Genomic DNA, 57,671 nt, shown 5'->3' with positions numbered 1-57,671 from the left:
CTGCTCTTCGATACTTGTATCCAGTAGCGCTTTCAAACGCTCACGCTCACGCTCATCTTCAATGCGCTGTGACACGCCATGATGGGGCGAATCAGGCATGTACACCAGATAACGAGAAGGGATCGACAGGTGAGTCGTCAGCCGCGCCCCCTTCGTACCAATGGGGTCTTTGGTGACCTGCACTACTAGCGACTGCCCTTCGTGCAGTAGCTGCCCAATAGTCTGCTGCTCGTCGCTGGGTGTGCCTGGCGGCATGACTTCGTGGGCATGAATAAACGCTGCTCGCTCTAAGCCAATATCAACAAAGGCAGCCTGCATTCCAGGCAGCACGCGCACCACTTTGCCTTTGTAGATATTGCCTACGATGCCACGGCGGCGAGAACGCTCTATGAGCGCTTCTTGCAATACGCCGTTTTCTACCAGCGCAACGCGAGTCTCCATGGGCGTTAAATTTATGAGGACTTCACCACTCATGCAAAATTCCTTGTTGGATGTCCTATTCCTTGCCAGCGCAGCAGGCGATGAGTCGGTGGTTATGATGGATAACGGCCCGCCCAAACGGGAACTCCCTGCTGACGCAGCAAGCGCGTTGTTTCAAATAGCGGCAGCCCAACAACAGCGGAGTGGCTGCCCTGAATGTGTTCAATAAAAACGGCGGCTAATCCTTGAATCGCGTACCCACCCGCTTTATCGGCGGGCTCCCCCATGAGCCAATAACACGCGATTTCTTCTGCTGTTAGTGCTCGCATAGTAACGTTTGTGGCCACACTGCAGGAGAGTATACCCCGCGGCCCGCTCACCGCTACTGCCGTTAGCACCTGGTGGGTGCGACCAGAGAGCATGTGCAGCATGCTGTTGATCATTGGGCTTGCCAAGGATAACGCCATCAATGACCACCGCCGTATCTGACCCTAGCACGGGAAGCGTCGTTTTCCCCACTGCCGCTTGCACTTTTGCCACTGCCAACCGCTCGACATAGGCCTCAGGTAATTCCGCGTCAAGCGGTGTTTCATCAATATCGCTGGGCATCACACAGGCGTGGACACCAATAGAGGAAAGCAGCGTTTGGCGGCGCGGCGACGCCGAGGCTAAACACAGCACGGGGGCGTCTGCAGACATGGCTAACTCTACTTGCGTGTCGTCATAGTGTTCACGCATTGGCCATCCGCCGCTCAATCGCCTTAAACATCGTGGAGAGCCACGGCCACAAAAATGCGCTGACCAGCGACGGAATCAAGAAAGAGAGATGGATAGAGAAGTCGCCCGTTAGCGTACGCAGCCATTGCTCAATAAGCTGGACTAATCCAAGCAGCACGAGCACAAGTACCGACTGCTGTACTAACGAATAAGCACGAAAGCGGGAATATACCAGCGCGGCTAAAAACGCCAGTAGCGACAAGATTAATGCATGCTGGCCGAGCGCCGTACCTTCGATGAGATCCATCAAGAGGCCAAACACAAACCCATGAAAAACCCCGACGCGGTCAGGCGCACGCATGCACCAATAAATCAGCATGAGCCCAATCCACTCCGGGCGATACACCTGCCATCCGTCGGCAAGCGGCATCACCTGAAGGCAAAGCGTCAAGACCAAGCTTAGCCACACGACCGCCAAGGGCACTATCGGTGCACGTGCCATTAGCGTCCCTCCTGCACAACGGGAGCAACGGGCTGCCCAAGCCGCTGAGCAGCATGTAGCGCTTCGGCAGAAATATCCATGGACTCATCCCAAATAGGAGTATCTAACTCTTCACGGGCGGGTGGAAAGAGCAGTAGGAAATGGCGTGAGCGCTGAAGCTGCGCGGAGGGCTCAGCAACTACCCGAGCAAACGGCTGCCCTGGATCGTGATATACCTCAGTGACGCGCGCCACTGGATAACCAGGCGGAAAGCGCCCCGCCAAACCAGAGGTCGTTAGCAGATCTCCCTCACGGATATCTGCTGTATCAGGCACATGCAGCACATTGACACTGCCATAACGCCCGGTACCTTGGACAATAAAGCGCAAGCCATTACGGTTAACCTGCACCGGCAAGGCATGACTGGCATCCGCTAGCAACAACACTCGGCTGGAGTACGCTGACACCGCCGTAATTTGCCCGACTAAACCGGACGCATCAATCACGGGCTGCCCCACATAAGCGCCGTTCCGGTGCCCACGATCCACCACCATTTGGTGGCTAAAGGGGTCGTTGTCCAGCGAGAGCAGTTCTGCCGTTATGTAGGGAATATCGCGACGTTCAGCAGAGCCTAGCAAATTGCGTAACTCGGCGTTCTCCGCCGTGAGATTGGCAAGGCGCTGACCGCGATGGGAAAGTGTTAAGATTTGCTCGCGCAGACGGCGGTTTTCGTCCACCAGCGCCTGCTGATCGGAGAGCGCAAGGGCTCCCCAATTCAGCAGGTCGCTAGGCACACTGACCACCCACTGAATGGGCGCGACAACCATCGTCATTTGGGCACGCAAGTCTTCCATGCGGGTAAATCGATGGTCGACAAACATCAAAGCGCTTGCCGCCAGCACACAGAAGAAAAGCCGGTAACCGGGTAACGGCCCGTGTGAGAACAGCGGTTTAATAGGCAATCCCCCGCGTTAAACCGCTGCGATTAGTCGCTCGACAGTAACTCAAAGGTGTGCTGGTCAATCATTTCCAGCGCCTTACCGCCACCACGTGCAACGCAGGTCAACGGATCTTCAGCAACGATCACCGGCAAGCCTGTTTCTTCAGCGATCAGCTTGTCCAGATCACGCAGCAACGCGCCACCGCCGGTGAGGACAAGACCACGCTCCGCGATATCGGAGGCCAACTCGGGAGGAGATTGCTCAAGCGCACTCTTAACGGCAGCAACAATAGAGCCTAAGGTTTCCTGAAGCGCTTCAAGAATTTCGTGGGAGTTCAGCGTAAAGCTACGCGGAATACCCTCAGCTAAATTGCGGCCACGTACGTCAATTTCGCGCAGCTCGCCACCAGGGTAAGCGCAGCCAATCTCTTCTTTAATACGCTCAGCCGTCGCTTCGCCAATCAAGCTGCCATAGTGGCGGCGCACGTACGCGGTGATCGCCTCATCAAAACGGTCACCGCCTACGCGGATAGATTCTGAATAAACGACGCCGTTGAGCGAAATAATCGCAATCTCAGTGGTACCACCACCGATATCTACGACCATAGAGCCCTGGGCCTCTTCTACCGGCAGCCCGGCACCAATCGCAGCCGCCATCGGCTCTTCGATCAGAAACACTTCACGGGCACCTGCCCCTTCAGCGGACTCACGAATCGCACGACGCTCCACCTGAGTGGACATACACGGCACGCATACCAGAACCCGGGGGCTCGGCGTTAGGAAGGTGCTTTGGTGCACTTTACGAATAAAGTGCTGAAGCATCTGCTCGGTAACGGTGAAATCGGCGATCACGCCATCTTTCATCGGGCGAATCGCCGTGATGTTACCAGGCGTGCGGCCGAGCATACGTTTAGCGTCGGCACCTACCGACGCCACGCTGCGCATATTGCCAGATTGACGAATGGCGACTACGGACGGTTCATCGAGCACGATGCCACGACCGCGTACATAAATCAGTGTGTTGGCCGTACCCAAGTCGATCGACAGATCGCTGGAAAACAGCCCCCTCAAACGTTTGAACATGGATGTTGTTACCTAGTGCAGACCGGGAACCCTGTGCGGATGCAAACGGTATCACCGCAACCCCTTGGCAGCAAGCACGAGTCGCGCCTGATAGTGCCTGAAGGGGGCATTATGTGGTACCTTTTGCGGCTATTTTCCACGTCTGCTCCACAAGACGAATTTAAGATGACTGTATGTATACCGCTGAAAGCGGAATATGTTCCATCACGTTTGCGAGGAAACCTCGATCATGGCGCTTGAAGAATCTCATGTGCGCCGGGCCGCACACTTGGCCCGACTCGCCGTTAGCGATGACCAAGCCAGTGGCTTTGTCGACGATCTAAGCCGCATCCTGGACATGGTCGACCAGCTACAAAGCCTGGACACTGACGGCGTTGCGCCGCTTGCCCACCCATTAGACGCTACCCAGCGCCTACGTGCCGATGAAGTCACGGAAACGAACCAGCGCGACGCTTTCCAGCGCTGTGCTCCGGCAGTGGAAAACGGCCTTTATTTGGTGCCACGCGTGGTTGAATAACCTCATCGCACCGCTCGTTTCTGCTTCTTTTAATCGCCCCTGAACGGAGCTTCTGGGTTATGCATGATAAAACCGTAACGCAGCTCGCCGCCGCTTTGAAAAGCGGTGAACTCTCTAGCCGAGAGCTGACATCCCATTTTTTACAGCGTATTGAAAAAGCCGATGGCTCGCTCAATAGCTTCATAACGGTGACCGCCGAGCAGGCCATGAGCCAAGCAGCAGCGGCCGATAAAGCACGTGCCGATGGCAAAGCGGGCAAACTCACGGGTATTCCGCTCGCGCTGAAAGATATTTTTTGTACGCAAGACGTTAAAACCAGCTGTGGCTCAAAGATGCTCGATAATTTTATCGCGCCTTACAATGCTACTGTGGTGGAAAAACTGCGTGCCGCTGGCACCATTAGCCTAGGCAAGACCAATATGGACGAGTTCGCCATGGGCTCATCCAATGAAAATAGTCACTACGGTGCGGTTAAAAACCCCTGGGATTTATCAGCAGTTCCCGGCGGCAGCTCGGGCGGTAGCGCAGCGGCCGTTGCAGCGGGTTTCGTGCCAGCCGCCATGGGCACCGACACCGGGGGCTCGATTCGACAGCCTGCTGCGTTTTGCGGCATTACGGGGCTGAAGCCAACCTACGGACGCGTTTCCCGCTACGGCATCATTGCTTACGCTTCAAGCCTTGACCAAGCAGGCCCTATGGCACGCACTGCCGAAGACTGCGCACTTTTACTCAATGTGATTGCCGGCCACGATGTACGTGATTCTACCAGCGTGGCGCGCGGCGTACCGGACTACACTGAAACGCTCAACGCACCGCTCTCCGGGCTCAAAATCGGCCTGCCGAAAGAGTACTTTGGCGACGGTTTAGACCCAGAAGTAGAAAAAGCCGTGCGCGAAGCGGTAAAAGTCTATGAGTCACTTGGAGCGACGGTGCGCGAAGTAAGCCTGCCGCATACTCATTATGCGATCCCCGCTTATTATGTGATTGCTCCCGCTGAGGCTTCATCAAACCTGTCGCGCTACGACGGCGTGCGCTTCGGACACCGCTGCGACTCCCCCCTAGACCTGCAAGACCTTTACACCCGCTCTCGCGCAGAAGGGTTTGGGGAAGAAGTGAAGCGCCGCATCCTGATTGGCACTCACACGCTATCGGAAGGCTTCTTCGACGCTTATTACACCAAAGCGCAGAAAGTGCGCCGCCTGATTCGTCAAGATTTCCTCGACGCCTTTGAGGATGTCGATGTCTTGATGGGCCCCGCATCGCCCACGCCTGCTTTCGATCTTGGTGCAAAGAAAGACCCGGTCTCCATGTATTTGCAAGATATCTACACCATCGCCGTGAACCTTGCAGGTATTCCTGGCATTAGCGTTCCGGCAGGCTTTGCAGGTGGTCGCCCTGTCGGCTTACAGATTCTGGGCACTCACTTTGCGGAAGCGCAGCTGCTTAACGTGGCGCACCAGTTTCAGCAAGCCACCGACTGGCACACTCAACTGCCTGCCTTTGCCGAGGAGAACGCCTAATGCAATGGGAAACCGTGATCGGGCTTGAGGTCCACGTTCAGCTCGCAACGCGCTCAAAGATTTTTTCTGGCGCATCAACCGCGTTTGGCGCGGAGCCTAATACCCAAGCTTGTGCCGTTGATTTGGGCCTTCCCGGCGTGCTGCCGGTGCTTAATGAACAGGCGGTGGCCATGGCCGTGCAGTTTGGCTTGGCTGTCCATGCTGAGATTCCTGAAGTCTCGATCTTTGATCGTAAAAACTACTTCTACCCAGATTTGCCCAAGGGCTACCAAACCAGTCAGATGTATCACCCCATCGTGGGTGCAGGGGAAGTGGAAATTACCCTGGATGACGACACCACCAAGCGGATTCGCATTCATCACGCCCACCTAGAAGAAGATGCAGGCAAGTCGCTGCATGAAGACTTCCAGGGCATGACCGGCATCGACTTAAACCGAGCAGGCACGCCGCTATTAGAGATCGTTTCAGAACCTGATATGCGCAGCGCGAAAGAAGCCGCCGCCTATCTCAAAGCGATCCACTCGATTGTGACCTACCTGGGCATTTCCGACGGTAATATGGCGGAAGGCTCGATGCGTTGCGACGTCAACGTGTCGGTACGCCCTAAAGGACAAGAGGCGTTTGGCACCCGCGCCGAAATTAAAAACGTTAACTCGTTCCGCTTTGTGGAGCGCGCCATTGCGTTTGAGGTCGAGCGTCAGATTGAGCTGATTGAGGACGGCGGCAAGGTAGTTCAAGAAACCCGCCTGTTTGATCCAGAGCGCGATGAAACCCGCAGCATGCGCACCAAGGAAGAAGCCAACGACTACCGTTACTTCCCCTGTCCGGACCTGTTGCCGGTTGTGCTAGATCAAGCCTATCTGGAACATCTGCGCAGCCAGTTACCTGAGCTACCTGCGGACAAGCGGGCTCGCTTCCAGAATGAACTGGGCTTATCCGCTTACGACGCTAACGTGCTGTCAGCCAGCCGTGAAATGGCGGAGTTCTTTGAAGAAGTGCAACGTGTCTGTGGCGATGCTAAACAGGCGGCTAACTGGGTACAGGGCGAGCTTTCCGGTGCGCTCAATCGCGAGAACCTGAGCATTCAAAACAGCCCAGTCTCGGCCCAGCAGCTAGGCGAACTGATCCGCCGCGTGCTGGATGACACCATTAACGGTAAAGCCGCGAAGCAGGTGTTCCAGGCGCTGTGGAATGGTCAGGGCGAAAACGCGGATGCCGTGATCGAAGCCAAAGGCTTAAAGCAGGTGACCGACACCGGCGCGATTGAAGCGATGATTGATCAGGTCATCGCAGAGAGCCCAGCCCAGGTAGCGCAATACCGTGATTCCGAGCCTGAGAAGCGCGGCAAAATGATTGGTTATTTTGTAGGCCAGGTGATGAAAGCATCCCGCGGCACTGCTAACCCACAGCAGGTCAACGGCGTACTGAAAGAGAAGCTGGATGCCCTGCTGTAAGATTGCCCGCTATAAATAGTAAGCTCACCGTCAGGTGAAGAGCGGCTGCTTCGGCAGCCGCTTTTTTTATGCCACTAAACCAGCTGACTGGGCTGGGTAAAACGCTTCAGCTGCGCGCAGCCCGCCGCCCACACGTCCGCCTCAAGCTCGGCAATGGCTGCGGTAGGGAAGCCCACGCCTTGACTCGGCGACCCCTCCACCAGCAAGCCCGCCAAGTCGCCCACGAGGGGCATATGGCTGACCAGCATGATCGGCGCTTCATCATTGTGATGTATCAACCACTCGCTGACATCCGCCGCCATATCATCGGGGGTAATAAACGCCAGGGTTTGCAGCGGCGCGCCCAGCGCATCACTGATGCGCTTTGCAGTCTGCTGAGCGCGCACATAAGGGCTTGCATACAGCGTTGGCATCGTTAGCTCCCCCTGTTCGATTCGCTGCGCCAACCAGCGAGCCATCGCTTCCACTTCCTGCTCTCCGCGTGGGGTTAATGGCCGTGCATGGTCAGGAAATCCAGGTGCTGCTTCACCGTGGCGCATAATCAACACATGGTTCATCTCGCTGTTCGCTTCACGCTTGACGCTGCTTTGCATGCCCACTTCCTCTGTTGTGGTCTTTTGGGTGGTTGGGCTTAGTCGTGCTGAGCCTGGTCGCGGTGGGCCTGCTGAACAGCTTCGCGGGGCAGAATGAACTCTACATCGCTACTCTGCTCACCCATCATTAGCGTACGCGCCATCTCCTGGGCTGGCACCCCATCAAACAGCACGCGGTTTAAACCTTCGGCCAACGGCATGTAAACGCCCATCTCGCGCGCCTTGGCACACACGAGCTTCACCGTATTGACTCCTTCAGCGACTTGCCCAAGGGCTTCCACGGCTTCCTCTAAATTCCGCCCCTCCCCTAACGCGTAGCCAACTCGGTAATTGCGCGACAAATTAGAAGAGCAGGTCACAATCAAATCGCCCACTCCCGCCAACCCCAAAAACGTCATCGGGTTCGCCCCTTGGGCAACGGCAAAACGACTCATCTCGGCCAGCGCTCGGGTCATCAGCATGCTACGGGTGTTCTCACCCATGCCTAACGCCGCCGCCATCCCTGCGGCAATGGCATAAATATTTTTCAGCGCCCCACCCAGCTCAACGCCATGGCGGTCGTTACTGGCATATACGCGAAAGTAGCGGCAGCCTAGCGCCTGTTGCACTCGGGTGCGCGTCAGGGCATCGGCACTGGCAATCACCGTGGCAGTTAGCTGCTTATCGGCAATTTCGGACGCTAAGTTGGGCCCGGCAATGACGCCAATGTGAGGGAAACCGGTTTCCTGCTCCAGCACTTGGCTCATCAGCATAAAGCTATCCTGCTCAATGCCTTTTGTTGTGCTGACCAAGATCTGCTCAGGCCGCAGCCAAGGCTTCGCCGCTTGAACAACGCTGCGAAAAGCCTTGGACGGAATCGCAATTAACACCAGCTCAGCGCCTGCCAGCGCCGTTGCTAAATCAGAAGACGCTATTACCGCCGGATTGATGGCGTAATCAGGCAAGTAACGGCCATTGCGGTGCTCTTGGTTGATTTGCGCCACCAACGCTTCATCACGCATCCACTGGCGCACCGCGGCTCCGTTATCTGCGGCAATACTGGCAAGCGCTGTGCCAAAGCTACCGCCTCCCAGCACCGCGACCTTTATCTGCTGTTCACCCGCCATAGCAATATCCTGATCGTTAATCTCATACGTTGAGCGGTTACTTTATCATTAACCGCTCAAAAACAAGCGGCCCGCTTGGAAAACCAAGCGGGCCGCGTCTAGGTCACTGGCAGTACTTAGGCCGTGAGCACGCTATTAAGACGCTTCACATAGGCCGCTGGGTCATCAAGCTGCCCACCCTCTGCAATAATTGCCTGATCTAACAGAATATGCGCTAGTTGGCTAAACATATCGCCTTCGCTGCTCTCTAGACGCGCGACCAGCGCGTGATCCGGGTTCAGCTCAAGGATAGGCTTCACTTCGGGCATTTTCTGGCCGGCGGCTTCCATAATGCGGCGCATCTGGTAGCCCATCTCGTGCTCCGGCAGTACGACACAGGCAGGCGAGTCGGTAAGACGGTGAGTGATTTTCACCTCTTGAACGCCATCGCTCAGCGCTTCTTTAACGCGTTTCACTAGGGCTTCTTTCGCCTTCGCGGTCTCTTCTTGAGCTTTCTTCTCGGCTTCGTCTTCTACATCGCCAAGATCCAAGTCACCTTTGGCCACGTCAGCAAACGACTTGCCGTCAAACTCGGTCAAATGGCTCATCAGCCACTCGTCGATACGGTCAGAGAGCAGCAGCACCTCGATACCTTTTTTGCGGAAGATCTCCAGATGCGGGCTGTTTTTCGCTGCGTTGAAGCTGTCCGCCACCACGTAGTAAATCTTTTTCTGGCCCTCTTTCATCCGCTCGATGTAGTCGGCCAGTGAGTGCTCTTGTGTGGCGCTATCGGTGTGGGTGGAAGCAAACCGTAGCAGTCCTGCTACTTTTTCACGGTTGGCGAAGTCTTCACCCGGCCCCTCTTTCAACACGCTACCAAACGTGTTCCAGAACGTTTGGTACTGCTCACTCTCTTTGGATAGCTTCTTGAGCATATCCAGCGCACGCTTGGTCAACGCCCCTTTGATCTTGTCGACTTTGGGATCCTGCTGCAGCAACTCGCGGGAAACGTTTAGCGACAGGTCACGGGTATCCAGCACGCCTTTAATAAAGCGTAGGTAAAGCGGCAGGAACTGCTCGGCATCGTCCATAATGAAGACGCGCTGAACATACAGCTTCACACCGCGCGAGCCATCACGCTCAAACATGTCAAACGGGGCACGACCTGGCACATACAGCAGGCTGGTGTAGTCCAGCTTGCCCTCTACCTTGTTGTGGCTCCAGGTTAACGGGTCACTGAAGTCGTGGGCGACGTGCTTGTAAAACGCTTTGTACTCGTCATCCGTCACCTCACTTTTCGGGCGTGCCCACAGGGCAGTGGCTTCGTTAACCGTTTCCCAAGTGGTGACTTCACTCCCTTCAATATCGTTGCCTTCATCGTCTTTTGCCGTTTCTGTCTTCGGCATGCAAACGGGCACTTCAATATGGTCAGAGTATTTACGTACTAAGCTTTGCAGGCGGTAGTCGTCGGCAAACTCTTTAGCATCCTCTTTCAGGTGCAGCGTGATTTCGGTGCCATGCACCTCGCGCTCAATATCAGCAACGGTAAACTCGCCCTCGCCTTTGGAACGCCACTCAACGCCTTCAGAAGCAGCCGTACCCGCTTTACGGGTACGCACGGCCACTTCATCGGCCACAATAAAGCCTGAATAAAAACCGACGCCGAACTGGCCGATGAGTTTGGCATCTTTTTGCTGCTCGCCGGAGAGCTGCTTTAAAAATTCTGCGGTGCCTGAACGAGCAATAGTACCCAGGTTGGCGATGACGTCTTCCCGGTTCATCCCAATGCCGTTATCGCGTAAGGTAATCGTATTCGCGTCGCGGTCGTGCTCAATCTCAATACGCAGTTCGCTGTCGCCTTCATAGAGGGCGTCATTATCTAGCGCTGCATAGCGAAGCTTGTCGCAGGCATCTGCGGCGTTAGAAATCAGTTCGCGTAAGAAAATCTCCCGGTTAGAGTACAGGGAGTGGATCATCAGATTTAAAAGCTGCTTAACTTCCGTTTGAAAGCCAAGAGTTTCTTCGTGGGTCGCCGTTGTCATGCGCTTAGCCCTCATTGATCACGTGTTGCTTAGCGCCCCTGCTGCTTGTCAGCAGAGGCGGAAAAGGTGGTGACCTCAATATGGGGTTAAGCAAAGAGATTTCAAGAAGGTGTGTGCGAAGAAGCGGTAGCCGCTTGCTCTGCAGATTTCCATGCGCGGTAGTCGGCTAGCTGAGCATCGACCCGATTGAGCAGCCAACCGACAATCAATACGTCGTCAACGATGCCCAATAGCATAAGAAAATCAGGGATGAGGTCAAAAGGCATCACCAGATAAGCAAGCGCGAGCGCCATTGTCCCGAACGCTGCCCAGGGCACTGGCCTAAAGTCACCGCGCAGCACATCGCGTGTCATGGGTAAAAAGAGCTTCAATGCGCGAGCAATACGCTGAATCGCCCACACGCGCGTTTTGAGTCGACGAAACAACCACCAACCGGATAATCGTGCCATCGTAATTGAATCCTCCAAGTGTCACGATTGTCAGAACATTGTTTGTACATATAGTTCACTATAGCGATATTCATCTATCTAGCGAGCAAGAGGGAGTGTCATGCAGGCTTCGCCATTTCGTTCTACCCTTCGCACCTTGTGTGCGTCGGTGCTTATCGGCCTACCCGCTGCCTCATGGGCCGCCTCAGATGAGGCGATGCGAGATGCGCTCAATGCCGCTCGCCAACAACAGTGGCAGCAGGTGGATGAACGCGCCATCGAAGGACATATTCTCAGCGGCTATGTGGAATACCATCGGTTACGCAACCAGCTCCCTAACGTGTCCGCCAGCCAAGTGCTGCAGTTTATAGACCAGCATGCCGACTCCCCACTGTCAGAGTGGATCCGCGGCCAAGCCATTGCCAATTATGGTTATGCAGGCCGCTTTGGTGATCTGCTGACCGTTGCTGATGGTGAACCTGCGGGCACTGCGCGGCAATGTTATTACTACACCGCACTGCTAGACCGAGCCCCCGAACAAGCCCGCGCGGCTGGCCTAGACCTTTGGCGAATCGGCAGCTCTCAGCCCGATGCCTGCAACGGGCTATTCAACCGTTTGCGCTCCGATGGCACCATCAATGCAACAGCCATCTGGGAGCGTAAAATGCTCGCTTGGCAAGCGGATGAAACACGCCTAAGCAGCTATTTAGGCGGCCTGCTAAGCGGCCAATGGCAAACCGCTCTTGATACAGTGGCGACGGTGAGTACCAACCCGCGAGCGATTACCTCTGCGCCCACATGTTTAGGCCCAGAGTGCGCGGCGACGGCTGCTTTTTATCAGGCCGCCATGCAGCGCCTAACCCGAGACGACACCCCCGCCGCCTTCGCAGCATGGCAACAAATAGCACCGCGTTTGAACCTAACGTCGCTAGAGCGCCAAGTGATTGATGAGGAGCTGGCATTCTATGCACTCGTGCGCGACGTGCCCGGCACCCTAGGCTGGGTCGACAGTGTGCTGCCCTCTCTCGAGAGCGAACGCGTGCTGGAGCTGCGCGTACGTCGCGCCTTGGCAGACCGCCAATGGACAGAGGTGATGCACTGGATTGCTGAAATGCCTGCCAGCCAGCAAGAGAGCAGCCGCTGGCAGTACTGGCTGGGGCGTGCCAACGAACAGCTTGGCAACCGTGAAGCGGCCAACGCGCGCTACCAACAGGCGGCCACGGACCGCAGCTTCTACGGCTTCGCCGCCGCCGATAAAATCAATCAGCCTTATCGACTGAACCATGAGCGCAACCACTTTGATGACACGACGCGCGCTCAAACCGCTCAGCTACCGGTTGTGCAGCGTACCGAGGCCCTGCTGCGGATTGGTGAAGACGGTTTAGCTAACAGCGAATGGCTGCACGCGATTCAGCATGGCTCACCCCAGCAGGCCCGCGCACTTGCAGACTACGCTGCCCATCAGCAGTGGCACGCCCGTTTGGTGCAGACCACCATTGCGGGCGGAATGTGGGATGCGTTGGAGTGGCGCTTTCCCCCCGCTTACCGCGACAGCTTTATGCAATGGGGCAGCCAAACCGGCGTTGACCCTTTCCTACTGATGGCCATCACTCGCCGAGAGAGTGCCTACAACCCGGTAGCACTCTCTCCCGCTGGCGCACGTGGGCTCATGCAATTGATGCCAGGCACCGCCACACAGGTGAGCCGCCAGTTGGGCATCAACGACCCAGGCCCCTATGGCGTGCTAGAACCAGAGCTGAACATTCGCCTAGGCAGTACGTATCTGCGTGACAAGCTCAACCGCTACCAAGGCAACCGCTTAGCGGCGACCGCCGCCTATAACGCGGGCCCTGGACGCGTTGATCAGTGGCTAGGCAGCAATAGCATGGAGTCGTTTGATCTGTTCGTGGAAAGCATTCCGTTTCGCGAAACCCGTGACTATGTTCAAGCGGTCCTGAGCTACCGCGTTATTTTTGAGAGCCTGGCCAATGGTGGCAGTAGTGAGGGTGTATCGCTGCTGAATGACAACGAGCAAGCAGTACGCTACGACCGAGCGCTTGTTCGCCGCTAACCGGCCTCCCATCAAACACGCCCGGTCAAACCGGGCGTTGTTCAAGTGCAAGACGCACACCAAAGATAACCAAAACCGCTCCCGTGGCCGCATTGAGTGTCTGCGCAAAGCGTGCGCTGGCGAGCCATTTGCTGGCTCCTCCTACCATCAGCACCACGCTAATCTGCCAGATATTGGCAATCACAAAATGCACGCCCGCCAGCCACAGCGACTTCAACAGTGCAGGGTCCGTCGGTGCGATAAACTGTGGCAAGAAGGCCATATAAAAAACAACGGTTTTGGGATTCAGCACGTTTGATAACAGCCCTTCCTTAATTGGCTGCCATAGGGGTACGCGTGCAGACTCGTTCATCACACCTTTCACGGGCAACGGCGTTCCCCGCCGGGCGGCTAACAGGCTGGTGATCCCCAACCAAATCAAGTAAGCCGCCCCTGCCAGCTTCAGCATATTAAATGCCCATGCCGACTGGAGCAGAATGAAAGAGATACCTAACGCGGATACGGTGGCATGCACAAAGAGTCCGCAACAAATCGCCATGCTTGTGGCTACTCCATCTCGTACCCCACCCCGCGCCGTATTTCGGATAACCAAAAGCGTATCCACGCCCGGGCTTATCGACAGCAGCGTAATGGCCACCAAAAAGGGAATAAACTGCGCGTCGATAAGGTTGAGTTCCATCATGGGCAAGGCTCGCTGAGGTATAAAGAATCTTAACCACGTCACTGGACGTGCTGATTATTTGCTTCTAATGTAAATTTGGCGGGTAGGCGCTCAGCCACCCGCTCAATCATTAAGCACGTTAAGGATATGAACGATGGCAACTGGCACTGTCAAGTGGTTCAACGACACCAAAGGTTACGGCTTCATCTCTCCCGATGATGGCAGTGACGATCTTTTTGCTCATTTCTCGGAAATTCAAGCTGAAGGATTTAAGACCCTGCAAGATGGTCAGAAAGTCAGCTTCGAGGTGACACAGGGTAAAAAAGGCCTTCAGGCTTCCAACATTCGCGCCGCCTAAAAGCGCTGAATGGAGAAAGGAAAGGCCCGCCAAGGCGGGCCTTTTTTTATGGTGACGACTCGGCGTCTTCGTCAGTCACTCCGTTGGTCGAACGCTCATTTTCCAACGCCTGAAACTGCTCCTCAAGGCGCTGCTGTGCCTCTTCAAATTGACGTTCAGTATCTTCAATTAATGCGTCCACGTCTGTTGCCTCAAGCTCTCCTTCAAGCTGAGGAGTGTCAGGCAAGCTGCTTTCGCGCTCCCAGCTTGGCTCAATCGGGTCGTTCTCCATAGGCATTAACTCTGGAGACTGCTGCTCAATCTCTTGGAACTGCTCTTCAAGCTGCCGCTGCGCTTCTTCAAAGCGGCGCTCGGTTTCTGCAATCACATCATCCACGTCAGAGCGGGTGGTTTCTCCCGGCATGGCGCTTGCCTCATCTAGCGCCTCTTCTGGGTCAGCAGCAAGAGTCTCCGCGTCAGCCTGCAGCGACTCATTGGGCAAAGCGTTGGCCTCCGTGTCTGTTTCACGCATAGCCTCCGCTTGCTCTAACTCTTCCGCCGCTTGACGAGCCTCAATATCGTCTTCTACCTCGCTCGGTGAAGGCACCTCTGATGGCGCTGCGTCTTCGGTGCTGTCAGCCCCACTCTCAGCGGGCGGATCGGCGGGCGACTCATTTGCCACTGAGGCAGGCTCGCCGGCTTGATCAGTGGTGGCAGACGGCTCCTCAGGAGCGACCGCGGCCTCTTCCTGGCTATCTCCGCAAGCGCTGAGTAACAGCGCCATGCTGGCCAGTACAGGCATCCAGAATCGGTTAGTCATCGAGTGATGCTCCTTACAGCTAAATATATGTTCAGTGTCGGTCGTTGGCAGACAGCAGCGTACACCCTTCAGGCAGCAGAACCTTGAGCGCCAGGGGGACAACCTCGGCACTAAACCGGTCATAACGCCTAGCTTCACCATCTAGGGTTAGCGGCCAAGGTTCATCGTCGGGCTGGGTAGTGACCGTTAGCTGGCTCGCCGTGAAGTAGCGCACATAGCGACCTTCTGCTGGGAACTGCTGCAGCTCAGCAAGTAACGCAGGTAGCTCGGTCACTGAGTGAAAATCTTTCACGAGTAGGACATCGAGCCGACCGTCATCCAGCTTGGCCCTGGGGGCCAGCACTTGCCCGCCACCCGATTGCCGACCGTTACCTAGGGCAAGCAGCAGCAGTGAAGCCGCCTGCTCCTCATCTCGCCAGTGCAACGTGCCGCGGTAGCTTCGATGCCGCCAGGCTTTTAACGCCCCCATAAGCGAGTAGGCACCGCCACCTAACATACGCTTAAGCGTTTTCGGCGTAGAGGAGGTAATTTCTGCCCCAAAGCCCCCAGTGGTCATATTGACGTAGTAACTCACCGCCTGCTCGCCATTCGCTTCAGCGGTCATTCTGATCACATCAATAGGAGACGCAGCAAAACTCACCGCTGCCGCTAACGCTTGGTCTGGCTCAAGCGGCAGGCCCACGGAATTAGCAAAATCATTGGCACTACCAAGCGGCACCACGCCTAGCGCAGGCCGATGGTCGTGGGGGATCTGCATTAGTCCGTTGACGACTTCGTTTACCGTGCCATCGCCCCCGCAGGCAATCACACGGGTGGCTCCTAGCTCGACCGCTTGGGCGGCAAATTCAACGGCATCGCCGCCTTCCCAGGTGGCGCGAACGATAATGGGCGTCCCTGCCTTACGTTGCGCTTCAACGGCGTCGCGTAGCGCCGGATTTCCGGCAGACTTACCGTTAATAATCAGTAAATAACGCTGCTGTGAATCTGTCACCGGCGCCTTCCCTCTCCATGGTTAATTCGCTGGCGTTACCTTATGCCAGCGCTTTCTCAACAACCTCAAATACATTAGACGATAGCGGTTCTTGCTTGATCCGCTCTAGCTCCGCACGCATCAACTGCTGGCGTACTTCATCAAACCGCTGCCAGCGAGTTAAGGGCGTGACTAATCGCGCTGCAATTTCAGGGTTCAGGCGGTTTAGTTCAATGACCACGTCTGCCAATAACGCGTACCCTTTACCATCCAATCGATGGAAATTAACGCGGTTCTGAGCAAAGGCCCCAATCAGCGCACGTACTTTATTGGGGTTCTTCATTGAGAACGCTGGATGCTGCATTAAATACTGCATGCGATCCAATACATCCGGCTGAGGGCGTGTTACTTGAATCGTAAACCACTGATCCATCACTAGCGGATCGTGCGCCCACTTTTCGCCAAACGCTTTTAGCGCTGGCGTCGCCAGATCATCACGATCGCTATGCACCAACAGTGTCAACGCATGACGCACGTCCGTCATATTATGATTGGCCGCAAACTGCGCTTCACACAGCGCGATACTTTCTGCGTCTTCAATGGACACTAAGTAGGCCAGCGCAATATTTTTGAGGCTTCGTTGGGCGATTTGTTCAGCGGTCGGCGCATACGCCTCATCGGTAACATTAGCGTTGTACACGCTAAGGAACTCTTCACGAAGTGCCAACGCCAGTGATTGACGCACAAATTCACGCGCGGCATGGATCGCGTCCACATCCACAATCGGCTGCTGCTCCGCGATATAGGCTTCCGAAGGCAACGTTAGCATTTCAGCCAACACCGCTTTGTCGTCCATTGAAGACGTGAGCAAGGCTCTAAACGCCTCCACTACCCGGCTGTCCATGACCTTCTCAACACCGTTTCGGTGAGCCGCAATGAGGTCTTCAAGGGCCAGCATCGCCAAGCGCTGCCCGGCATCCCAACGATTAAAGCCATCGCTATCATGGGTTAACAGAAAAGCGAGGTCTTCCCGTGAATAAGGGAAATGCAGTTTTACAGGGGCCGAGAAGTCGCGAAGTAGCGAAGGGATCGGCGCTTCTGCTACATCGGTGAACACAAAGGTTTGCTCATCGTCGGTAAGATGAATAACGGCATCTTTACCGAGCTTCTCTCCCTCAAGGGTCAGGGTAAGGTCCTGACCCGATTTAGTACCCACCAAGCCCATGCGTACCGGAATATGCAGCGGGTGCTTATCCGGCTGGCCAGGAGTGGCTGGGGTACGCTGACGCAGGGTAAGGTGGTACTCCGCATGGGCGTAGTCATACTCGCCGTGAGCGTCAATTTCCGGCGTGCCTGCCTGGGAGTACCAGCGCATAAACTGGCCTAAATCAATGCCAGACACCTCGGCCATGCAGCCAACGAAGTCTTCAATGGTTACGGCTTGACCATCAAAGCGTTCAAAATAAAGATCCGAGCCACGCCGAAACGCTTCCCAACCCACCAAATTGCGCAACATGCGCACCACTTCAGCCCCTTTCTCATAAATCGTCAGGGTGTAGAAGTTGGTAATTTCGATGTAGTGATCCGGGCGAATGGGGTGTGCCGTGGGGCCTGCATCTTCGGCAAACTGAGCGGTGCGGAAAAACGATACGTCTTGGATGCGCTTCACCGGGGCTGAGTTGGTGTCCGCGGAGAAGCACTGATCGCGGAAGACCGTAAAGCCCTCTTTTAGCGAGAGCTGGAACCAGTCGCGGCAGGTGACGCGATTGCCTGACCAGTTATGAAAATATTCATGGGCCACAATACCTTCAACGTTTTGGAACGCCGCATCGGTAGCGGTATTGGGGTGAGTCAGCACAGCGGCAGAGTTAAAGATGTTTAAGCCTTTGTTCTCCATTGCCCCCATATTGAAATCATTCACCGCGACAATCATGAACAAATCAAGGTCGTACTCGCGGCCATAAGTTTCTTCATCCCATGTCATTGCTCGCTTCAGCGACGCCATCGCATGGTCGGTCTTATCGAGATTCTCTTGTTCCACCCACAGCTGCAGCGTGACTCGGCGGCCGCTCATGGTGGTGAAGTGATCTTCAACCTTGGTTAAATCGCCTGCCACCAGCGCAAAAAGATAGCAAGGCTTGGGATGCGGATCCTCCCAGGTCACAAAGTGTCGGCCGCTCTCTACAGTGCCGTGATCAACTGGGTTGCCGTTCGCCAATAGCACCGGCTCCTGCTGCGCATCACCTATCACGGTGACCTTAAACGTGGCCATGACATCCGGGCGGTCAGGGTAATAGGTGATGCGGCGAAAGCCTTCCGCTTCACACTGCGTGCAGTACATGCCGTTCGATTGATAAAGACCTTCCAAGGCTGTGTTACTGCTAGGAGAAATCTCTACGTCGCTCTCCAGCGTAAACGCTGACGGAACACTGGAGATTGTGAGCGTCTCGTCGGTGAGCTGGTAATCGGCTTCAGCGAGGGCCTGGCCGTTGATCGCGAGTGCGTGCAGCGTCAGGTGCTCGCCGTTCAGCACCAGCGGTGCGGTTTGGTCGGCACTGGCGTGGCGCTCAACGGTGAGGCGTGCTTTAACACGGGTCGCGGTGGGGTCAAGATCAAACGTCAGCTCGGTATGGGTCACCTGGTAGGCGGGCGGCTGGTAGTCGCTTAAATAAACCGGCTGCGGATCAGACATCATGCGAAACTCCTGTAGGCTATCAAGTATCTGAGTAGCGCAAGCACTGCGCTACTCGATGGACGTTGCTTATCGTATTAGTCGCGGAAGTTATCGAACTGCAGCGGCAAATCGGGGCCCTCTTCTGCGCGCAACAGCGCCATCACGCTCTGCAAGTCATCGCGCTTCTTGCCCGTGACGCGCACTTTTTCGCCCTGAATCTGAGCCTGTACCTTTAATTTACTGGCTTTAATGCGCTTGACCACATCTTTTGCTTCCGCTTGATCAAGCCCTTGCTTGAGCACCACTTCCTGGCGCGCTTTTACGCCTGAGAGCATCGCGTCTTTCACATCCATACAGCGCGCGTCGATGCCTCGGGCAATCAAACGATTGCGCAGCACATCCAGCATTTGCTTGAGCTGAAAATCGACCTCAGCTTCCATCTGTACTTTATCGCCTTCCAGAGCAAAGCTGGCATCCACACCTTTAAAGTCAAACCGTGACTGAACTTCACGGTTTGCTTGGTCAACCGCGTTGGCGGCTTCGTGCTGATCAAATTCTGACACAATATCAAATGAGGGCATGACAATGTTCCTGGCAAGACATGACCCACTATTCTAGAGCAGCAAGCACCCAACCGGCCAATTCTCTTGGAAAAACTTGAACATTCCCTTTGCAACGCGCCCGCAGGCCGCCTCAAAAGTTATACAAACGCTCTGCTCCGCGATGTTAAATTACTGCCCGCTGGCGTACTCTGCTGATAGAACACCTTAAGCCAATCAACGAGGAGACATAATGAGCGATCGCGATGCCCGCCACAAAGCGTCCATGGAAAAGCTAAAGGCCCGGGTGGATGACAAAGTAGCCCAAGCCACCGAACAGCGTGGCCTGCTGCTGGTCAACACGGGCAATGGCAAAGGCAAAACCACAGCGGCCTGGGGCACCGTAACGCGCGCCCTGGGTTACGGCTATAAAGTGGGCGTCGTACAGTTTATTAAAGGCTTATGGGAGTGCGGTGAACGCAATCGGCTGGAAGAGGACCCCAACCTGAGTGTTGCCATTATGGCCACGGGCTTTACCTGGGACACCCAAAACCGTGAGTCAGACACCGTTGCCTGTCAGGAAGTATGGCAGGAAGCCGAGAAAATGTTGGCAGACCCAGACACCTACCTAGTGGTGCTGGACGAAATCACCTACATGCTAAAGTTTGGCTACTTAGATATTGAAACCGTTAAACACGCGCTGCTTAATCGGCCAAAAGAGCAAACGGTGATTATCACTGGGCGCAATGCTCATCGCGAGCTGGTCGCTATGGCAGATACAGTGACCGAGATGCAGGAGGTACGCCACGCCTTCAATAACGGCCTGCAGGCCCGCCGCGGCATTGATTTTTAAGTAGACTTCCATACAAAAGGGGCGGCAAAGCCACCCCTTCACTTCGTCGGCATTATCGCATCAGACGTATCCGACAATACCGTGCTCAACGATCACTTAACTGTCAAACGGGTTACGCAGCACGATCGTCTCTACACGGTCTGGGCCGGTAGAAATAATATCGATGCTGGTGCCTACCTGCTCTTCCAGGAAGCTGATATAAGCGCGGGCGTTAGCAGGCAGGTCTTCTACCTTCTTCGCGCCCAGGGTGGACTCTTTCCAGCCCGGCAGATCGTGATAAAGCGGCTCAACCGCTTCATAGCCTTCAGAATCCACCGGGTTATCCAGCACGTCACCATCTTTGCTGCGGTAGCCAACACAAACACGGATATTTTCCAGGCCGTCCAGTACGTCCAGCTTGGTCAGGCAGATGCCGGAGACAGAGTTGATCTGCACCGCATGACGCAGAGCCACCGCATCAAACCAACCACAGCGACGCGGGCGACCCGTGGTCGCACCAAACTCGTGGCCGCGCTCCGCTAGGTGGCGGCCGTGGTCGTCAAACAGCTCCGTGGGGAACGGGCCGGAGCCTACGCGAGTGGTGTAAGCCTTGGTAATACCCAGCACGTAATCAAGGTACAGCGGGCCCACACCGGAACCGGTTGCCGTGCCACCCGCAGTGGTGTTGGAGCTGGTAACGTAGGGGTAAGTACCGTGGTCGATATCCAGCAGCGAACCTTGGGCACCTTCAAACAGGATGTTTTCGTTTGCCTTACGCAGGTCATGCACCATGCTCACGGTATCGCATACCATCGGGCGCAGCTCTTCGGCCATTTGCATGGCGCTATCCAGCACTTCCTGGAAATCTACCGCGGGCTCACCGTGGTAATTCACCAACACGAAGTTGTGGTAGTCGAGCACTTCACCCAGCTTGGAGGCAAACCGCTCGCGGTGCAGCATATCGCCCAGGCGTAAGCCGCGACGAGCGACCTTGTCCTCGTACGCAGGACCAATGCCGCGGCCGGTGGTGCCAATTTTGGCAACGCCACGAGCTTTTTCACGCGCTTGGTCCAAACGCACGTGGTAAGGCAGGATCAGCGGGCACGCTGGAGACAAACGCAGGCGCTCACGCACAGGCACGCCTTTGGCTTCCAACTCGCGGATCTCTTTGATCAGCGCTTCCGGGGACAACACCACCCCGTTACCAATGACACAGGTTTTGCCAGGACGCAGCACGCCTGAAGGAATCAGGTGAAGAACGGTTTTTTCACCGTCAATGACCAGCGTGTGGCCTGCGTTATGGCCGCCTTGAAAGCGCACCACGGCTGAGGCGGATTCAGTGAGCAGGTCAACGATCTTGCCTTTGCCTTCATCACCCCACTGGGTACCCAGGACTACGACATTCTTACCCATTATGCACTCGTCTCTTGTGTCAGGGTCGTTGTATGCCAACGACCATCGATAAACTCAAGACGGCGGTCACAGCTGTGTTCCGCCGGCCCAGTACGCTGCCCAGGCAGCGCTTGAATTACGCGTTCACCCTGCTCACGCAGCGCCGCAATAGCAGCGTTAAGCGACTCTTCTTCTTGGGCAGGTGCCCAAATCGCACCCCGGCTGGGTGATGCCAGCGCCAGCGATGCCAGTTGCTTAAGATCCATGGAGAAACCGGTCGCCGGTCGTGCCCGACCAAAAGCACGTCCTGTATCATCATAGCGCCCGCCTTTCGCTAGGGCATGCCCATAACCGGGCACATAGGCCGCAAACATCATACCGGTGTGGTATTGATAACCGCGCAGCTCTGCTAAATCAAAATAGAGCGAGACGTCAAAGCGCGCCAGAACCCCTTTATAAAGCGCTTCTAGCTGGTCCAGTGCCGCCATCACCGGCGCAGGAGCGCCTGCAAACCGTTCGCGGGCCTCCCCAAGTACGCTGGCATCGCCGTGCAGCTCACCCAGTGCCATCAGCATCTCTGCGAGCACAGGATCACTCACGCTGGCGCTCACCTGCTCTGCTAGCTGCCCGGGCGATTTTAACGCCAGAGCTTCAAATAGCGCACGCTCTTGCTCATCGCTGAGCGCAGCAGCCTCAACAAGGCTACGGTAAATACCAATATGGCCCAGCGCTAAGTGAATCTCATCAGCGCCCGCCGCATGCAGACTTGCCAATGCTAAGTGGATGATTTCACTATCGGCTTCTAAGCCTGCGTGACCAAACAGTTCAGCGCCTACCTGCACCGGGCTGCGGCCACCCTGGTGTTGATCAGCTTTAGCACGCAGTACATTAGTGCAGTAGCACAGCCGTACCGGGCCTTGGCGCTTGAGCGAATGCGCGTCCATTCGCGCCACTTGAGGCGTGACATCGGCGGAGGCACCCATCATGCGACCCGTTAATTGGTCAGTCAGCTTGAACGTTTGAAGGTCGAGATCCGTGCCGGTACCTGTCAGCAAGGAGTCCAAAAACTCCACCGGCGGCGGCATTACTTGGTCGTAGCCCCAGCAATGGTAAAGATCAAGCAGCGCACGGCGCAGCTCTTCCATGCGGCTTGCCTGAGGCGGCAGCACCTCATCCATGCCGTCGGGCAATAGCCAGCGGTCAGCGATGGTCATGTGAACAATCCTGCGAGACGATGAAGGCCCTTTCTGATAACGCCACCCAAAGCCTCACAAGGCGTTGCGTGGAAACGTTCACGAAACGAGGGCCACAAAAAAACCGGGCGACGCCCGGTAGATAAAGTCTATCACGTTTATACGCTAGATGAACCCCGCCAAGCGTACCGCTTAACGGGGTTCAAAGCGCTATTACTCAGCGCTACTGGGCACTGAGCTGCGCAGGTAGCGGAAGAAATCGCTATCCGGCTCTAGCACCAACAGGTTGCCATCGCCAGAGAAGCTTTCACGATAGGCGTTTAGACTGCGCCAGAAAGCGAAAAACTCCTGATCCTGGCCGTACGCCTGGGAGAAAATCGCAGCTGCCTCGGCATCACCTTCACCACGCAAGGTTTCAGAGCGCTCGTTAGCTTGAGCGAGCAGAACCTGACGACGGCGGTCGGCGTTAGCGCGAATACGCTCGGCCTCTTCTTGACCCTGAGCGCGCCACTCACGGGCTTCACGCTCACGCTCTGAACGCATACGCTCGAATACAGCGGCAGAAACATCTTCTGGCAGGTCGATACGCTTTATACGAATATCGCGAACCGCCACACCGAGCTCTTCACGCATCAGCTCGTCAAGCTCTGAAGTTGGGCCGGTCATCAGGTCATCACGGCGTTCGGCAATGATTTCCTGCAGATTCAGCCGACCAAACTCGTTACGCAGACTCTCATCCACTCGCGGTTGAATCAGGCGAATCGCCATCATCTCATCGCCAGCAGTCGCTTCGTAGTAGCGAGTAGGGTTCACTACTTGCCACTTCACATAGGAGTCTACAATGACCGCTTTCTGCTCTAGGGTCAGATAGCGGCTGGTATCGGTATCCAGCGTTAGCAAACGGGTGTCAAATTTACGAATTGTCTGAGCAATCGGAATTTTGGCATGCAGGCCAGGCTGAATATTTTCTTCAATGACCTCACCAAAGCGCAGCTTTACGGCGCGTTCGGTTTCATCCACCACATATAAGCTGTTACTTGCTAGCCACGCTACCGCGGCTAAGCCACCTACGATAAGCAGGGAACGATTATTAATCATTTAGCGGCCCTCCCTGCGGATAGGGTTGTTACTAGACGACGATGAGGAGCTGCTCTGATTGCCACGCAGTGACTCCAGCACGCGCGGATCAATCGCATCACTACTACTGTCGCCGCTGTTGCTGGAAGTTGAGCTGCTGTCGCCGCTATTACCACGCATCTGATCTAATGGCAGATACATCAGCGGCGCATTTTCGCTCACATCCAACAGCACCTTGGGCGTGCTACCAAAGACTTCCTCAATTGCATCCAGGTACATACGCTCACGCATGATCTCCGGCGCATTGCGATATTCGGTCAACAACGCATTGAAGCGGTTAGCTTGACCTTGCGCTTCGGCAACGACGGACTCGCGGTAACCCTGACCTTGCTCAACCACACGCTGGGCTTGACCCTGTGCGGCAGGAATGATCGCGTTAGCGTAAGCCATACCTTCGTTGATGGTCCGCTGACGATCTTCGCGAGCACGGATAACGTCATCAAACGCATCAATGACCGGCGCAGGTGCAGAGGTTGATTCAATGTTGATGGTTTGCAGACGAATACCCGCGCCATAGGCGTCTAAGTAGGTTTGCAGACGACTAGCAACAGAGCTACCCAGAATCTCACGGCCGGAGGTCAGGATATCGATCATATCCGTTCCGCCCACCACGTGACGCAGTGCAGAATCCAGCGCATTTTCAATCGACAGCGCCGGGTCACGTACGTTAAGTACGAAATCACGCGGGTTGGCCACTTGATACTGCGCAGAAATTTCCACTTCGACGATGTTCTCGTCGCGCGTCAACATGGACTGCGTTTGAGAGACGGAGCGAACGCGGGTGACGTTCACCATCCGAACATCGTCAATCAGCGGTGGATTCCACTGAAGGCCTGGCTCGACAATACCTTGGTACTCACCAAAGCGCAGCACAACACCACGCTCTGATTGGTCGACCAGATAGAAACCAGATGCCGCCCAAATTGCCAGGGCCACGATAACCAGCAGGCCAGGCAGTGCGAGAGAGTTGCGCGGCTTACCGCCGCCACTCTTACCGCTACCACCACCACCGCTTTTTTTACCGCCGCCACCAAGCATGCCATTGAGCTTGTCTTGGAATTTTTTCAGCGCTTCGTCAAGATCAGGTGGCCCTTGGTTATTGCCACCATTATTGCCGTTGTTGCCACCACCATTGTTTCCACCACCATTGTTCCCACCGCGATCACCGCCGCTGTTATTACCGCGTCGGCCACCACCGCTCCAAGGGTCGTGCTGGTTGCCACCACCAGGCTCATTCCAGGCCATACTTCGTCTCCACTAAGGTGTTCACCTGCACTTTGCCTTGTATTTATGCAAGGCCGGGTGCTTTTGATATTATTGCTATATCAATCTTGTACCATACTGCTACAGCCACATGCTATGGCCTTGGTACTTGATGGGCTACCATTCGTCAGATTCGCGTAATGCTTCTGGTAAATAGGTATTAGCACGCTCGCCCAACTGAGCCATCAGCTGGTTGAAATCACGCCTGGGCAAACGCACATCCAATACGGAGCGCCCTTGCTCATCAAAATTCTCTTCGCGCACGGCATTTAATTCATGCAGACCTGCACGTAACTTTCCCTGCTCCGGCGTCAAAGTTAGCGAAAAGCCAATAACGTCGTTCGCTAAGCGCTCGGTCAGCGCTTGATGCAAAAGCTCAAGGCCAACGCCCTGCTGGGCTGATAACCATACCACCTCAGGTACGCCATGCCCGTCGCGCTCAATACGCGGGGCGCTATCTAGCTTGTCGATTTTATTCATGACTTTAAGAACCGGCACGTTATCTGCCCCGATCTCTTTCAGTACATTATCCACTTGCTCGACGTTAAGCTCTCGGTCGGGGTCGGCTGCATCGATGACATGCACCAGCAGCGTTGCCTCTGCCGCCTCTTGCAGCGTGGCCTGAAAGGCCTCAACCAGCTTATGGGGCAAGTGGCGAATAAAGCCTACGGTATCTGCCATCACCACTGGGCCAACGTCTTCGATTTCAAGTCGACGAAGTGTTGGGTCCAGGGTAGCAAATAGCTGGTCCGCCGCATAAACCTCTGCGCTGGTCAACGCGTTAAACAGCGTCGATTTACCCGCGTTGGTATATCCCACCAGAGAAACGCTGTGGATTTCTGCCCGCGCACGGGCGCGCCTATTTTGCTCACGCTGACTACGTACTTTATCAAGCCGCTTGTGAATGGACTTAATGCGGCCCCGCAGCAGACGTCTGTCAGTCTCTAGCTGTGTTTCACCAGGACCACGCAAACCAATGCCGCCTTTTTGACGCTCAAGGTGCGTCCAGCCGCGAATGAGGCGGGTGGACATATATTCAAGCTGGGCAAGCTCTACCTGCAGCTTACCTTCGTGAGTTCGTGCCCGCTGCGCAAAGATATCGAGTATCAGACCGGTACGGTCCAACACGCGACACTTGAGCTCTTGCTCAAGATTACGCTGCTGAGAGGGACTTAAACTGTGGTTGAAGATGACCAGTTCTGCTTGATGAGCTGCGAGCATTGCCCGCAGCTCTTCCAGCTTTCCTGACCCGATAAATGTACGGGAATCAGGCCGCTGTCGGCTAGCTGTGAGCAATGTCGCGGGCTCTGCGCCAGCAGAGCGCACGAGCTCCAAGAACTCACCCGGGTCTTCACGTGCTTGCTCATCATAGAAGTCTACGTGAACAAGAACTGCCGTTTCACCGGCTTCTGGGCGTTCAAAAAACAATCAATACCTCGTGGACTCTCTTGCTATCCAGCGATGTTAGATTTCAGCATCAGGTGCTGAAGGATCTTGTGCCGGCAGACGCACATTGCGCGAAGGCACCACCGTGGAAATAGCGTGTTTATAAACCATCTGACTGACGGTATTGCGCAACAAGATGACAAACTGGTCAAACGATTCAATCTGGCCCTGCAGCTTAATGCCGTTTACCAGGAAAATAGAGACCGGAATGCGCTCCTTGCGCAAGATGTTCAGGTACGGGTCTTGAAGGGACTGCCCTTTGGACATGTTGCTCTCCCTAAAACTGTCGTTGGGGTTGGTTATCAAATGGCGTGCCCTACTGGTGCTACGCCGCAATCTTGTTGCCCGAAAGGCCCGGTGTATCAAAAGCGTTTGCCGGCCACTCGAAAACACTTGCTTACGAAATCACTATCTTACGCTAAGCACCGCTATCACGCACGAATTTCAGAAGCTTATCCAATGCGTCTGGTTGCTGCGTGTCTATCCAGTTCAACGATGGCCAGCTACGCAACCACGTGAGCTGACGCTTCGCTAACTGCCGAGTGGCAATAACACCTCGGGACACTAGCTCGTCCTGACCATAAGCACCGTCTAAATACTCCCATGCTTGACGGTAGCCAACACTTTTCATCGATGGCAAGCCAAGATGGATGTCTAAACGCTTTCTGAGGGCGGCCACCTCATCTATCAAGCCCTCATTCAACATTGTTTCAAAACGCTGGGCAATGCGGTGGTGAAGCACCTTGCGATCATTCGGGGCTAGGGCTATCGACAACACCCGCCAGGGAAAGGTTTCAGGCTGCTGTTCTTCCCAGAGTGCGCTCATAGGCCGACCACTGGCATAAAACACCTCCAAGGCCCGCATTAACCGCTGCGGGTCGTTGGGGTGGATACGCGCTGCCGAGACCGCATCTACTTCAGCAAGGGCACGATGCAAACCAGCCACCCCCTCCGCTTGGCGCTTCGCCTCAAGCTGTTCACGAATAGCTGCGTCTGCCGCAGGTAGATTCGCGACACCCTCTACGAGACGTTTAAAGTAGAGCATTGTGCCGCCTACCAGCAGCGGCACCTTCCCCTCCGCGCTGATTTGCCGCATCTCATGAAGGGCATCTTCACGAAAATCTGCCGCTGAATAAGGGTCAGCAGGGTCGCGGATATCAATCAGCCGATGGGGTGCCCGCGCAAGCTCCTCAGCACTGGGCTTAGCGCTGCCCACATCCATTCCCCGGTAGACCATGGCAGAATCAACGCTGATGAGTTCATGGCCTAGTCGTTCGTGAAGTGCTATCGCCGCATCGGTTTTGCCAGCGGCGGTGGGCCCCATCAAAAATATCGCCCAGGGGCGTGTGTCAGCCATCTGCTTACCGCACTCCGTTCATTGTCTTCATCATTACTGTCCGCGTAAAAACAGGCGGTCGAGCGCTTTCATGCTCATTTGCGTCCAGGTGGGGCGACCATGATTGCACTGATCGCTGCGTTCGGTGCGTTCCATGTCGCGTAACAGAGCATTCATTTCATCGAGCGTTAAACGACGATTAGCGCGCACGCTACCATGGCACGCCATGGTAGACAGCAGCTCATGAATCCGTGCTTCCACTTGATGCGTGCGCCCAAAACGCGCCAGCTCTTCCAGCATTTCACGCACCAGCGCTTCTGGGTCAGCCTGCGCCAATAGCGCTGGCAATTGACGTACTAGCAAGGTCTCAGGGCCAGCCACATCCAGCTCAACCCCTAGCTGTGCAATGGCATCGCGCTCGCTCTCTGCAGTGGCCACTTCGCTCCGGCTCGCTGCCAATGAAACCGGCACTAGCAGCGGCTGCGTATCAATCCCTTTAGCCGCCGCCAGTTGGTTTTTCATGCGTTCGTAAACAATCCGTTCATGGGCCGCGTGCATATCTACCAGCACCAGCCCCTGAGCGTTTTGCGCCAAAATGTAGACGCCGTGAAGCTGGCCTAATGCAAAGCCCAGCGGCGGCGCGGCAGTGGCATCGTGGGCAGGCATGGCAAGCGGCGCTTCGCGCACTTCGTTTGCCGCTGGGCGCTGGCTGGGCGGGCTTGGCTGAGGCGTTAATAGCGTCTCTTCGTGATCAGGATGGAGCGCTTGGTACCCTTGCATAAAACGACGCACCCGCTCAGCACCGGGATGCCGGTCCGACCCTTCCGAGAGTGGCATGCCCTGCTGCTGCCATCTCGGCTCGGGCGGCTCTACCGCCTTGGGCGATGCAGGATCATCTGCTGGCTCAGAGTGCTCTTCTGGCGACGCCTGCTCCTCATCAGAAGGCTTTGAAGCCGCCAGACAGTGGTGCAAGCTTGAATAGAGAAAGTCGTGGACCATCCGGCCATCGCGAAAGCGCACTTCATGCTTGGTCGGATGAACGTTAACGTCGACCACATCCGGATCAAGCTCTAAATAAAGCACAAAGACCGGATGGCGGCCGTTATACAGTACGTCCCGATAAGCCTGACGCACGGCATGCGCCACTAAGCGGTCACGCACTACCCGGCCATTGACGAAGAAGTACTGCTGATCAGCCTGGGAGCGGGAGTGTGTCGGCAGACCCACCCAACCACTTAGCCGAAGCCCTCCTGCTTCGCGTTCAATATAGCGGGCGTGTTCAATAAAGTTTTTGCCCAGCAGCGAAGCAATGCGGCGCTCACGGGCGGCAGGCGTATGACCCGGCGGCAGCTGGTGCACCACTTTTTGGTTGTGACGCAGCACCCATGCAATGTCGTAACGCGAGAGCGCCTGGCGTCGAAAAGCCTCTTCCACATGGGCAAATTCGGTCTTTTCAGTGCGCAAAAATTTGCGCCGCGCGGGCGTATTGAAAAACAGATCGCGCACGGCAACACTCGTGCCGCGGGGATGCGGCGCTGGGGTGACTCTTGCCTCCATACTGCGACCTTCGGCCACCACCCGCCACCCCTGGCGAGGGTCTTCGTCCGCATTAGAAACCAGCTCTAAACGAGAGACCGAACTAATGGAGGCCAGCGCTTCGCCCCGAAAGCCCAAGGAGCTGACGCCCTCCAGGTCTTCCAGGCTGCTAATTTTGCTGGTGGCATGGCGGGCCAGTGCCAGAGGCAAATCCTGCTCGCCAATGCCAATGCCGTCATCACGCACTTTAATCAGCCGCGCACCGCCCTGCTCAATCTCTACTTCAATACGCTGACTGCCCGCATCGATGGCGTTCTCAATCAGCTCTTTTGTCACTGACGAGGGGCGCTCCACTACTTCACCGGCTGCGATCTGGTTCGCTAAGCGGGGGTCGAGCACATGAATACGACCAGACAGCGAGTTCAATTCAGTCAACCAACACCTCAGAAGCTAATCATCAAAACAATCTCTTAAGCACCCTTTCCCACACCCGCATCAAAACAGGCTTATGAGCTGGGAATACGAAGCACCTGCCCCACACGAATGACATCTCCATTCAGGTCGTTCGCTTGCTTTAGCTGATTAACCGGCACACCGTGGCGAATGGCAATCGCCGACAGCGTATCACCCGACTGAATGCGATACTCGTTGCCAGTAGGGCGACGCTGATTATCACGCTGCCAAGCCAACAGGCTGGCCGGAGGCGGGTTACGCTGAAAATGATCACGCAGGCCATTAAAAATCGCCGTCGAAAGGCCTTGCTGATGCACCGGATCACGCAGTCGCCGCTCCTCATCCGGGTTAGAGATAAAACCAACTTCAATCAGCAACGAAGGAATATCCGGCGACTTCAGCACCATAAAGCCCGCTTGCTCTACACGCGACTTATGCAAACGATTCACACGCCCCAGCTGTTCTAGCACCTGCCCACCAATAGACAGCGAGTCGTTGAGCGTCGCGGTCATGGTGAGATCCAACAGCACGCCGCGCAGTACCTGATCTTTATCGCGCAGCGACAGGCTGCCATCGACACCACCAATCAAGTCTGAACGGTTTTCGCTATCCGCAAGCCACTGAGCAGTCTCGGACGTTGCCCCTCGCTGGGAAAGCGCATAGACCGAGCTACCCTGTGGCCTAGGACTAGTAAACGCATCCGCATGCACCGATACAAAAAAGTCAGCTTTCTGTTCCCGGGCAAGCTGAGTACGTTGGCGCAACCCTAAATAGTAGTCACCATCACGAATTAAGACGGCTTTAAACCCTTGTGTGCGATTGACATCAGACGCAAGCCGCCGGGCAATTTCCAGCACGACATCTTTTTCCCGAGTACCGGCAGGGCCAATGGCACCGGGGTCTTCACCACCATGGCCGGCGTCGATCGCAATGATAATGTCCCGCTGGGGGTGCGGCTGGGCAGGTTGCACCTCCACAGGCGGCTGCGCGGGCGTGGGTGAAGGCGCAGCGGCATCCACACCTGGCAGCTGGGCTTGCGCGGAACGCTGAGCCATCATCTCCTGATCACGAATCATGGCTTCGATGGGGTCGATGGGATTCTCTACCGCGCTCTCGCCGGGGTACTCTAAATCCACCACCAAACGATGGCCGTACTGGTCATTAGGAGGAAGCGTAAAATGGCGCGGTTCAATATCACGGTTTAGCTCAAGCACTACACGCAAACCTCCACCGTCACGCACACCCGTACGTACCGCGGAAATCGCGCTGCCATCTAACGGCAACGTGGTGACATCGGTATTGAGCTGACTCTCGTCAAGATCAATCACTAGCCGTGCAGGGTTTTCCAATGAAAACACGCTGGCATCGGCCGCCGCCGTTAGATCAAACACTAAACGGGCATGATCAGGTGCTGCCCAGAGCCGTATACTTTCAACAGCGGCTGCCTGCAGGGTGGAGGTGCTTGCTAGCAACACCACACAGCCCGTCGCTAATCGGCCTATCATACGGATCAGTGGGTTTTTCATATCCATTGAATCACACCACACTCCCGTTGGTTATCCATACACTGATTGTCCAGTTGCTCTAATACACGCTGACCGTGCTGACTATTCGCCGTTAGCAGCGCCGCTCGACCCCGCTCGGTCACGCTCAGCTGAATCCTCAGATCAGGGGCAGGTAGCCATCCCTCTCCCCTGCTTGGCCACTCAATTAAGCACAGTGCGTTGTCCGCCAAGACATCACGTCCGCCGATAAATTCCAGCTCTTCTGGATCAGCCAAGCGATAAAGATCAAGGTGATAAATACGCAAATCGCCAAGTTCATAGGGCTCAACCAGCGTATAGGTGGGGCTTTTCACCGCACCTTGATAACCGTAAGCGCGTAAAATGCCGCGCGTTAACGTGGTTTTACCTGCCCCTAAATCACCTTCTAAATAAACGCGCCCGTGGCCTTTTAACGCTTGGCCCAACGCCTTACCAAAGGCAACGTGGGCCACTTCATCGTTCAGTTGCACCTGCATGTTGGCCGCCTTCACGGGTTAATTAACACTCGTGCATAGGATGCCAGATCGCTTGCTAACAGGCCACGCTCTCCCTCTGTTTTAGCGGCCTCATCACCTGCTAGGGCATGCAGCATCACGCCAAGCCATGCGCTCTGCTCCAGATGACGACACTGAGCCACTAACGCGCCTAGCAGGCCGCTCAGCACATCGCCCATGCCGCCGCTGGCCATTCCTGGATTTCCGTAGGGGCACACCACCACCCCACTCGGCCCGGCCACCAAGCTCCCAGCGCCTTTTAAAATCACAATACCACCACGCGCACGCTGTAATGCGCGGGCGGCGGCCGGTCGATCAGCTTGAACATCGGCAATAGAACACCCCAGGAGCCTTGCTGCTTCACCAGGGTGAGGCGTTAGAATCCAATCGTCTCGGCGCAGCTCAGGCCAGCGGCTCGCCAATAAGTTAAGCGCATCGGCATCCACTACTAACGGGGTGGCTGCTTGCAGCGCGCTTTGCAGCATCGCCTGCCCCCATGCCTCTTGCCCCAACCCTGGGCCGATCACCACCACATCTGCTGACGCAGGCAAATCTGCCGCATCAGCACCGCCACGCACTGCCCGTGCCATTACCTCTGGGCAGCGCACCAGGCTTGCCGTGATATGATCTTGTGCCGTGGCCAGCGTTACTTTACCGGCACCTAACCGCGCAGCTGCCTGAGAAGCCAGCAGTGCCGCGCCGCCAAAGCCTGGCGCGCCACCCATCACCAGCACATGCCCCATGCTGCCTTTATGACTCGTGCGCGAGCGTGGGGTAAACGCCTCACCCAGCAATGAATCATCCAACCGCCATGCGGTAGGTGGTATATCAAAGAACGCTTGGGCTTTTACACCCAACGGTCGAAAATCGATATCGCCGGTGTACGCCGGGGCATCCCCAGTGTGCAAACCAATTTTGTCACCTATAAACGTGACGGTGCAGGTGGCTTCCACCGCCGTCCCCAGCACCGCACCCGTGTCTGCTGAAATGCCTGACGGAATGTCTAGCGCCAGCACAGGCTGCAATGAGGCGTTCATTGTCAGAATGGCCTGCTTGATATTGCCCTCCACCTCGCCAGATAGGCCAGTGCCGAGCAACGCATCGACAATCACTTCGCCAACCAGCGTGGTGTGCGGTTGCCACTCCTCAAACCCCACCCCTGCGGCCGTCGCCAACTCAGCAGCGCGAGCTACATCTCCCGAGAGCGTGTCTAACGGTTTAAGCGAGAGCCGCTGAACTTTTAGCCCAGACTGCATGGCCAGCGCTGCTAACACATGACCGTCGCCACCGTTGTTACCACCGCCACACAGCACCGTCACGCTACGTGCTTGGGGCCAGCGAGAGCGGAAGCTGTGCCAAGCGCTGGAAGCAGCACGCTGCATCAGGGCAAAGCTTTCTATCCCGCCTGCAATGGTGCGACGATCCAGCTCACGCACTTGGGCAGCCTTGTACAGGGGGCGTAACGACGAGGTACTCAACGTAGACACGATCTCTCCTTAATAGGGTGCTAAATCAACGCCTAAGCGTAGCGCCTTGGAGCATAACGCCACACAGCATGTTGCCACAGTGACTAATGCGTTAGCATAGCGTGCTTAACGCGCCACCGTTGACTGACAATGCCAAGTTCCACGACTTTTTCACCGTCTCGTGAACACCTGACTCTCAAACAGCTCTCTCAAGAACAGCTTTACCAGCTTGCCGCACTGATTAAACAGTGGGGGCGCGAGCTGGGCTTTCAGCAGGTCGGGATTACCGACACGCAATTAGCAGATCACGAAACTCACTTAAACCGCTGGCTCGAACAAGGCCACCACGGTGAAATGAGTTTTATGGCCAAACATGGCACCAAACGCACCCGCCCTGACGAGTTAGAGCCTGGTACCCAGCGGGTCATTAGCGTGCGTATGGACTACTTACCAGCCGAGGTGGAAAGCACCAAGGTGCTTGGGCAACCTAGCCGCGCCTATATCTCTCGCTACGCATTGGGCCGTGATTATCATAAGTTAATGCGTAAACGCTTAGCACAGCTCGCCAAGCAAATAGAGCAGGAGGTCGGGGGCTTTGGCTTTCGCGCTTTTGTCGACTCAGCACCGGTCATGGAGCGAGCCCTGGCCCAAAAGGCCGGGTTAGGTTGGTTCGGTAAAAACGCCATGCTGCTGAATCCCAAGGCAGGTTCACTGTTCTTTCTTGGGGAGCTGTATACCGACCTGCCACTGCCAGTGGATGTCCCTTTCGAACAGGAGCACTGCGGCAGCTGTAGTGCCTGCCGCACCGCGTGCCCCACCGGTGCCATTGTGGACGATAAAGTCGTTGATTCGCGCAGGTGCGTGTCCTACCTCACCATTGAGCTGCACGGCGCCATTCCCGTGGAGTACCGCCGCGCCATGGGCAATCGCGTGTATGGCTGTGATGATTGCCAGCTTGTCTGTCCGTTCACCCGCTTCACCAAAACCACTCAAGAAGAAGATTTCACCCCGCGCCACGATCTGGACCGCGCCTCATTAATTCAGCTGTTTAGCTGGGGTGAAGAGGAGTTTTTAGCGAAAACCGCCGGCAGCCCCATTCGCCGCATTGGCTATGAGCGCTGGCTGCGCAATCTGGCCGTTGGCCTAGGCAATGCTCCATGGAGCAACGCCGTTGAGGCCGCGCTATGGGCACGCCGTGCCTACCCCAGCCCTCTAGTGCGCGAACACGTCGCCTGGGCGCTTGAGGAACAGCGCCACAAGCGAGATGCGCGCATCGCAACGCGCGCTTGAGCACTACTCCGCGTCGCTGCTGCTACCGTCTATACGCAAAAACGTGCTGCGGTAGTGAGCCAGTTCTGCGATGGACTCTTTAATATCATCCATGGCTAAGTGAGCGTTCTGCTTTTTAAAACCGACTAAAGCGCTAGGATTCCAGCGCTTAGCCAGCTCTTTTACCGTAGAGACATCTAGATTGCGGTAGTGGAAAAATGCCCAAAGCTCGGGCATCTCCCGCTCTAAAAAGCGTCGATCCTGGTGGATACTGTTCCCGCACATAGGCGATGACCCCGCCACGACATATTGACGCAAAAAATCCAGCGTTTGTCGCTCGGCTTCCTGGGTCTCCACCGTACTGGCTTTTACGCGCGCCACTAGCCCAGACTCACCGTGGGTTTTCTGGTTCCAATCGTCCATACCCGCCAGCAGGCTATCGGGCTGTTTGACAGCAATCACCGGCCCTTCCGCTACCACGTTCAGCTGGGCGTCGGTAATTAAGGTCGCCACTTCAATAATGCGCTCTTTATCAGGCTCTAAGCCGGTCATCTCTAAATCGATCCACACCAACAGGTCACTGCGCGGCGCGCCGTTTTGCTCACTCATTACATATATTCCTTGGCCAGTGTCGCCTTAAAAACGGCGAATTGAGTAAAAGTGTCGCTTATATTGCCCTAACCCGCACCCCATACAGGACAGTAAGCCGCCCAGGTGGGTACAATGCCACTATTGTACCGAGCATCAGGTGGTCATGAGCAAACGTAAATTAAGTCGCCAGCAGCAGTGGCGCGTCGAAAAAATCCAAGCCGAACGCGCTCAGCGTGCTGAAAAGCGCGATGTGCAGGATGCCGAAAAGCTCTCTGCGGGTGAATACGGCCCCGAGCAGCCAGGCCGTGTCATGGCACACTTTGGCCGCACGCTGGAAGTTCGCGACGCCGACGGCACGCCTGTACGCTGCCACCTGCGGGCCAACTTGGATGGTTTGGTGACCGGCGACAGGGTAATCTGGCGCGCAGGCCAGGATGGCTCTGGCGTAGTGGTTGCCCGCGAAGAGCGGGACAGTATCCTGAAACGCCCTGACCCACGAGGCCAACTCAAACCTGTAGCTGCCAATATTGATCAGTTATTAATTGTGTTTGCCGTTGAACCAGCACCTCATCCCAACCTGATTGACCGCTACTTGGTCGCTGCAGAAGCCACTGGCATTGCGCCGGTACTGGTGCTGAACAAAACTGATTTGCTGCCAGAAGATGGTGGCGAGCTGGGACAGCTGCTTGAGCGCTATCGCGCGCTTGGCTACCCGGTGGTGCGTACCACCACGGCCAATCCAGAGGGGCTAGACGCCCTGCGCCAGCAGCTAGAGGGTCGCACTTCCGTCTTTGTAGGCCAAAGCGGCGTGGGTAAATCATCGCTGATTGACCTGCTACTGCCAGATGAAACCCTGCGAATTGGCGCGCTATCGGAAGATTCCCGCAAAGGCACGCATACCACGACCACGGCGCGGCTTTACGCTATGCGTAGTGACGAGGTGAGTAACGGCGAGCTAATCGATTCCCCAGGGATTCGTGAATTTGGCCTGATTCATTTAGATGAAAAGGAAGTGACCGATGGATTCATCGAGTTTCACCCCTATTTGGGCCACTGCCGCTTTCGGGACTGTCGACACCGCAACGAACCGGGCTGTGCTTTACTGGATGCTGTAGAGGCAGGCAAGATTCACCCTGCACGGTTTGCCAGCTACCGACGCATTCTCGATAGTTTGAGCACGTCATAAGAGTTTGAATTCGTTACAACACCGGCTTTACAGCCGTCACTCTATTTGCTGTTGTCTTAATGTAAAAGATAGGGAGCAGGACATGAGCACCGCCAGTCACTCATCGGAACACAATGTACTGCCATTCATCGTGGAACCAGAGCAGTTGCAGGAACACCTGAAGGACCCTCAGCTTCTCATTATCGACGTGCCGGTAAACGGTGATAGCTATCGTCAGGGCCACGTTCCTGGAGCGATTTATCTGGATTTTCGCTACCTGATGCGCGGCGAGGGCCCGGTGCCCAATGATGTCCCTTCTGTTGAATTTCTTTCCCAACTGTTCAGTGCACTCGGCCTAACCCGCGATACACACGTGGTGGCCTACGATGACGAAGGCGGCGGCTGGGCCGCACGACTGCTCTGGACACTAGATCTCATCGGCCATACCCGCTACTCCTACTTAAATGGCGGCATCCACGCCTGGCGCGATGCAGGCATGGAAGAGAGCACTGAGCTGACCGCCCCAACGCCGAGCGAGTACCACGCCGAGATTCTTAATCCCAACGCCGCAATTACCTGCGATGAGATTAAAGAGAAACTCAACGACAGGCAGTTTGCGATTTGGGATGCCCGCTCTAAAGCAGAGTATGACGGTGAGCGTGGCAACAACAAGCACCTTGGTCATATCCCTGGGGCCGTTAATATGGATTGGTTAGATGCCATGGACCGTAGCCGAGCGCTGCGTATCCGTGACTACGCCGAGCTAATGACCGAACTTGGCGCGCTAGGGCTCACGCCCGACATGGAAATCGCCACTCATTGCCAAAGCCACCACCGCAGCAGCTTTACCTGGCTAGTGGGCAAAGCGCTAGGCTTTAACATGCGCGGCTATGCGGGCTCCTGGGGTGAATGGGGCAACCGCGACGATACACCCATCGAGAAATGAAGATATTACTGTGACTCTTTCCCAAAAAGCCTTTTCGCTACTTCAATACCCGCTGCCTCACCATGCCCTATCACGGCTGACGGGGCAGTTTGCCCAGTGTGATAACACCTGGGTGAAAAACACGCTGATTAACGCATTTATCAAGCGTTTCAAGGTGGATATGAGCCAAGCGCTGGAGCCAGACCCCACCGCTTACGCCACGTTCAACGACTTTTTTACTCGCGCACTGAAAGCCGATGCTCGCCCTCTCGGGGAGGGCTTGCTTAGCCCTGCCGATGGCACGCTCTCACAATTTGGCCGCTTAACCGCAGGCAACCTTGTACAGGCTAAAGGCCATACCTACTCAGCAGAAACTCTGTTAGGCGGAGATAAAGCGCTGGCGGACGAGTTCACCAACGGCAGTTTTGCGACGGTGTATCTATCGCCTAGGGATTATCACCGGGTGCACATGCCGGTAACCGGCACGCTAAGAGAAATGATCTACGTGCCAGGGCGGCTTTTTTCCGTCAACCAAGCCACTGCCAACTACGTACCCGGTTTATTCGCCCGTAATGAGCGTCTCGTGTGTATCTTTGATACCGAGCACGGCCCAATGGCGATGGTGTTGGTCGGTGCGATGATTGTCGCCGCCATCGAAACCGTTTGGGCAGGACAGGTAACACCACTTTCTGGCCACCCTCAGCGCATGCGCTTTGGGCAGCCGGTTGTGCTTGAGAAAGGTGCCGAAATGGGGCGTTTTAAACTCGGCTCTACCGTAGTGATGTGCTTCGCCCATCCTGTTCATTTTGACAACCACCCTCTAGGGGCGAGCGTCCAAATGGGGCAAACACTCGCCGCGCCTGCCGGCTAGCAATTAGCGGTTGAAAATGCCAGCACCTCTTCCAAGCGCGATTTGCCTAATGCCCGTTGGATCAACCGGTCCATGCCAAGCGCAACGCCGGAAGAGGCTGGCATCCCCTGCTCCAACGCCGCCAGCAACTGCGTATCAACATCCACCTCCGGCAGCCCTAATCGGCGGCGTTCAGCGTTGTCATCATCAAAGCGCTGCCGCTGCTCCTGCGCATTCGTTAACTCATCGTAGCCGTTTGCCAACTCAATGCCGTTGAGATAAAGCTCAAAGCGCGAGGCGACCCATTCACCATCAGCATCTTGGTGCCGCTTGGCTAACGCTGCTTGGCTCGCTGGATAGTCCACGACCACGCTGAGTTCCTGCTGGCCCAGGTGGGGCTCAATCACCATTCCCATCAATAAATCCAGGCAGGTATCGCGCCCCTCATCGGACAGCGCTTGCGCAGGCATACTGCCACGCTCGGCTGCCAAGCTACGCAGCACATCCAATGATGTGGTGAAAGGGTCCACCTCAAGGTGTGTATGGAACAACTCACGGTAACGGTAATGCACGACGGGACCCGGCGAGCGCGGCAACACATGCTCTACCAACGCGGTGGTTTCCTCCACCATTTGCGCCAACGAAAACCCTGGGCGATACCACTCCAGCATGGTGAACTCGATATTGTGTCGAGACCCTACCTCACCATCCCGAAAACTTTTGGCTAATTGAAAAATGGGCCCACTATCCGCCGCCAGAAGCCGTTTCATATGAAACTCGGGCGACGTTTGCAGCCACAGCTTGCGCTGGCCTTTATCAGTACGTGCCAGGGTCGACAGCGACACTAAATGCACATCGGTACTACCACCCTGACCTAACACTGGCGTTTCCACTTCCCATATGTCCCGCGCCGCAAAAAAATCGCGCACCGTTGCGATCAAACGTGCACGCTCGCGCAGGGTAGCCATAGATGCTGCTGGCTGCCAGTTCATTGTCATTCCCTTCTCCCTAACAACATAAAGCCACGCGTCAGTATCGCGTGGCTTTATGAATGAAATGCTTAAGCGACGAAATTCGCTTTTATCACCGGGCGTTTAAGCGCGTGATACGTACTCACCAGAACGCGTATCCACTTTCAGCACTTCACCTTGGTTGATAAAGAGCGGCACACGCACTACGGCACCAGAGGACAACGTAGCCGGCTTAGAACCACCCTGGGCCGTATCGCCTTTCAGGCCGGGGTCAGTTTCCACTACCTCAAGCTCGATAAAGTTGGGCGGCGTTACAGAAATGGCCTTATCGTTCCATAAGGTCAGAATGTAAGGCACCTGCTCTTTCAGCCACTTCACGGTATCGCCAAGTGCTTTTTTCTCGACGGCATACTGCTCAAACGAGCCGTCGGTCTTCATGAAGTGCCACATGTCACCGTCGGTATAGAGATACTCCATCTCCAAATCCATGACATCCGCGCCTTCCAGCGAATCACCCGATTTGAACGTCTTCTCGCCCACACGACCGGTCATCAGGTTGCGCAGCTTCACACGGTTGAACGCTTGGCCCTTGCCCGGTTTGACCAATTCGTTCTCAACGATCGAACAGGGGTCGCCGTCGAGCATTACTTTCAAACCTGCTTTGAATTCGTTGGTAGAATAGTTCGCCATAATGCCTCTCAATGGTCTGTTTCAATTGTCTATGTCGTACGTGCGGCGATCCGCCAGACACTTACGTCACCGTCAGTTGCGTCATTGCGAATAGCAACGCCGCTAAGTGCGCGCATGATAACCCGAAGGAGGGCTTTTTGCAGGAGAACATCATTATCGCTGGTCACCCCGCACCTGCCCAGGTTTCAACCTCCTGGCAGCAGCAGCTTTCTCAAGCGATTCGTGATCCCGACACGCTCTGCCAACGCCTTGGTTTAGGCGCCCAATGGCTGCCCGGCGCACAAGCAGGCCATCGCCTGTTCGATATTTGCGTGCCCGACGCTTACCTTACCCGTATTAAGCCTAACGACCCCAATGACCCGCTACTGCGTCAAGTACTGCCCATAGGCGATGAAACACTGGCCTCACCCGGCTACGTCACCGACCCACTAGAAGAAGCGGACCACCGCCCTATCAAAGGGCTGATCCATAAATACGCCAACCGGGTGCTGCTCATCGCCAGCCCTGCCTGTGCGATCAACTGCCGCTACTGCTTTCGTCGCCATTTTCCGTACAGCGAGCACTCGCCCTCACGAGCGCAGTGGCAAGAAGCCCTGGCGTATATCCGCCAAGATACGTCGATCCATGAAGCGATTCTCTCCGGCGGCGACCCGCTTGCCGCCAGCGACCGTCAGTTGGCTTGGCTGACTGAGCAGTTAGCGAGCATCCCGCACCTGAAACGGCTGCGCATTCACACCCGCTTACCAGTGGTCATTCCGGATCGCGTGGATGATGCTTTGCTGGCGTGGCTAAGCGCAACGCGTCTGCAAACCGTCATGGTGCTGCATATTAATCACGCCAACGAAATCGACCAAACGGTGGTGGATGCCTGTACGCGGCTAAAGCAAAAAGGCGTGACGCTGCTCAATCAAAGCGTCCTGCTGAAAGGGGTTAACGACAGCGTGCCCACCCTCGCAGCCCTCTCGGAACGACTATTTGAAGCGGGCATACTGCCTTACTACCTGCATGTATTCGACCCCGTACAAGGGGCTGCCCATTTCGACATTCCCGACGCCGAGGCAAAAGCTCTGGTAACACAGCTGCTAGAACACTTACCCGGTTTCTTAATGCCTCGGCTGGTCAGAGAGATACCCGGCAAAGCCAGTAAGACGCCGTTATGAAGTGGTCTTATCCATTAAATGTTACATGTCGGTACCGCAATCACAATCACGCAACACCGTGGCGACTTATGGGTAAGCACTACCTGTAACATTGATACACGCGGCCCATGTGTAAGGTTTCATAGGCACATGGGCCTATTTAGCCAAGCTCTTTCGCCTGCTCGTTGGTGCGTTTCATCATCGAACGGTTCGCGGCCCTAAAACACACTCTCATCAGTGGCATCAGTAGCCACAGCAGTGGTGTCAGTAGCCAGCGATAGATAAAGCGTGTAATGAACAGTACCGGCAGTAGCACAATTAGCCATATAAGAAACTGGCCCAACCACACCGGCCAGCCTAGCCATTGAGACAGATTGGCTCCTAGCGCACTGACCAAACTCGGATGGCGAATGACCACATAGGCAGTGCCCGCTACCGCTGCAACTTTGGCCATGCGCGGCAGCGTGGCGAAACGCCCGCCACTCGCTAACACCCCTTGGCGCAATCCAGTGCGAGCGCCCTGCGCTTCGATGCTGCCTACCCGAGCAGTACGGGCGGCCCTTCCAGCCCGCAACACCTTGACGGTGCTGGCCATCACCAGTATATCGACACCGGCCCAGCCTAAATCGGCTGCGCCAATGGCGTCGCCACGCCGCCACTGGCTTTCCAGGTCGCGTAGCCCACTGGTAAAGAAATCGCCTACGCCTGCGACTAAGCGCTCACCCTGTAACCACTCGACGTCGCCTTGATCACTCATCACAAACTGATTGAGCAGCGCATGGCCGTTGGCATCCAGTAGTGCAATGCCCATCTGACCACGTCGAAAAGGGGTTAACTCTGCGATGGCCGCCTCTACGTCGGCTTCACCCAACTCATCATTATCCGATGGGGCATCGCTCCACCAGCGGCTCACTTGCTGATAGCGCTCGCCAATCCAGTGCTGTGCACGCAGCGTGGTAACGTCATGATCGCGGAAATAGCTCACAGGCAGCACCGCATCTGCGCCGAAGCGCACCAGCACCTGCTGGAATTGAGGCGATAACCCATAGTCGAGAAGCGTGCTTCGAGCGGTATCACCGTGGCGTAATATCGCCAACGAGGCGCTCATCCATAGCGCTTGATCCGACGCGTAGTGAAGGAACAGTGCGTTGATCTCAGCAGATTCTTCTTGAAGCGTGGGGCCAAGAGCGGGCAGTGCCCGCTCTACTTCCAAGCGTACGAACGCCTCTTCAAACGGCTTTTGGGAAGCCGTCACCGTGAGCAGCCCGGCCATCACTATGGCGACTAACGCGATGCACTGCCAGGGCCGTATTATCATTTACCCCAACGACTCCGCCGTCACATTCGCGGCCGCAGGCTGAGTCGAATGGTGGCGATTGATGGCGCTTAGCACGCCTTTCATAGAGGCGCTGGTGATGCTTTCATCGGTACCGACACCAAACACCGCCTTGCCATCGATACGTACTTCGACATAGGCAATGGCCTCAGCATCCGCCCCTTGCCCGCGGGAGTGTTCGTGGTAGTCGATAATCTCAACATCTTGGCCGCTCGCCACCAGCGCTTTAATAAACGCTGCCAGCGGACCATTGCCCTCGCCAGTCAGGGTCTGCCGCTGGCCTTTGATGTCGACAATCGCTTCCAACGTCACTTTGGGGCTATCCGGTTCAGAAGAGAGGCGGTGGTTCACCAGTCCCAGCGGTGAGCGCTGCTCTAAATACTCATCGGCAAAGGCTTGGTAGATCATCTGAGAAGTGATCTCTTTACCGGTGCGGTCAGCGACTTCTTGCACCACTTGGCTAAACTCAATCGAGAGCCTGCGCGGCAGTTCAATACCGTGCTCTTGCTCCAGTAAGTAGGAGATACCGCCCTTTCCAGACTGGCTATTAACGCGAATAACCGCCTCATAGCTACGCCCTACATCCAGCGGGTCAATCGGCAGATAAGGTACATCCCAGATGGCGTCGGGGTGAGCACGGCGATCCGCCATGCCTTTCTTGATGGCGTCCTGATGAGAGCCTGAGAACGCGGTAAAGACCAAATCGCCCACATAGGGGTGGCGCGGATGAACGGGCAGCTGATTGCAGTACTCCGCCTCGCGCATAATCGGGGTGATATTGGAAAAATCGAGCTGGGGGTTCACCCCTTGGGTATACATATTCATCGCCAACGTGACGATATCCACGTTGCCGGTACGCTCGCCGTTACCAAATAGCGTGCCTTCCACGCGATCCGCGCCCGCCATCAGCGTAAGCTCGGCAGCCGCCACGCCAGTGCCACGATCATTATGAGGGTGAACACTCACAATTAACGTGTCGCGCTTTTTCACATGACGACAGAACCACTCAATCTGATCGGCGTAATTGTTGGGCGTGGCCACTTCTACAGTGGCTGGCAGGTTAACAATCATTTTGTTGTCAACGCTGGGGCCAAAGGTATCCATCACCGCCTCAACGATCTCCACCGCGAAGTCCATCTCCGTGGTGGTGAATAGTTCCGGTGAGTACTGGAAGGTCCAGTTCGTTTCAGGGTTGGCCGCCATCAAATCGCGAATCTGCGCGGTGGCATCGATGGCAATTTGGATACACTCGGTTTTATCGACGCTAAACACCACCCGGCGAAACATCGGGTCGGTGGCGTTATAGACGTGAACAATGGCGTTTTTGACGCCCTTTAGGGCTTCAAAGGTGCGCTCAATCAGGTGCGGACGCGCTTGGGTCAGCACTTGAATGGTCACATCGTCGGGGATCTTCTCTTGCTCAATCAACGAGCGGACAAAGTCAAAATCGGTCTGCGATGCGGAGGGAAAGCCCACCTCGATCTCTTTAAAGCCGATCTTGAGCAGCATGTCGAACAGCCGCTGCTTACGCTCCTGATCCATCGGGTCAATCAGCGACTGGTTGCCATCGCGCAAGTCAACGCTGCACCAGATAGGCGCCGTCTCGATGCGCTTGCTTGGCCACTGGCGGTCGGGTAGATCAACGGCCACAAAAGGGCGGTACTTTTTGGCAGGATCAGTCAACATCATGGCGGCTCTCCTAAAATCAGTCAGTTGTGGGCTTGTCGCTGTGCTTACCGCCCGCGTCATTCTGGTGTGTTGGGGCTGTCGAGTATGCTTGAGAGAGCGCTGACTCCATGCGGTCAAGCTGCTCTTTCAGGCCGCGAACATCGTTGCGTAGCGACTGCAGCTCGGCTTCTTCGCCTTCGCCATTGTCCAGCGCCATCTGCGCACTCTCTTTCTGCATCACGTCCAGCACAATACCGATCATCATATTGAGAAAGATAAAGGCGTTCAAAAAGATGAAGGTTAAAAAGTAGATCCAGGCGTAAGGGTAAACATCCATCGCTGGATACAGCACAGCAGTGGCCCAACTCTCAAACGTCGCCACCTGAAATAACGTGAGCATAGCGAGAGAAATATTCCCCCACAGGCCTTCGTCGACATTGTGGAATAGAAAGCTGCCAATGGCGGCGTAGATGTAGAAGATGATAAACATCAACAGCACCACGTAGCCCATCCGTGGCACCGACTTCACCAGAGCACTAAGCAGCATCTGTAGCTCTGGGATCATTGAGACTAAGCGCAACACGCGGAAAATGCGCAGTAGCCGCGCCAGCAGCACCATCTCCGAATCATCCATAGGAATCAGGCTGGCGGTCACAATTAAGAAGTCAAAAACATTCCAGCCCTTCTTAAAAAAGCTGACTAAAGTGCGCTCGGCTGCCATCCTGATCAGAATCTCGACCAGAAAGAAGACCGTGACCGCCACATCAAGGTAGAGCAACCACTGTTCTACACGGGAGGTTTCTTCGTAAGTTTTCGCGCCAATGACCAGCGCGGAGATAACGATAATGGAGATTACCAGCCCCTCAAAAAGCTTGTTACTACGCAGCTTCTCAAAACGGGCTTGCCAGGTATTGAAGGGTTCACTCATGGAACAAGGAGTCTCTAAGCGGTTAACGACGACACTTTATACTAAAATCACTTACCTTCCATACAAGTGATATCCTGTTGTTTCACTTGATGTATCTTCGCCTCCAGGGCAACGCCTGTTGCTCTGGCGATTTTATTGATTTTTGCGCTGGACGACCTCATGACACTGCTGTGGATAGCCTTACTGCCTTTGTTGGGCGTACTGGTGCCGGCACTAACTGCCCAACGCGGCCGCACTTGGTGTTCGCTCGCAACGGGCATTCTGCCAGCAACAGCGCTTCTGCTCACGCTGCTGCAAATACCTGCCCTGCTTGAAGGAGAGGCACTGCGGTTTACTGCTGCCTGGATGCCTGCACTCGGCCTGGAGTTAGCGTTTCGCCTTGATGGCCTATCGCTGCTGTTTAATCTGCTGATTCTCGGCATTGGGCTATTGATTCTATTGTATGCCCATTTTTATCTTGCTAGCGATGAGCCTTTCGGACGTTTTTACGCCTTCTTGATGCTGTTTATGGCTTCGATGGTCGGCATTTCGATGTCTGACAACCTTATTCTACTATGGCTATTTTGGGAGCTCACCAGCCTTTCTTCTTTCCTACTGATTGGTTTTTGGTCCTATCGCAGCGATGCCCGTAAAGGCGCACGCATGGCGCTGACGGTGACAGGCGCGGGTGGGCTTGCGCTGCTGGCTGGCCTGCTGCTGCTTGGCGATATGGCCGGTAGCTACCGGATGGATGATGTGCTGGCCAGCGGTGCCACCATTGTTGCAGACCCACTCTACCCGCTGATGCTAGGGCTTGTGCTACTGGGGGCGTTCACCAAGTCCGCCCAGTTCCCGTTCCAGTTCTGGCTACCCCACGCCATGGCGGCCCCCACGCCCGTCTCTGCCTACCTACACTCAGCCACCATGGTCAAAGCAGGCATTTTCCTGATGGCACGCCTGCATCCCGCCATTGCCGATAGTGCGCTATGGAGCGTCGTCGTGCCGCTCGTGGGTACCATCACATTACTTTATGGTGCTTGGTTTGCGCTGCTTAAAACCGACCTAAAAGGCATCTTAGCGTTCTCAACCGTCAGCCACCTAGGCTTGATCACCGTTCTGCTCGGCATTGGTAGCCCCATGGCCGTGCTGGCAGCGCTGTTCCATATCTTGAATCACGCGGCCTTCAAAGCAGCGCTGTTTATGAGCGCGGGCATTATCGACCATGAAACCGGCACCCGGGAGCTGAAGCAGCTTGGCGGGCTCAGAAGGGCGATGCCGGTAACCGCGCTGCTCACCACCTTGGCAGCCGCCGCCATGGCGGGGGTTCCGCTGTTTAACGGCTTTCTCTCGAAAGAGATGTTTTTCACCGAAACTTTGGCAACTCCGGTACTCGGTGGCCTCAGCTGGCTACTGCCAGCCTTGGCAACGCTGGGCGGCATTCTTTCTGTGGCGTACTCGCTGCGCTTAGTACATGCAGTGTTCTACAAGCCCGCTCGGGAGCAAACGCCTAAAACTCCTCATGAACCACCGCATCTTATGCGCGTACCCGTTGAACTGCTGGTGGCGATATGTGTACTGGTGGGTTTATTCCCCGCTTTTTTTGCGACGGGTATTTTGGAGTTAGCAACGCAAGCCGTACTCAATGAACCGCTGTCGTTCCATTTAGCCATTTGGCACGGTGTTAACCTGCCGCTGATGATGAGCTTATTGGCCTTTGTGGCAGGTATCGTCATTTACTGGCGTCATGGCGATCTGCGCCACTTTGTGCAGCCCTTTGCCAGCGTGGATGCGCGCCGCGTCTTTGAACGGCTGGTCATTGCCGTGGGCTACCGAGCCGAGCAGATCATCACCAAACTGGAAGGTAACTCGCTACAGCGTTATATGGGTTGGCTCATAGGGGCAGCACTGGTGATGGGGCTTATTGGCCTGGCGGGCATCCATGAGTTAACTGGTAGCAAAGGCAATCAGCCGATTGATGGCGTGGTGCTGTTGGGCGCAGGCATGCTGATTTTTGGTGGTATTGCCACCGCCGCCACTCATCGCTACCGCTTGATTTCGCTACTCATGCTGTCAGTGGTCGGGCTATTTGTAGCGCTAACCTTTGCCCGTTTTTCGGCACCAGACCTAGCGCTCACCCAGCTATCGGTGGAAGTCGTCACCATGATTCTGCTGATGCTGGCACTGTTCTTCTTACCACAAAGAACGCCTAAGGAGTCCAGCCCGCTGCGCAACATACGCGATATTCTGTTAGCGCTGGCACTAGGACTTGTCGTGGCTAGCTTAAACTACGCCGTTATGACCCGTGAGACGCTGTCCATCTCCAGTTTCTTTGTGGAAAACAGCAAGCCAGGCGGGGGTGGTTATAACGTGGTCAACGTGATTCTGGTCGACTTCCGTGGCTTCGATACCCTAGGCGAAATTACCGTATTGGCCATTGCAGGCCTCGCTATCTTTAAGTTGCTTAACCGCTTGCGTCTGTTTATGCCCCATAGCGACGGCGAAGGGCGCGTATGGTCGCCGGACCGCTACCCGGCCATCCTGACCTCTATCTCGATGACGCTGCTGCCGCTGGCGCTACTAGTCTCGGCATTTATCTTCCTACGGGGCCATAACCAGCCCGGCGGCGGCTTTATTGCTGGCTTGATCACCGCCGTTGCGCTGATTTTGCTGTATATGGCACGGGGCGTTGAGTGGGCGCAAGCTCGCCTGAACTTCCCCTTCCAGCCGGTGGCCGTGGTCGGTGTGGCCATTGCCACCCTCACTGGGCTTGGCAGTTGGCTGTTGGGGTACCCCTTCCTGACGTCGTCGTTTGGTTATTTCAGTCTGCCGCTGATTGGCACCTTCGAGCTTGCCACGGCGCTGCTATTTGATTTGGGTGTATATCTCGCGGTGGTGGGTGCCACGCTGATGATTCTGGCCAATCTGGGCAAAGTCACCACGCCTCATCGGCCGGTGACTGACCCGAAAGCACCAGATACCCACGACACGACGAATGAAAAGGAATCCCTCTAATGGAACTGCTCTATGCCATTACCACGGGTGTCTTAACCGCATGTGGGCTTTACCTAACGTTGCGGGGAAGAACCTTCCCGGTCGTTGTCGGCCTTACGCTGCTCTCTTATGCCGTCAACCTGTTCCTGTTTTCCATGGGCGGGCTGACCACCGACGGTGCGGCGCTTGTGAATGAGGGTACCCAGTATGCCGACCCGCTCCCCCAGGCACTGGTACTTACCGCCATTGTTATCGGCTTTGCCATGACGGCGTTCGTGGTCATTCTCGCTATGCGAGCGCGCAGCGAAGTAGGCAACGATCACGTGGACGGTAAAAAGGAAGACCGAGAATGATTCAGCATCTGATTGTACTGCCCGTGGTCCTGCCACTGGTCGCGGGTATTTTGCTGCTCTACCAGCGCCAGGGGTTAGTGCGCTACAAGCGTATTGTGAGCGTGGTGGCCAGCCTTTTGCTGCTGCTCGTGTCGATTGCCCTGGTGCGCCAAGCCGCCAGCGGTGAGATTACCTACTATGCTCTGGGCGACTGGCAGCCGCCGTTCGGGGTCGTGCTGGTGTTAGACCGCCTCTCTGCTCTAATGGTGTTGATCACCTCCATTCTCGCCATTGGTGCCGTTGTGTTTGCCTGCGGCGGCGACGACGAGAAAGGCAGTAACTTTCATGGCCTTTTTCAGTGGCAGCTGCTGGGTATTAACGGGGCGTTTTTGACCGGCGACCTGTTTAACCTGTTTGTCTTCTTTGAAGTGTTGCTGTTGGCCTCTTATGCACTGCTACTGCACGGTGGCGGTAAGGCGCGCATTCAGGCAAGCGTTCACTATGTGGTGCTCAACCTGGCGGGCTCGTCGCTCTTTTTGATTGCGGTGGGCATTCTGTATGGTGCCACCGGCACGCTCAATATGGCGGATATGGGCTATAAGCTGGCCAGCCTACCCGCCGAGCGCGAAGGCTTAGTGACCGCAGGTGCACTGATGCTACTGGTGGTATTTGGCCTCAAAGCGGCTATTTTACCCCTCTACTTCTGGCTGCCCCGTGCCTATGCGGCAGCGCCTGCCCCAGTTGCCGCGCTGTTTGCGATTATGACCAAGGTGGGCGTCTACGCCATTTTGCGCGTCTATTCGCTGATTTTTGGCGAGCAGGCAGGTAGCCTTGTGGCGCTGGAGCAACCCTGGGTGTGGTGGCTATCGCTAGCCACGCTGGCAGCGGCAGGCGTGGGAGTGATGGCCGCGCGTGATTTGCGCCTACTGGTGGCTTACCTCGTGCTTATTTCGGTCGGCACGCTGCTAGCGGGCGTGGGGATGCGCTCTGTTGACGCCACCTCTGCCCTTCTTTATTACCTCATCCATACCACGCTGGTCACCGGCGGTCTGTTCCTGCTGGCGGAAATGATTGGCCTCCAGCGCGGCAAGCCTGGCACACGCATTGTCAAAGGGCGGCCGCTGGTGCAGGGCAACGCCCTGGCGATTACCTTTTTCATCGGTGCGATTGCTGTGGTGGGCATGCCACCGCTTTCAGGTGCGTTAGGTAAAGCAATGGTATTGGTAGCGGCTGAAGGCACACAGCGGTTGTGGCTATGGCCGCTGCTCCTGCTGGCAAGTCTTGCTTCACTCATTGCACTCTCCCGTGCGGGTTCTACGCTGTTTTGGCGCAGCCACCGGGGTAGCCCAAGCGGCAGCCCGCTATCTCGCTATCAGTGGTTTGGCATGCTCTGGCTATTAAGCGCTGCCCCGCTGCTGGTGGTTTTTGCTGGGCCGGTAAGTAGCTATACTCAAGCCACCGGCGAGCAGCTTGCCAACCCACAGCTGCTCATTGAAACGTTATTGCCTGATGCAGGAGAGACACCATGATGGCCCCTCGCAAATGGCTGCCCACCCCGGTTCTTTCACTACTGCTGCTGTTAGTGTGGCTACTGCTGGTACGCAGCTACGCCTTTGGCCAGTTCGTGCTGGGTGGTGCGCTGGCGATTTTGATTCCGTTATTAACCCACCGTTTTTGGGATGCCCGGCCACGTATCAGCAAACCCATGATGCTGCTGCGCTTTGGCCTTCGAGTCTTAGGCGATATCGTGACCGCTAACTTTGAGGTGGCCTATCTGATTGCGAACCCCTGGCGCAACCTAAAGCCCCGCTTCATCGAGTACCCGCTCATGTTGGAAGAGCGCTTTACCATTACGTTACTCGCCAGCACGATCAGCCTGACACCCGGCACCGTGTCGGCCAATCTACGAATGGACGGCAAATCGCTGCTCATCCATGCGTTGAATGTAGATGATGAACAAGCACTGATTGAGCAAATACGCGAACGCTACGAACGGCCGCTCAAGGAGATTTACGAATGCTAAGTATTGCGCTCTACATCACCTTAGCGCTGGTGGTCATGGCCCTGCTGATGAACCTTTATCGGCTCACCGTAGGCCCCGACCTCCCTGATCGGGTGCTGGCGTTGGACACTATGTACGTGAACTCCATCGCGCTGATTGTGCTGCTTGGCTTATGGCTCAACAGCAAGACCTACTTTGAGTCGGCGCTGCTGATTGCCATGCTTGGCTTTATCAGTACGGTTGCCGTGTGCAAGTACATTTTACGCGGGGATATCATCGAATGAGCCCGTTTAATGATGAGGTGCGTTTATGCCATTCTTAGTTGAAGCGCTGATTTCACTGCTGTTGCTGGCGGGAGGCGTGTTTGTGTTTATTGGTTCGCTGGGCATGGCGCACCTACGTGATTTCTACATGCGCTTACACGGCCCCACCAAAGCCACCACATTGGGCATCGGATGCATGCTGATTGCCTCTATGGGGTATTTTTGGAGCGTCGATGGCAAGCCGGATATTCAAGAACTGCTGATTACGCTGTTCCTGTTTATAACCGCCCCGGTAAGCGCCCATTTATTGGCCAAAACAGGCCTGCACATGCGGCTAAAGCACACCGAAAAAACCCAGGGCAAGCCAGTCGAGCTGCGCTCTGAAGAAGTGGGTGAAAAGCCGGTGCTTCACCCGGATAAAGGGCACGGCTAAGCCCTCTGCTTTTTTCACTTTCAGCGCTGGCAACCGCCAGCGCTTTTTATTGGCCGCCCCACTAAATCGTTGACAACGCACCAAAAGCGTTCAGTCCAATGTCTGACCAGCGCTCAAGAGAAAGTAGTGGCGAATGCCACTTTCCGGTAAGCTCTTGCCGATTGATTGTTTGTGGTGAGGTACATTATGTGGAGCCTACTCAGGCTATCTGCGCTTTCGCTATCTGCCTTAGTGCTTGCAGGCTGCTCCGACCCAAAAGTCGACACCAGCTCCATGCCTGCGGCAGTGGTCTCGATAGAGAAAGTGCGCGAGTCGCTGCCCACCTATAAGCGCGACGAATTTGATACCGCGTTAAAGATTATTGCCATGTCCTCGTTTAGCGGCATCGACCTGTTTAATCCGCAACGTATGAATGCCGCTGAGATTGCTGAATCTGCCAATGCCTATATGCATGGCCTCACGGGTGATGAAATCATTGAGCGCGCCGATCAGATGCTGCGCCAACGCCGTGCCCGAGAGCGTGAACAGGCGTTGCGCACGCTTAACCGGCTGGAAGCCAAACAGGCGAGCGCGCAGCGCGCCCAGGAACATTTAGCCCGACTCAGCGTTGATAGCGCGCGCTATTACATCAGCACCAGCCCCTATGGTGCGCTGGAGCCGGTCATTGAACTAACGGTCACTAATGGCTCAGACCAAGCCGTTTCAGAACTCATGCTGCGTGGGTTACTAGAAAGTCCAAACCGAGAAATAGCCTGGGTAGATGAAACGTTCTATTACGTGATTGCCGGTGGTTTAGCGCCCGGTGAAACCGCCACTTGGAGCTTGGCACCCAACCGCTTTGGCCCTTGGGGAAATGATCAAATCCCACGCGGTGCCGAGCTATCGCTCACTCTATTGGGGGCGAATGATACCGAGGGTGAGCCGCTGTGGAGTGCACCAGCACTTACCGAGAGTGAAGCAGCGCGGCTTGAAACGCTACGTACCGAATATAGCGGCATACGGCCACAAACAGCTGAGACCGATTAACGAAAACGGCGGTGCGAAGCACCGCCGTTAAGCAGAGTGAGCGTTGTCGCAACCTTAGGTCAAATCGGCGTCGCCATAGCCAAGCAGGTACAGCACGCCATCCAACCCCGCCACCGAGATCGCTTGACGGGCCTGTGCACGCACCAGCGGCTTAGCACGAAATGCTACGCCTAGACCCGCTGTCGCCAACATTTTCAAATCATTCGCACCATCGCCCACCGCCACCGTTTGCGCTAAGGCAACGCCTTCCCGCTCGGCAATCTGCTCAAGTAACGCGGCTTTACGCTCGGCATCGACGATGGGCTCCTGCACGGCTCCCGTCACTTTGCCGTGCTCAATCACCAGCTCGTTAGCATGGATCTCATCAAACCCAAGCCTCTCCTGCAAGTGGCGAGCAAAGTAGGTAAAGCCGCCGGACAAGATCACCGTCCGGAAGCCTAAACGCTTCAGGTTCGCCATCAGACGTTCAACGCCCTCCATTAACGGCAGCTCAGCAGCAATGCTGGACAGTACCGATTCATCCAAGCCTTCTAACTTGCTCATACGCTCTCGAAAGCTGGCTTTAAAGTCCAGTTCACCACGCATGGCACGCTCGGTGACCTCCGCCACCTCTTGGCCAACGCCGTGACGCCGCGCCAGCTCATCAATCACTTCAGCTTTAATCAGCGTGGAATCCATATCAAAACAGACCAAACGAGGCTGCTCTGCGCCACGGGCGGGCTGAATGACAAGATCCACACCCAGGCTTTCACTCAGTTCCAGCACGGCATGGCGCAGCGGTGTTAGCTCCTCGGGCGCGCCGCTGAGATGAAGTTCCATAACGTCAATGGCACTGTCACTCGCCCTCTCTGCCAATGGCTGGCGGCGCTCTTCCTGCAGGCCAAACTGCGCTATCAGCGCGGTGACTTTCGACTCAATGTCCGCCGTCAATTGCGGCGCTAATAGGGTTATCAGAACATCCCCGCGTGCCATCCGTTACTCCCCTGCTTCTAATCGATCAACTTTTTGGAAACCACGCGGTAGCTTGCTGCCACGCCTGCCACGTTCACCACGATAATACGCGAGATCGTCTGCTTTGAGGGTCAGCTTACGCTTACCCGCATGAATCAACAGCTCACCGCCTTCTGCGACCACGGTAATATCGCGTACAAACTCTTCGCGCCGTGCAGCCCGCGGGCCGGGGATATCGAGCATTTTATTGCCCTTGCCTTTGGCCATTTCCGGCAACTGATCCAGCGGGAACAGCAGTAAGCGACCTTCATTAGACACAGAGGCTACCCAAAGCCCTTCGCCCTCCGGAACCTCAATGGGTGGCATCACGCTGCAGCCTTTCGGCACGCTGAGCACGGCCTTACCGGCTTTATTCTTACCCGTTAGCGCCTCAAGCTGCGCAACGAACCCGTAGCCGCCGTCGCTGGCCAGCAGATAGCGCTTGGTGGGCGGTGCCAACATAAGCCCCGCCATTTGCGCGCCAGCCGCCACATTGACGCGGCCAGTCACTGGCTCGCCCTGCCCTCGGGCGCTGGGCAAATTATGTGCGGCGAGGGTATAGGCGCGGCCAGTATCGTCTAACAGCACCAGCGGCTGGTTGGTTTTGCCTCGGGCGGCAAGATGAAAACTATCCCCCGCTTTGTAGGAGAGCCCTTCGGGGTCGATGTCGTGGCCCTTAGCAGCACGAATCCAGCCTTTATCCGACAGCACGACGGTAATCGGGTCGGCACCTAGTAACTCAACGTCCGACAGCGCTTTAGACTCTGCACGCTCGACCAACGGAGAGCGGCGTTCATCGCCGTGCTCCTTGCCCGCCGCGCGGATCTCTTTTTCGATCAGCGTGGTGAGTTTAGCTTCGCTTCCCAGCAGGCCTTGCAAGGTTTTGCGCTCTTTCTCCAGCTCATCCTGCTCGCCGCGAATCTTCATCTCTTCCAGCTTGGCAAGATGACGCAGACGCAGCTCAAGAATCGCTTCCGCCTGTCGCTCGGTGAGGCCAAACGCCGCCATCAAGGCAGGTTTTGGCTCATCCTCTTCACGAATAATGCGGATCACTTCGTCAAGATCCAGATACGCCGTGAGCAGGCCTTCTAGAATATGCAGGCGGTCTTCGACCTTACCCAGCCGATGCTCTAAACGCCGACGCACGGTCGAACGCCGAAAACGCAGCCATTCACCTAGCATATCCGTCAGCGGCATCACACGTGGTCGGCCGTCCAGGCCAATCACGTTCATGTTCACTCGCACGTTCTTTTCCAGATCCGTGGTAGCAAACAGATGCGCCATCAGCGATTCAACGTCAATACGGTTTGAGCGTGGCTCAATGACCAGACGAGTCGGCTCTTCATGGGTCGATTCATCGCGCAGGTCGGCCACCATAGGCAGCTTTTTCGCCTGCATTTGCGCGGCAATCTGCTCCAGCACTTTGGCACCGCTGACCTGATAGGGCACCGCGGTAATCACGATATTGGCGTCTTCGCGCACGTAGCGAGCACGCAGCTTTACCGAACCACGCCCCGTTTCATAAAGCTTACGCAGGTCTGCTTTCGGCGTGATGATTTCTGCATCCGTCGGGAAATCCGGGGCAGGCACAAACGCCATCAAATCCGCCGTGGTGGCCTCAGGGTGTCGCAGCAAATGGCAAGTGGCTTCCACCACCTCCGAAACATTATGGGGTGGAATATCGGTGGCCATGCCAACGGCAATGCCCGTGCCGCCGTTGAGCAGCACATGGGGTAAGCGCGCAGGTAACACCACCGGCTCTTGCATGGTGCCATCGAAGTTAGGTGCCCACTCCACGGTACCCTGGCCCAGCTCACTGAGCAGCACGTCAGCAAACTTGGAGAGCTTGGCCTCGGTGTAGCGCATGGCGGCGAAAGACTTCGGGTCATCCGGGCTACCCCAGTTGCCCTGGCCATCCACCAGCGGGTAGCGATAGCTAAACGACTGCGCCATCAGCACCATGGCTTCATAGCAGGCGCTATCCCCGTGGGGGTGGAACTTACCCAGCACATCACCGACCGTACGTGCCGACTTTTTGTACTTGGCATTGGCGTGCAGTGCCAGCTCGCGCATGGCGTAAATAATCCGCCGCTGCACGGGTTTCATACCATCGCCAATGTTCGGCAATGCGCGGTCTAAAATGACGTACATCGAGTAGTCGAGGTACGCTTTTTCGGTGTAGTCGCGCAGGGATAGACGCTCGACGTCGCCCTCCGCTACCTGAATATCCATGGTCATCGGGGGTTATACCTCAACGTCTGCCAAGTTGCCGTAATCTTCCAGCCATTTCTTGCGATCACTGGCGCGCTTTTTGGCCAGCAGCATGTCCATCATTTCCAGCGTGCCGTCGCCCTCTTCCAGGGTGAGCTGCACCAAGCGGCGGGTCTCCACCGCCATGGTGGTTTCACGTAGCTGGAGCGGGCTCATTTCACCCAGGCCCTTGAAGCGCTGAACGTTAGGGGTACCGCGTTTTTTCGCCAGCTGTTTAAGCACGGCGGCTTTCTCGCTCTCGTCTAGGGCGTAGTGGACCTCTTTACCTAGATCGATGCGGTACAACGGCGGCATGGCCACATAGACATGGCCTGCATCCACCAAACTGGGGAAGTGCTTTACAAACAGCGCGCATAGAAGCGTCGCAATGTGTAAGCCGTCTGAGTCGGCGTCGGCCAGAATGCAGATTTTGTGATAGCGCAGCTTTTCAAGGTCGGCGCTGCCGGGGTCGGCTCCAATGGCCACGGCAATATCGTGGACTTCCTGAGAGCCGTAAATGTCGTGGGTTTCGACTTCCCAGGTATTCAGGATTTTACCGCGCAGCGGCAAGATAGCCTGGGTCTCGCGGTTTCGGGCCTGCTTGGCGCTGCCCCCCGCCGAGTCCCCTTCCACCAGAAACAGCTCACTCAGCGCGGGGTCTTGGCCGGAGCAGTCCGCCAGCTTGCCGGGCAGCGCGGGGCCAGACGTGACCTTTTTACGGGCGACCTTTTTCGACTTTTTCTGGCGCTGCTGGGCGGCGCTAATCACCATCTCCGCCAGCTGCTCGGCCTGCTCAATGTGATGATTCAGCCACAGTGAAAAGGCATCCTTCACCACGCCCGAGACAAACCCGGCAATGGTGCGCGAGGAAAGCCGCTCTTTCGTTTGGCCGGCAAACTGCGGGTCGAGCATTTTCACCGAGAGCACGAAGGAAGCGCGCTCCCATAAATCCTCGGCGGTGAGCTTGATGCCGCGAGGCAGCAGGCTGCGGTATTCACAGAATTCCCGCAGGGCGTCTAACAGCCCGGAACGAAAGCCGTTAACGTGGGTGCCGCCCTGGGGCGTAGGGATCAGGTTGACATAGCTCTCAAGCAGCGCCTCGCCACCTTCAGGCAGCCACTGAATGGCCCAGTCTACGCCGTGCTCGTCGTCACTAAAGTGGCCTACAAACGGCTCTTTGGGCAGTACTTCGTAACCATCGGTGGCTTCGGCCAGGTAGTCGCGCAGGCCATCGGCATAGGCCCATTCGGTTTTGGTGCCATCTGGTTCTACCAGCGTGACCGCTAAACCGGGGCAAAGCACCGCTTTGGCGCGCAAAAGATGTTTTAGCTTGGAAACTGCCAGCTTTGGGCTATCAAAGTAGCTCTCGTCAGGCCAAAAGCGTACTAACGTGCCGGTGGCGCGCTTGGCCGCTTTGCCGATTTCGTGCAGCTCTTCGACTTTATCGCCATGTTCAAAGGCGATGGCATGGCGGGCACCGTCGCGGGTTACTTCGACTTCCAAACGCCGTGACAACGCATTGACCACCGACACGCCCACGCCGTGCAGACCGCCAGAAAACCGGTAGCTTGAAGAGGAGAACTTACCGCCCGCGTGGAGTTTGGTCAGAATGAGTTCGACCCCTGACACGCCATGTTCCGGGTGTAGATCAATCGGCATGCCCCGGCCGTTATCCTGCACTTCAATGGCACCGTCACTATGGAGTACCACGCTGATGCTTGAAGCGTGCCCGGCGAGCGCCTCATCGACACTGTTGTCGATCACCTCTTGGGCGAGGTGGTTGGGTCGCGAGGTATCGGTGTACATTCCCGGACGCTTGCGCACCGGTTCAAGCCCTGACAGGACCTCGATAGAACTCGCGCCGTACTGGGAGGCATCAAACTGGGTCATGTAACGTCGGTTCCTGAAAAAACATACTGAACAAAAGCGTACTGTCGGCTTCAAACGGGGCCGTCACAGGACGGCCCCTTGGGTATTCTTAAGATGAGGCCGCTATGAAAAGCACACAGGATAGCGGAAAACCAAAAAGCTGTATATTCAGCCATATAAATTGGGAACACTACTCCTGCTCTGCGGCCCAAAAGGCTTCAATCAAGCCACGGCTAGAAGCGTCCATCCGGTTAAGGTCGCCTTCACCGTCAATAATCGCCTGGGTATCGGTGGCAATTTGCTTACCAAGCTCGACCCCCCACTGGTCAAAGGGGTTGATATCCCAAATCACCGCTTGCACGAATACTTTGTGCTCATACAGCGCTATCAGCGAGCCTAGGGTGGCGGGGGTGAGCTTATCGAGCAGCACCGTCGAAGAGGGTTGATTGCCCCGGTAGCGTTTGTGCTCGGGGCGCGGGCCATCTTCATCTAATGCATCGTCACCCAACATCAACACCCGGGACTGAGCAAAGCAGTTGGCCAACGCCAAGCGATGCTGC

52 protein-coding genes and 1 pseudogene (2 of these 53 cut by a window edge) are annotated in these 57,671 nt (G+C 56.0%); 18 read left to right on the top strand and 35 right to left on the bottom strand.

The window, feature by feature from the left end:
* The 5 genes and pseudogenes from rng to IEW65_RS04775 form a co-directional block, all read right to left on the bottom strand.
* Positions 1 to 474, bottom strand: the beginning of a protein-coding gene (rng, locus tag IEW65_RS04795) for a ribonuclease G (protein WP_188638367.1). 990 nt of this gene lie to the left of the window's left edge; 474 of the gene's 1,464 nt are visible here — the first part of the coding sequence; the start codon lies at positions 472 to 474; the stop codon falls past the left edge of the window.
* Positions 475 to 533: 59 nt separating this feature from the next.
* A pseudogene (locus IEW65_RS04790) lies at positions 534 to 1,119 on the bottom strand (Maf family protein).
* A 31-nt stretch (positions 1,120 to 1,150) separates the two neighbouring features.
* Positions 1,151 to 1,639 (bottom strand): rod shape-determining protein MreD, encoded by a 489-nt coding sequence (gene mreD, locus IEW65_RS04785; RefSeq protein WP_188638366.1) that lies wholly within the window; start codon positions 1,637 to 1,639, stop codon positions 1,151 to 1,153.
* Entirely contained in the window at positions 1,639 to 2,580 is a 942-nt protein-coding gene (gene mreC / locus IEW65_RS04780) for a rod shape-determining protein MreC (RefSeq protein ID WP_188638365.1), read from the bottom strand. The genes mreD and mreC overlap by 1 nt, the downstream gene beginning before the upstream one ends.
* Positions 2,581 to 2,603: 23 nt before the next feature.
* Entirely contained in the window at positions 2,604 to 3,641 is a 1,038-nt protein-coding gene (locus tag IEW65_RS04775; protein WP_018915723.1) for a rod shape-determining protein, read from the bottom strand.
* 229 nt (positions 3,642 to 3,870) lie between these two features.
* Between IEW65_RS04775 and gatC the strand changes: the two genes are divergently transcribed.
* The 3 genes from gatC to gatB are packed head-to-tail and all read left to right on the top strand — an operon-like array spanning position 3,871 to position 7,132.
* Positions 3,871 to 4,158 carry an Asp-tRNA(Asn)/Glu-tRNA(Gln) amidotransferase subunit GatC gene (gene gatC / locus IEW65_RS04770; RefSeq protein ID WP_083005849.1) on the top strand — a complete coding sequence of 96 codons (288 nt, stop codon included), beginning with the start codon at positions 3,871 to 3,873 and terminating at the stop codon, positions 4,156 to 4,158.
* Positions 4,159 to 4,217: 59 nt separating this feature from the next.
* Positions 4,218 to 5,678: an Asp-tRNA(Asn)/Glu-tRNA(Gln) amidotransferase subunit GatA gene (gene gatA / locus IEW65_RS04765; protein WP_188638364.1), complete on the top strand. Its 1,461-nt coding sequence runs from the start codon at positions 4,218 to 4,220 to the stop codon at positions 5,676 to 5,678.
* On the top strand, positions 5,678 to 7,132 hold the full coding sequence (gene gatB, locus IEW65_RS04760) for an Asp-tRNA(Asn)/Glu-tRNA(Gln) amidotransferase subunit GatB (protein ID WP_188638363.1): 1,455 nt from the start codon (positions 5,678 to 5,680) through the stop codon (positions 7,130 to 7,132). Before gatA ends, gatB begins: the two co-directional genes overlap by 1 nt.
* Positions 7,133 to 7,206: 74 nt before the next feature.
* Here gatB and sixA read toward each other — a convergent pair whose 3' ends face one another.
* From sixA to IEW65_RS04740, 4 genes are all read right to left on the bottom strand, one after another.
* Positions 7,207 to 7,689, bottom strand: a complete 483-nt coding sequence (sixA, locus tag IEW65_RS04755) for a phosphohistidine phosphatase SixA (RefSeq protein WP_188638869.1) — start codon at positions 7,687 to 7,689, stop codon at positions 7,207 to 7,209.
* A 74-nt stretch (positions 7,690 to 7,763) separates the two neighbouring features.
* A complete protein-coding gene (locus tag IEW65_RS04750) occupies positions 7,764 to 8,831 on the bottom strand; it encodes an NAD(P)H-dependent glycerol-3-phosphate dehydrogenase (RefSeq protein ID WP_188638362.1) in 1,068 nt (355 codons plus the stop codon).
* Between the two features lie 116 nt (positions 8,832 to 8,947).
* Positions 8,948 to 10,852: a molecular chaperone HtpG gene (htpG, locus tag IEW65_RS04745; RefSeq protein WP_188638361.1), complete on the bottom strand. Its 1,905-nt coding sequence runs from the start codon at positions 10,850 to 10,852 to the stop codon at positions 8,948 to 8,950.
* Positions 10,853 to 10,953: 101 nt separating this feature from the next.
* Positions 10,954 to 11,301 carry a YkvA family protein gene (locus tag IEW65_RS04740; RefSeq protein ID WP_188638360.1) on the bottom strand — a complete coding sequence of 116 codons (348 nt, stop codon included), beginning with the start codon at positions 11,299 to 11,301 and terminating at the stop codon, positions 10,954 to 10,956.
* Between the two features lie 100 nt (positions 11,302 to 11,401).
* Here IEW65_RS04740 and IEW65_RS04735 point away from each other — a divergent pair, with 100 nt between their 5' ends.
* The gene (locus IEW65_RS04735) at positions 11,402 to 13,351 is read left to right on the top strand and encodes a transglycosylase SLT domain-containing protein (RefSeq protein WP_188638359.1); all 1,950 of its coding nucleotides are present in this window, start codon (positions 11,402 to 11,404) and stop codon (positions 13,349 to 13,351) included.
* Between the two features lie 25 nt (positions 13,352 to 13,376).
* On the opposite strand, the gene IEW65_RS04730 is transcribed toward IEW65_RS04735, so the two are convergent.
* A complete protein-coding gene (locus IEW65_RS04730) occupies positions 13,377 to 14,033 on the bottom strand; it encodes a LysE family translocator (RefSeq protein WP_188638358.1) in 657 nt (218 codons plus the stop codon).
* A gap of 133 nt (positions 14,034 to 14,166) precedes the next feature.
* On the opposite strand from IEW65_RS04730, the gene IEW65_RS04725 reads away from it, so the two are divergent.
* On the top strand, positions 14,167 to 14,370 hold the full coding sequence (locus IEW65_RS04725) for a cold-shock protein (RefSeq protein WP_188638357.1): 204 nt from the start codon (positions 14,167 to 14,169) through the stop codon (positions 14,368 to 14,370).
* A gap of 46 nt (positions 14,371 to 14,416) precedes the next feature.
* On the opposite strand, the gene IEW65_RS04720 is transcribed toward IEW65_RS04725, so the two are convergent.
* From IEW65_RS04720 to IEW65_RS04705, 4 genes are all read right to left on the bottom strand, one after another.
* Positions 14,417 to 15,169 (bottom strand): prolipoprotein diacylglyceryl transferase, encoded by a 753-nt coding sequence (locus IEW65_RS04720; protein ID WP_188638356.1) that lies wholly within the window; start codon positions 15,167 to 15,169, stop codon positions 14,417 to 14,419.
* 31 nt (positions 15,170 to 15,200) lie between these two features.
* Positions 15,201 to 16,160 carry a lipid kinase YegS gene (yegS, locus tag IEW65_RS04715; protein WP_188638355.1) on the bottom strand — a complete coding sequence of 320 codons (960 nt, stop codon included), beginning with the start codon at positions 16,158 to 16,160 and terminating at the stop codon, positions 15,201 to 15,203.
* A gap of 40 nt (positions 16,161 to 16,200) precedes the next feature.
* The gene (pepN, locus tag IEW65_RS04710) at positions 16,201 to 18,831 is read right to left on the bottom strand and encodes an aminopeptidase N (RefSeq protein ID WP_188638868.1); all 2,631 of its coding nucleotides are present in this window, start codon (positions 18,829 to 18,831) and stop codon (positions 16,201 to 16,203) included.
* A 77-nt stretch (positions 18,832 to 18,908) separates the two neighbouring features.
* Positions 18,909 to 19,394, bottom strand: a complete 486-nt coding sequence (locus IEW65_RS04705) for a YajQ family cyclic di-GMP-binding protein (RefSeq protein ID WP_188638354.1) — start codon at positions 19,392 to 19,394, stop codon at positions 18,909 to 18,911.
* Between the two features lie 211 nt (positions 19,395 to 19,605).
* Here IEW65_RS04705 and cobO point away from each other — a divergent pair, with 211 nt between their 5' ends.
* A complete protein-coding gene (gene cobO / locus IEW65_RS04700) occupies positions 19,606 to 20,205 on the top strand; it encodes a cob(I)yrinic acid a,c-diamide adenosyltransferase (RefSeq protein ID WP_188638353.1) in 600 nt (199 codons plus the stop codon).
* A 96-nt stretch (positions 20,206 to 20,301) separates the two neighbouring features.
* Here cobO and IEW65_RS04695 read toward each other — a convergent pair whose 3' ends face one another.
* The 11 genes from IEW65_RS04695 to IEW65_RS04645 form a co-directional block, all read right to left on the bottom strand.
* Positions 20,302 to 21,597: an adenylosuccinate synthase gene (locus IEW65_RS04695; protein WP_188638352.1), complete on the bottom strand. Its 1,296-nt coding sequence runs from the start codon at positions 21,595 to 21,597 to the stop codon at positions 20,302 to 20,304.
* Positions 21,597 to 22,790, bottom strand: a complete 1,194-nt coding sequence (locus tag IEW65_RS04690; RefSeq protein ID WP_188638351.1) for an ATP phosphoribosyltransferase regulatory subunit — start codon at positions 22,788 to 22,790, stop codon at positions 21,597 to 21,599. The genes IEW65_RS04695 and IEW65_RS04690 overlap by 1 nt, the downstream gene beginning before the upstream one ends.
* A gap of 192 nt (positions 22,791 to 22,982) precedes the next feature.
* Positions 22,983 to 23,867 (bottom strand): protease modulator HflC, encoded by an 885-nt coding sequence (gene hflC / locus IEW65_RS04685; RefSeq protein WP_188638350.1) that lies wholly within the window; start codon positions 23,865 to 23,867, stop codon positions 22,983 to 22,985.
* Positions 23,868 to 25,151, bottom strand: a complete 1,284-nt coding sequence (gene hflK / locus IEW65_RS04680; protein WP_188638349.1) for an FtsH protease activity modulator HflK — start codon at positions 25,149 to 25,151, stop codon at positions 23,868 to 23,870. It lies immediately after the preceding gene.
* A 135-nt stretch (positions 25,152 to 25,286) separates the two neighbouring features.
* Positions 25,287 to 26,597, bottom strand: a complete 1,311-nt coding sequence (gene hflX, locus IEW65_RS04675; RefSeq protein ID WP_188638348.1) for a ribosome rescue GTPase HflX — start codon at positions 26,595 to 26,597, stop codon at positions 25,287 to 25,289.
* A gap of 36 nt (positions 26,598 to 26,633) precedes the next feature.
* Positions 26,634 to 26,882 (bottom strand): RNA chaperone Hfq, encoded by a 249-nt coding sequence (hfq, locus tag IEW65_RS04670; RefSeq protein WP_159342598.1) that lies wholly within the window; start codon positions 26,880 to 26,882, stop codon positions 26,634 to 26,636.
* Between the two features lie 151 nt (positions 26,883 to 27,033).
* A complete protein-coding gene (gene miaA, locus IEW65_RS04665) occupies positions 27,034 to 27,972 on the bottom strand; it encodes a tRNA (adenosine(37)-N6)-dimethylallyltransferase MiaA (RefSeq protein WP_188638347.1) in 939 nt (312 codons plus the stop codon).
* Positions 27,973 to 28,005: 33 nt separating this feature from the next.
* On the bottom strand, positions 28,006 to 29,922 hold the full coding sequence (mutL, locus tag IEW65_RS04660) for a DNA mismatch repair endonuclease MutL (protein WP_229755478.1): 1,917 nt from the start codon (positions 29,920 to 29,922) through the stop codon (positions 28,006 to 28,008).
* 71 nt (positions 29,923 to 29,993) lie between these two features.
* Entirely contained in the window at positions 29,994 to 31,472 is a 1,479-nt protein-coding gene (locus tag IEW65_RS04655; protein WP_188638346.1) for an N-acetylmuramoyl-L-alanine amidase, read from the bottom strand.
* Positions 31,463 to 31,960, bottom strand: coding sequence for a tRNA (adenosine(37)-N6)-threonylcarbamoyltransferase complex ATPase subunit type 1 TsaE (gene tsaE / locus IEW65_RS04650; protein WP_188638345.1), 498 nt, complete (start codon positions 31,958 to 31,960; stop codon positions 31,463 to 31,465). Before tsaE ends, IEW65_RS04655 begins: the two co-directional genes overlap by 10 nt.
* Before the next feature lie 11 nt (positions 31,961 to 31,971).
* Positions 31,972 to 33,465 carry an NAD(P)H-hydrate dehydratase gene (locus tag IEW65_RS04645; protein WP_188638344.1) on the bottom strand — a complete coding sequence of 498 codons (1,494 nt, stop codon included), beginning with the start codon at positions 33,463 to 33,465 and terminating at the stop codon, positions 31,972 to 31,974.
* 129 nt (positions 33,466 to 33,594) lie between these two features.
* On the opposite strand from IEW65_RS04645, the gene queG reads away from it, so the two are divergent.
* Complete coding sequence (gene queG, locus IEW65_RS04640; RefSeq protein WP_188638343.1) at positions 33,595 to 34,734, top strand: tRNA epoxyqueuosine(34) reductase QueG; 1,140 nt, start codon at positions 33,595 to 33,597, stop codon at positions 34,732 to 34,734.
* Positions 34,735 to 34,737: 3 nt separating this feature from the next.
* On the opposite strand, the gene orn is transcribed toward queG, so the two are convergent.
* Entirely contained in the window at positions 34,738 to 35,322 is a 585-nt protein-coding gene (gene orn / locus IEW65_RS04635; RefSeq protein ID WP_188638342.1) for an oligoribonuclease, read from the bottom strand.
* A 145-nt stretch (positions 35,323 to 35,467) separates the two neighbouring features.
* Between orn and rsgA the strand changes: the two genes are divergently transcribed.
* From rsgA to asd, 3 genes are all read left to right on the top strand, one after another.
* Entirely contained in the window at positions 35,468 to 36,490 is a 1,023-nt protein-coding gene (rsgA, locus tag IEW65_RS04630; RefSeq protein ID WP_188638341.1) for a small ribosomal subunit biogenesis GTPase RsgA, read from the top strand.
* Between the two features lie 82 nt (positions 36,491 to 36,572).
* Positions 36,573 to 37,415: a sulfurtransferase gene (locus IEW65_RS04625; RefSeq protein WP_188638340.1), complete on the top strand. Its 843-nt coding sequence runs from the start codon at positions 36,573 to 36,575 to the stop codon at positions 37,413 to 37,415.
* A 10-nt stretch (positions 37,416 to 37,425) separates the two neighbouring features.
* Positions 37,426 to 38,265: an archaetidylserine decarboxylase gene (asd, locus tag IEW65_RS04620; RefSeq protein WP_188638339.1), complete on the top strand. Its 840-nt coding sequence runs from the start codon at positions 37,426 to 37,428 to the stop codon at positions 38,263 to 38,265.
* Here asd and epmA read toward each other — a convergent pair.
* Complete coding sequence (gene epmA, locus IEW65_RS04615; protein WP_188638338.1) at positions 38,262 to 39,242, bottom strand: EF-P lysine aminoacylase EpmA; 981 nt, start codon at positions 39,240 to 39,242, stop codon at positions 38,262 to 38,264. The genes asd and epmA overlap by 4 nt on opposite strands.
* A gap of 96 nt (positions 39,243 to 39,338) precedes the next feature.
* On the bottom strand, positions 39,339 to 39,905 hold the full coding sequence (efp, locus tag IEW65_RS04610) for an elongation factor P (RefSeq protein ID WP_188638337.1): 567 nt from the start codon (positions 39,903 to 39,905) through the stop codon (positions 39,339 to 39,341).
* A 137-nt stretch (positions 39,906 to 40,042) separates the two neighbouring features.
* Between efp and epmB the strand changes: the two genes are divergently transcribed.
* On the top strand, positions 40,043 to 41,065 hold the full coding sequence (epmB, locus tag IEW65_RS04605) for an EF-P beta-lysylation protein EpmB (protein WP_188638336.1): 1,023 nt from the start codon (positions 40,043 to 40,045) through the stop codon (positions 41,063 to 41,065).
* A gap of 139 nt (positions 41,066 to 41,204) precedes the next feature.
* Here epmB and IEW65_RS04600 read toward each other — a convergent pair whose 3' ends face one another.
* From IEW65_RS04600 to IEW65_RS04590, 3 genes are read right to left on the bottom strand one after another with little or no spacing between them, the layout of a single operon-like run.
* Positions 41,205 to 42,356: a hypothetical protein gene (locus IEW65_RS04600; RefSeq protein ID WP_188638866.1), complete on the bottom strand. Its 1,152-nt coding sequence runs from the start codon at positions 42,354 to 42,356 to the stop codon at positions 41,205 to 41,207.
* Between the two features lie 6 nt (positions 42,357 to 42,362).
* Positions 42,363 to 44,069 (bottom strand): 2-isopropylmalate synthase, encoded by a 1,707-nt coding sequence (leuA, locus tag IEW65_RS04595; protein ID WP_188638335.1) that lies wholly within the window; start codon positions 44,067 to 44,069, stop codon positions 42,363 to 42,365.
* Positions 44,070 to 44,085: 16 nt separating this feature from the next.
* Complete coding sequence (locus tag IEW65_RS04590; protein WP_188638334.1) at positions 44,086 to 44,976, bottom strand: ion transporter; 891 nt, start codon at positions 44,974 to 44,976, stop codon at positions 44,086 to 44,088.
* Between the two features lie 159 nt (positions 44,977 to 45,135).
* Here IEW65_RS04590 and IEW65_RS04585 point away from each other — a divergent pair, with 159 nt between their 5' ends.
* The 7 genes from IEW65_RS04585 to IEW65_RS04555 all read left to right on the top strand — a co-directional run bounded on the left by IEW65_RS04585 (position 45,136) and on the right by IEW65_RS04555 (position 52,002).
* Positions 45,136 to 47,967: a monovalent cation/H+ antiporter subunit A gene (locus tag IEW65_RS04585; protein WP_188638333.1), complete on the top strand. Its 2,832-nt coding sequence runs from the start codon at positions 45,136 to 45,138 to the stop codon at positions 47,965 to 47,967.
* A complete protein-coding gene (locus IEW65_RS04580; protein ID WP_188638332.1) occupies positions 47,967 to 48,299 on the top strand; it encodes a Na+/H+ antiporter subunit C in 333 nt (110 codons plus the stop codon). The genes IEW65_RS04585 and IEW65_RS04580 overlap by 1 nt, the downstream gene beginning before the upstream one ends.
* Entirely contained in the window at positions 48,296 to 49,807 is a 1,512-nt protein-coding gene (locus IEW65_RS04575) for a monovalent cation/H+ antiporter subunit D (RefSeq protein ID WP_188638331.1), read from the top strand. Before IEW65_RS04580 ends, IEW65_RS04575 begins: the two co-directional genes overlap by 4 nt.
* Positions 49,804 to 50,301: a Na+/H+ antiporter subunit E gene (locus tag IEW65_RS04570; protein WP_188638330.1), complete on the top strand. Its 498-nt coding sequence runs from the start codon at positions 49,804 to 49,806 to the stop codon at positions 50,299 to 50,301. Before IEW65_RS04575 ends, IEW65_RS04570 begins: the two co-directional genes overlap by 4 nt.
* A complete protein-coding gene (locus tag IEW65_RS04565) occupies positions 50,295 to 50,564 on the top strand; it encodes a K+/H+ antiporter subunit F (RefSeq protein ID WP_044629074.1) in 270 nt (89 codons plus the stop codon). Before IEW65_RS04570 ends, IEW65_RS04565 begins: the two co-directional genes overlap by 7 nt.
* Positions 50,565 to 50,589: 25 nt before the next feature.
* Complete coding sequence (locus IEW65_RS04560; protein ID WP_188638329.1) at positions 50,590 to 50,976, top strand: Na+/H+ antiporter subunit G; 387 nt, start codon at positions 50,590 to 50,592, stop codon at positions 50,974 to 50,976.
* A 186-nt stretch (positions 50,977 to 51,162) separates the two neighbouring features.
* The gene (locus tag IEW65_RS04555) at positions 51,163 to 52,002 is read left to right on the top strand and encodes a DUF6694 family lipoprotein (RefSeq protein WP_308421444.1); all 840 of its coding nucleotides are present in this window, start codon (positions 51,163 to 51,165) and stop codon (positions 52,000 to 52,002) included.
* A 54-nt stretch (positions 52,003 to 52,056) separates the two neighbouring features.
* On the opposite strand, the gene serB is transcribed toward IEW65_RS04555, so the two are convergent.
* The 4 genes from serB to pgi all read right to left on the bottom strand — a co-directional run.
* Positions 52,057 to 52,974: a phosphoserine phosphatase SerB gene (serB, locus tag IEW65_RS04550; protein WP_188638328.1), complete on the bottom strand. Its 918-nt coding sequence runs from the start codon at positions 52,972 to 52,974 to the stop codon at positions 52,057 to 52,059.
* Positions 52,975 to 52,977: 3 nt separating this feature from the next.
* A complete protein-coding gene (gene parC, locus IEW65_RS04545; protein ID WP_188638327.1) occupies positions 52,978 to 55,230 on the bottom strand; it encodes a DNA topoisomerase IV subunit A in 2,253 nt (750 codons plus the stop codon).
* 6 nt (positions 55,231 to 55,236) lie between these two features.
* Entirely contained in the window at positions 55,237 to 57,132 is a 1,896-nt protein-coding gene (gene parE / locus IEW65_RS04540) for a DNA topoisomerase IV subunit B (RefSeq protein WP_188638326.1), read from the bottom strand.
* Positions 57,133 to 57,301: 169 nt separating this feature from the next.
* A protein-coding gene (gene pgi, locus IEW65_RS04535; RefSeq protein WP_188638325.1) for a glucose-6-phosphate isomerase crosses the window boundary here: on the bottom strand, positions 57,302 to 57,671 show its final stretch. It continues 1,334 nt past the right edge of the window; the window shows 370 of its 1,704 coding nt (coding positions 1,335-1,704); its start codon lies beyond the right edge, outside the window; its stop codon occupies positions 57,302 to 57,304.

It is taken from the genome of Vreelandella lutescens, from assembly GCF_014640815.1.
GTDB classification, from domain to species: domain Bacteria; phylum Pseudomonadota; class Gammaproteobacteria; order Pseudomonadales; family Halomonadaceae; genus Vreelandella; species Vreelandella lutescens.
The sequence above is the reverse complement of the archived record's forward strand: the minus strand, read 5'-3'. Positions and strand labels throughout refer to the sequence as shown.

Bases quoted from the DNA above. Each gene is read 5' to 3' on its own strand.
- epmA (WP_188638338.1), bottom strand. From the start codon at position 39,242: ATGACAATGAACTGGCAGCCAGCAGCATCTATGGCTACCCTGCGCGAG.
- gatC (WP_083005849.1), top strand. From the start codon at position 3,871: ATGGCGCTTGAAGAATCTCATGTGCGCCGGGCCGCACACTTGGCCCGA.
- rsgA (WP_188638341.1), top strand. From the start codon at position 35,468: ATGAGCAAACGTAAATTAAGTCGCCAGCAGCAGTGGCGCGTCGAAAAA.
- efp (WP_188638337.1), bottom strand. From the start codon at position 39,905: ATGGCGAACTATTCTACCAACGAATTCAAAGCAGGTTTGAAAGTAATG.
- IEW65_RS04655 (WP_188638346.1), bottom strand. From the start codon at position 31,472: ATGGATATGAAAAACCCACTGATCCGTATGATAGGCCGATTAGCGACG.
- tsaE (WP_188638345.1), bottom strand. From the start codon at position 31,960: ATGCAGGTGCAACTGAACGATGAAGTGGCCCACGTTGCCTTTGGTAAG.
- IEW65_RS04570 (WP_188638330.1), top strand. From the start codon at position 49,804: ATGATGGCCCCTCGCAAATGGCTGCCCACCCCGGTTCTTTCACTACTG.
- leuA (WP_188638335.1), bottom strand. From the start codon at position 44,069: ATGATGTTGACTGATCCTGCCAAAAAGTACCGCCCTTTTGTGGCCGTT.
- IEW65_RS04575 (WP_188638331.1), top strand. From the start codon at position 48,296: ATGATTCAGCATCTGATTGTACTGCCCGTGGTCCTGCCACTGGTCGCG.
- IEW65_RS04565 (WP_044629074.1), top strand. From the start codon at position 50,295: ATGCTAAGTATTGCGCTCTACATCACCTTAGCGCTGGTGGTCATGGCC.
- gatB (WP_188638363.1), top strand. From the start codon at position 5,678: ATGCAATGGGAAACCGTGATCGGGCTTGAGGTCCACGTTCAGCTCGCA.
- IEW65_RS04625 (WP_188638340.1), top strand. From the start codon at position 36,573: ATGAGCACCGCCAGTCACTCATCGGAACACAATGTACTGCCATTCATC.
- cobO (WP_188638353.1), top strand. From the start codon at position 19,606: ATGAGCGATCGCGATGCCCGCCACAAAGCGTCCATGGAAAAGCTAAAG.
- IEW65_RS04580 (WP_188638332.1), top strand. From the start codon at position 47,967: ATGGAACTGCTCTATGCCATTACCACGGGTGTCTTAACCGCATGTGGG.
- IEW65_RS04590 (WP_188638334.1), bottom strand. From the start codon at position 44,976: ATGAGTGAACCCTTCAATACCTGGCAAGCCCGTTTTGAGAAGCTGCGT.
- IEW65_RS04740 (WP_188638360.1), bottom strand. From the start codon at position 11,301: ATGGCACGATTATCCGGTTGGTGGTTGTTTCGTCGACTCAAAACGCGC.
- hflK (WP_188638349.1), bottom strand. From the start codon at position 25,151: ATGGCCTGGAATGAGCCTGGTGGTGGCAACCAGCACGACCCTTGGAGC.
- orn (WP_188638342.1), bottom strand. From the start codon at position 35,322: ATGAGTGAGCAAAACGGCGCGCCGCGCAGTGACCTGTTGGTGTGGATC.
- IEW65_RS04750 (WP_188638362.1), bottom strand. From the start codon at position 8,831: ATGGCGGGTGAACAGCAGATAAAGGTCGCGGTGCTGGGAGGCGGTAGC.
- IEW65_RS04555 (WP_308421444.1), top strand. From the start codon at position 51,163: ATGTGGAGCCTACTCAGGCTATCTGCGCTTTCGCTATCTGCCTTAGTG.
- parE (WP_188638326.1), bottom strand. From the start codon at position 57,132: ATGACCCAGTTTGATGCCTCCCAGTACGGCGCGAGTTCTATCGAGGTC.
- hfq (WP_159342598.1), bottom strand. From the start codon at position 26,882: ATGTCCAAAGGGCAGTCCCTTCAAGACCCGTACCTGAACATCTTGCGC.
- serB (WP_188638328.1), bottom strand. From the start codon at position 52,974: ATGGCACGCGGGGATGTTCTGATAACCCTATTAGCGCCGCAATTGACG.
- IEW65_RS04705 (WP_188638354.1), bottom strand. From the start codon at position 19,394: ATGCCCTCATTTGATATTGTGTCAGAATTTGATCAGCACGAAGCCGCC.
- gatA (WP_188638364.1), top strand. From the start codon at position 4,218: ATGCATGATAAAACCGTAACGCAGCTCGCCGCCGCTTTGAAAAGCGGT.
- IEW65_RS04735 (WP_188638359.1), top strand. From the start codon at position 11,402: ATGCAGGCTTCGCCATTTCGTTCTACCCTTCGCACCTTGTGTGCGTCG.
- htpG (WP_188638361.1), bottom strand. From the start codon at position 10,852: ATGACAACGGCGACCCACGAAGAAACTCTTGGCTTTCAAACGGAAGTT.
- miaA (WP_188638347.1), bottom strand. From the start codon at position 27,972: ATGGCTGACACACGCCCCTGGGCGATATTTTTGATGGGGCCCACCGCC.
- sixA (WP_188638869.1), bottom strand. From the start codon at position 7,689: ATGAACCATGTGTTGATTATGCGCCACGGTGAAGCAGCACCTGGATTT.
- IEW65_RS04720 (WP_188638356.1), bottom strand. From the start codon at position 15,169: ATGACTAACCGATTCTGGATGCCTGTACTGGCCAGCATGGCGCTGTTA.
- pepN (WP_188638868.1), bottom strand. From the start codon at position 18,831: ATGTCTGATCCGCAGCCGGTTTATTTAAGCGACTACCAGCCGCCCGCC.
- IEW65_RS04585 (WP_188638333.1), top strand. From the start codon at position 45,136: ATGACACTGCTGTGGATAGCCTTACTGCCTTTGTTGGGCGTACTGGTG.
- IEW65_RS04690 (WP_188638351.1), bottom strand. From the start codon at position 22,790: ATGACCATCGCTGACCGCTGGCTATTGCCCGACGGCATGGATGAGGTG.
- IEW65_RS04725 (WP_188638357.1), top strand. From the start codon at position 14,167: ATGGCAACTGGCACTGTCAAGTGGTTCAACGACACCAAAGGTTACGGC.
- parC (WP_188638327.1), bottom strand. From the start codon at position 55,230: ATGACCATGGATATTCAGGTAGCGGAGGGCGACGTCGAGCGTCTATCC.
- IEW65_RS04695 (WP_188638352.1), bottom strand. From the start codon at position 21,597: ATGGGTAAGAATGTCGTAGTCCTGGGTACCCAGTGGGGTGATGAAGGC.
- IEW65_RS04730 (WP_188638358.1), bottom strand. From the start codon at position 14,033: ATGATGGAACTCAACCTTATCGACGCGCAGTTTATTCCCTTTTTGGTG.
- hflC (WP_188638350.1), bottom strand. From the start codon at position 23,867: ATGATTAATAATCGTTCCCTGCTTATCGTAGGTGGCTTAGCCGCGGTA.
- queG (WP_188638343.1), top strand. From the start codon at position 33,595: ATGCCAAGTTCCACGACTTTTTCACCGTCTCGTGAACACCTGACTCTC.
- IEW65_RS04775 (WP_018915723.1), bottom strand. From the start codon at position 3,641: ATGTTCAAACGTTTGAGGGGGCTGTTTTCCAGCGATCTGTCGATCGAC.
- mreD (WP_188638366.1), bottom strand. From the start codon at position 1,639: ATGGCACGTGCACCGATAGTGCCCTTGGCGGTCGTGTGGCTAAGCTTG.
- IEW65_RS04560 (WP_188638329.1), top strand. From the start codon at position 50,590: ATGCCATTCTTAGTTGAAGCGCTGATTTCACTGCTGTTGCTGGCGGGA.